At 64.1% G+C, this 57,046-nt stretch carries 50 protein-coding genes and 1 riboswitch; of the genes, 24 read left to right on the top strand and 26 right to left on the bottom strand.

The annotated features are described in order from the left end of the window. Positions 1-366 precede the first annotated feature (366 nt). Together adk and ppc are read right to left on the bottom strand one after the other, a co-directional pair. Positions 367-1,014: an adenylate kinase gene (gene adk / locus BM315_RS18810; RefSeq protein ID WP_090504061.1), complete on the bottom strand. Its 648-nt coding sequence runs from the start codon at positions 1,012-1,014 to the stop codon at positions 367-369. A gap of 281 nt (positions 1,015-1,295) precedes the next feature. Further along, positions 1,296-3,932 carry a phosphoenolpyruvate carboxylase gene (gene ppc, locus BM315_RS18815; RefSeq protein ID WP_090504063.1) on the bottom strand — a complete coding sequence of 879 codons (2,637 nt, stop codon included), beginning with the start codon at positions 3,930-3,932 and terminating at the stop codon, positions 1,296-1,298. 185 nt (positions 3,933-4,117) lie between these two features. Between ppc and BM315_RS18820 the strand changes: the two genes are divergently transcribed. Continuing rightward, on the top strand, positions 4,118-4,462 hold the full coding sequence (locus BM315_RS18820; RefSeq protein WP_090504066.1) for a pilin assembly protein: 345 nt from the start codon (positions 4,118-4,120) through the stop codon (positions 4,460-4,462). Between the two features lie 165 nt (positions 4,463-4,627). Here BM315_RS18820 and BM315_RS18825 read toward each other — a convergent pair whose 3' ends face one another. The 5 genes from BM315_RS18825 to BM315_RS18845 form a co-directional block, all read right to left on the bottom strand. Further along, positions 4,628-7,366 (bottom strand): winged helix-turn-helix domain-containing protein, encoded by a 2,739-nt coding sequence (locus BM315_RS18825; protein WP_090504068.1) that lies wholly within the window; start codon positions 7,364-7,366, stop codon positions 4,628-4,630. 508 nt (positions 7,367-7,874) lie between these two features. Beyond that, a complete protein-coding gene (locus tag BM315_RS18830; protein ID WP_090504070.1) occupies positions 7,875-9,242 on the bottom strand; it encodes a DUF1329 domain-containing protein in 1,368 nt (455 codons plus the stop codon). A 31-nt stretch (positions 9,243-9,273) separates the two neighbouring features. Beyond that, a complete protein-coding gene (locus BM315_RS18835; protein WP_090504072.1) occupies positions 9,274-11,238 on the bottom strand; it encodes a DUF1302 domain-containing protein in 1,965 nt (654 codons plus the stop codon). Between the two features lie 231 nt (positions 11,239-11,469). Continuing rightward, positions 11,470-13,152 (bottom strand): fatty acid--CoA ligase, encoded by a 1,683-nt coding sequence (locus BM315_RS18840; protein ID WP_090504075.1) that lies wholly within the window; start codon positions 13,150-13,152, stop codon positions 11,470-11,472. Positions 13,153-13,539: 387 nt separating this feature from the next. After that, positions 13,540-14,169, bottom strand: a complete 630-nt coding sequence (locus tag BM315_RS18845; protein WP_090504077.1) for a LysE family translocator — start codon at positions 14,167-14,169, stop codon at positions 13,540-13,542. A 79-nt stretch (positions 14,170-14,248) separates the two neighbouring features. On the opposite strand from BM315_RS18845, the gene BM315_RS18850 reads away from it, so the two are divergent. From BM315_RS18850 to BM315_RS18865, 4 genes are all read left to right on the top strand, one after another. Continuing rightward, the gene (locus BM315_RS18850) at positions 14,249-15,214 is read left to right on the top strand and encodes a 2-hydroxyacid dehydrogenase (RefSeq protein WP_090504080.1); all 966 of its coding nucleotides are present in this window, start codon (positions 14,249-14,251) and stop codon (positions 15,212-15,214) included. A 124-nt stretch (positions 15,215-15,338) separates the two neighbouring features. Further along, positions 15,339-16,337 carry a methyltransferase gene (locus tag BM315_RS18855; RefSeq protein WP_090504083.1) on the top strand — a complete coding sequence of 333 codons (999 nt, stop codon included), beginning with the start codon at positions 15,339-15,341 and terminating at the stop codon, positions 16,335-16,337. Positions 16,338-16,387: 50 nt separating this feature from the next. Next, a riboswitch (yybP-ykoY riboswitch) is annotated at positions 16,388-16,524 on the top strand. 117 nt (positions 16,525-16,641) lie between these two features. After that, a complete protein-coding gene (locus tag BM315_RS18860; RefSeq protein WP_170862261.1) occupies positions 16,642-17,223 on the top strand; it encodes a TMEM165/GDT1 family protein in 582 nt (193 codons plus the stop codon). Positions 17,224-17,315: 92 nt separating this feature from the next. After that, positions 17,316-17,759: an ester cyclase gene (locus BM315_RS18865; protein WP_090504088.1), complete on the top strand. Its 444-nt coding sequence runs from the start codon at positions 17,316-17,318 to the stop codon at positions 17,757-17,759. 46 nt (positions 17,760-17,805) lie between these two features. On the opposite strand, the gene BM315_RS18870 is transcribed toward BM315_RS18865, so the two are convergent. The 4 genes from BM315_RS18870 to BM315_RS18885 all read right to left on the bottom strand — a co-directional run bounded on the left by BM315_RS18870 (position 17,806) and on the right by BM315_RS18885 (position 20,097). After that, positions 17,806-18,624 (bottom strand): M48 family metallopeptidase, encoded by an 819-nt coding sequence (locus BM315_RS18870; protein ID WP_090504090.1) that lies wholly within the window; start codon positions 18,622-18,624, stop codon positions 17,806-17,808. A 178-nt stretch (positions 18,625-18,802) separates the two neighbouring features. Further along, positions 18,803-19,420, bottom strand: a complete 618-nt coding sequence (locus tag BM315_RS18875; protein ID WP_090504093.1) for an SOS response-associated peptidase — start codon at positions 19,418-19,420, stop codon at positions 18,803-18,805. 234 nt (positions 19,421-19,654) lie between these two features. Next, complete coding sequence (locus BM315_RS18880; RefSeq protein WP_090504095.1) at positions 19,655-19,915, bottom strand: putative signal transducing protein; 261 nt, start codon at positions 19,913-19,915, stop codon at positions 19,655-19,657. Continuing rightward, the gene (locus BM315_RS18885) at positions 19,915-20,097 is read right to left on the bottom strand and encodes a CPXCG motif-containing cysteine-rich protein (protein WP_090504097.1); all 183 of its coding nucleotides are present in this window, start codon (positions 20,095-20,097) and stop codon (positions 19,915-19,917) included. Before BM315_RS18885 ends, BM315_RS18880 begins: the two co-directional genes overlap by 1 nt. A gap of 108 nt (positions 20,098-20,205) precedes the next feature. On the opposite strand from BM315_RS18885, the gene BM315_RS18890 reads away from it, so the two are divergent. Beyond that, on the top strand, positions 20,206-21,372 hold the full coding sequence (locus tag BM315_RS18890; RefSeq protein ID WP_090504100.1) for a 1-acyl-sn-glycerol-3-phosphate acyltransferase: 1,167 nt from the start codon (positions 20,206-20,208) through the stop codon (positions 21,370-21,372). 83 nt (positions 21,373-21,455) lie between these two features. Here the strand turns inward: BM315_RS18890 and BM315_RS18895 are convergent, their stop codons facing one another. Continuing rightward, positions 21,456-21,743 (bottom strand): hypothetical protein, encoded by a 288-nt coding sequence (locus tag BM315_RS18895; protein ID WP_090504102.1) that lies wholly within the window; start codon positions 21,741-21,743, stop codon positions 21,456-21,458. Positions 21,744-22,131: 388 nt separating this feature from the next. Here BM315_RS18895 and BM315_RS18900 point away from each other — a divergent pair, with 388 nt between their 5' ends. Then, the gene (locus tag BM315_RS18900; RefSeq protein ID WP_090504104.1) at positions 22,132-22,338 is read left to right on the top strand and encodes a hypothetical protein; all 207 of its coding nucleotides are present in this window, start codon (positions 22,132-22,134) and stop codon (positions 22,336-22,338) included. Between the two features lie 167 nt (positions 22,339-22,505). Here BM315_RS18900 and BM315_RS18905 read toward each other — a convergent pair whose 3' ends face one another. Then, positions 22,506-23,090: a YajG family lipoprotein gene (locus BM315_RS18905; protein ID WP_090504224.1), complete on the bottom strand. Its 585-nt coding sequence runs from the start codon at positions 23,088-23,090 to the stop codon at positions 22,506-22,508. A gap of 161 nt (positions 23,091-23,251) precedes the next feature. Between BM315_RS18905 and BM315_RS18910 the strand changes: the two genes are divergently transcribed. Next, complete coding sequence (locus tag BM315_RS18910; RefSeq protein WP_090504107.1) at positions 23,252-23,485, top strand: hypothetical protein; 234 nt, start codon at positions 23,252-23,254, stop codon at positions 23,483-23,485. A gap of 466 nt (positions 23,486-23,951) precedes the next feature. After that, complete coding sequence (gene mqo, locus BM315_RS18915; protein ID WP_090504108.1) at positions 23,952-25,454, top strand: malate dehydrogenase (quinone); 1,503 nt, start codon at positions 23,952-23,954, stop codon at positions 25,452-25,454. A gap of 322 nt (positions 25,455-25,776) precedes the next feature. On the opposite strand, the gene BM315_RS18920 is transcribed toward mqo, so the two are convergent. From BM315_RS18920 to BM315_RS18930, 3 genes are all read right to left on the bottom strand, one after another. Beyond that, a complete protein-coding gene (locus tag BM315_RS18920; RefSeq protein ID WP_090504111.1) occupies positions 25,777-26,133 on the bottom strand; it encodes a PilZ domain-containing protein in 357 nt (118 codons plus the stop codon). Between the two features lie 60 nt (positions 26,134-26,193). Continuing rightward, on the bottom strand, positions 26,194-26,616 hold the full coding sequence (locus BM315_RS18925; protein ID WP_090504113.1) for a DUF4124 domain-containing protein: 423 nt from the start codon (positions 26,614-26,616) through the stop codon (positions 26,194-26,196). A 70-nt stretch (positions 26,617-26,686) separates the two neighbouring features. Further along, the gene (locus BM315_RS18930) at positions 26,687-27,061 is read right to left on the bottom strand and encodes a tetratricopeptide repeat protein (RefSeq protein WP_090504145.1); all 375 of its coding nucleotides are present in this window, start codon (positions 27,059-27,061) and stop codon (positions 26,687-26,689) included. A gap of 189 nt (positions 27,062-27,250) precedes the next feature. Between BM315_RS18930 and BM315_RS18935 the strand changes: the two genes are divergently transcribed. Both BM315_RS18935 and pyk read left to right on the top strand, forming a co-directional pair. Continuing rightward, positions 27,251-28,159, top strand: coding sequence for a universal stress protein (locus BM315_RS18935; RefSeq protein ID WP_090504227.1), 909 nt, complete (start codon positions 27,251-27,253; stop codon positions 28,157-28,159). A 96-nt stretch (positions 28,160-28,255) separates the two neighbouring features. Continuing rightward, entirely contained in the window at positions 28,256-29,707 is a 1,452-nt protein-coding gene (gene pyk / locus BM315_RS18940; RefSeq protein WP_090504147.1) for a pyruvate kinase, read from the top strand. 145 nt (positions 29,708-29,852) lie between these two features. On the opposite strand, the gene BM315_RS18945 is transcribed toward pyk, so the two are convergent. From BM315_RS18945 to BM315_RS18955, 3 genes are read right to left on the bottom strand one after another with little or no spacing between them, the layout of a single operon-like run. After that, positions 29,853-30,626, bottom strand: coding sequence for an enoyl-CoA hydratase (locus tag BM315_RS18945; protein ID WP_090504148.1), 774 nt, complete (start codon positions 30,624-30,626; stop codon positions 29,853-29,855). Between the two features lie 36 nt (positions 30,627-30,662). Continuing rightward, positions 30,663-31,601, bottom strand: coding sequence for an iron-sulfur-binding ferredoxin reductase (locus tag BM315_RS18950; RefSeq protein WP_090504151.1), 939 nt, complete (start codon positions 31,599-31,601; stop codon positions 30,663-30,665). Next, positions 31,594-32,721: a GGDEF domain-containing protein gene (locus tag BM315_RS18955; protein ID WP_090504153.1), complete on the bottom strand. Its 1,128-nt coding sequence runs from the start codon at positions 32,719-32,721 to the stop codon at positions 31,594-31,596. The genes BM315_RS18950 and BM315_RS18955 overlap by 8 nt, the downstream gene beginning before the upstream one ends. A 252-nt stretch (positions 32,722-32,973) precedes the next feature. Here BM315_RS18955 and BM315_RS18960 point away from each other — a divergent pair, with 252 nt between their 5' ends. Next, positions 32,974-34,497, top strand: a complete 1,524-nt coding sequence (locus tag BM315_RS18960; RefSeq protein WP_090504156.1) for a fumarate hydratase — start codon at positions 32,974-32,976, stop codon at positions 34,495-34,497. Between the two features lie 87 nt (positions 34,498-34,584). Beyond that, the gene (locus BM315_RS18965; RefSeq protein ID WP_090504158.1) at positions 34,585-36,609 is read left to right on the top strand and encodes a peptidase U32 family protein; all 2,025 of its coding nucleotides are present in this window, start codon (positions 34,585-34,587) and stop codon (positions 36,607-36,609) included. A 237-nt stretch (positions 36,610-36,846) separates the two neighbouring features. Here the strand turns inward: BM315_RS18965 and BM315_RS18970 are convergent, their stop codons facing one another. Together BM315_RS18970 and BM315_RS18975 are read right to left on the bottom strand one after the other, a co-directional pair. Further along, the gene (locus BM315_RS18970) at positions 36,847-39,144 is read right to left on the bottom strand and encodes a TonB-dependent receptor plug domain-containing protein (RefSeq protein ID WP_090504160.1); all 2,298 of its coding nucleotides are present in this window, start codon (positions 39,142-39,144) and stop codon (positions 36,847-36,849) included. A gap of 120 nt (positions 39,145-39,264) precedes the next feature. Next, complete coding sequence (locus BM315_RS18975; protein ID WP_244527328.1) at positions 39,265-39,624, bottom strand: DUF2946 domain-containing protein; 360 nt, start codon at positions 39,622-39,624, stop codon at positions 39,265-39,267. 240 nt (positions 39,625-39,864) lie between these two features. On the opposite strand from BM315_RS18975, the gene BM315_RS18980 reads away from it, so the two are divergent. Continuing rightward, positions 39,865-41,040, top strand: a complete 1,176-nt coding sequence (locus BM315_RS18980; RefSeq protein WP_090504162.1) for a GGDEF domain-containing protein — start codon at positions 39,865-39,867, stop codon at positions 41,038-41,040. 98 nt (positions 41,041-41,138) lie between these two features. On the opposite strand, the gene BM315_RS18985 is transcribed toward BM315_RS18980, so the two are convergent. From BM315_RS18985 to norR, 3 genes are all read right to left on the bottom strand, one after another. Next, positions 41,139-41,540 (bottom strand): hypothetical protein, encoded by a 402-nt coding sequence (locus BM315_RS18985; RefSeq protein ID WP_090504165.1) that lies wholly within the window; start codon positions 41,538-41,540, stop codon positions 41,139-41,141. 83 nt (positions 41,541-41,623) lie between these two features. Continuing rightward, positions 41,624-42,574 (bottom strand): class I SAM-dependent methyltransferase, encoded by a 951-nt coding sequence (locus BM315_RS18990; protein WP_090504167.1) that lies wholly within the window; start codon positions 42,572-42,574, stop codon positions 41,624-41,626. A 78-nt stretch (positions 42,575-42,652) separates the two neighbouring features. Further along, positions 42,653-44,185 carry a nitric oxide reductase transcriptional regulator NorR gene (gene norR, locus BM315_RS18995; RefSeq protein WP_090504170.1) on the bottom strand — a complete coding sequence of 511 codons (1,533 nt, stop codon included), beginning with the start codon at positions 44,183-44,185 and terminating at the stop codon, positions 42,653-42,655. 168 nt (positions 44,186-44,353) lie between these two features. Here norR and norV point away from each other — a divergent pair, with 168 nt between their 5' ends. From norV to BM315_RS19010, 3 genes are all read left to right on the top strand, one after another. After that, complete coding sequence (gene norV, locus BM315_RS19000; RefSeq protein ID WP_090504173.1) at positions 44,354-45,808, top strand: anaerobic nitric oxide reductase flavorubredoxin; 1,455 nt, start codon at positions 44,354-44,356, stop codon at positions 45,806-45,808. Further along, the gene (gene norW / locus BM315_RS19005; protein ID WP_090504176.1) at positions 45,805-46,938 is read left to right on the top strand and encodes an NADH:flavorubredoxin reductase NorW; all 1,134 of its coding nucleotides are present in this window, start codon (positions 45,805-45,807) and stop codon (positions 46,936-46,938) included. The genes norV and norW overlap by 4 nt, the downstream gene beginning before the upstream one ends. 400 nt (positions 46,939-47,338) lie before the next feature. Continuing rightward, positions 47,339-48,091 carry a substrate-binding periplasmic protein gene (locus BM315_RS19010; RefSeq protein ID WP_090504179.1) on the top strand — a complete coding sequence of 251 codons (753 nt, stop codon included), beginning with the start codon at positions 47,339-47,341 and terminating at the stop codon, positions 48,089-48,091. 13 nt (positions 48,092-48,104) lie between these two features. Here BM315_RS19010 and BM315_RS19015 read toward each other — a convergent pair whose 3' ends face one another. Further along, entirely contained in the window at positions 48,105-48,542 is a 438-nt protein-coding gene (locus BM315_RS19015) for an HIT family protein (protein ID WP_090504181.1), read from the bottom strand. A gap of 211 nt (positions 48,543-48,753) precedes the next feature. Between BM315_RS19015 and BM315_RS19020 the strand changes: the two genes are divergently transcribed. The 6 genes from BM315_RS19020 (at position 48,754) to BM315_RS19045 (ending at position 55,080) form a co-directional block, all read left to right on the top strand. After that, positions 48,754-49,458, top strand: a complete 705-nt coding sequence (locus tag BM315_RS19020) for a glutathione S-transferase N-terminal domain-containing protein (protein WP_090504187.1) — start codon at positions 48,754-48,756, stop codon at positions 49,456-49,458. A 74-nt stretch (positions 49,459-49,532) separates the two neighbouring features. Next, a complete protein-coding gene (locus BM315_RS19025) occupies positions 49,533-50,105 on the top strand; it encodes a COG3904 family protein (RefSeq protein ID WP_090504190.1) in 573 nt (190 codons plus the stop codon). 282 nt (positions 50,106-50,387) lie between these two features. Continuing rightward, positions 50,388-50,699 (top strand): hypothetical protein, encoded by a 312-nt coding sequence (locus tag BM315_RS19030; protein ID WP_090504192.1) that lies wholly within the window; start codon positions 50,388-50,390, stop codon positions 50,697-50,699. A 400-nt stretch (positions 50,700-51,099) separates the two neighbouring features. Further along, the gene (gene otsB / locus BM315_RS19035) at positions 51,100-51,909 is read left to right on the top strand and encodes a trehalose-phosphatase (RefSeq protein ID WP_090504195.1); all 810 of its coding nucleotides are present in this window, start codon (positions 51,100-51,102) and stop codon (positions 51,907-51,909) included. Positions 51,910-51,913: 4 nt separating this feature from the next. Further along, entirely contained in the window at positions 51,914-53,713 is a 1,800-nt protein-coding gene (locus BM315_RS19040; RefSeq protein WP_090504198.1) for a glycoside hydrolase family 15 protein, read from the top strand. Then, a complete protein-coding gene (locus BM315_RS19045; RefSeq protein ID WP_090504200.1) occupies positions 53,695-55,080 on the top strand; it encodes an alpha,alpha-trehalose-phosphate synthase (UDP-forming) in 1,386 nt (461 codons plus the stop codon). Before BM315_RS19040 ends, BM315_RS19045 begins: the two co-directional genes overlap by 19 nt. A 223-nt stretch (positions 55,081-55,303) precedes the next feature. On the opposite strand, the gene BM315_RS19050 is transcribed toward BM315_RS19045, so the two are convergent. Beyond that, positions 55,304-56,269 (bottom strand): integron integrase, encoded by a 966-nt coding sequence (locus tag BM315_RS19050; protein WP_090504202.1) that lies wholly within the window; start codon positions 56,267-56,269, stop codon positions 55,304-55,306. Between the two features lie 424 nt (positions 56,270-56,693). Here BM315_RS19050 and BM315_RS24420 point away from each other — a divergent pair, with 424 nt between their 5' ends. Further along, positions 56,694-57,005 (top strand): hypothetical protein, encoded by a 312-nt coding sequence (locus BM315_RS24420; protein WP_141123977.1) that lies wholly within the window; start codon positions 56,694-56,696, stop codon positions 57,003-57,005. Positions 57,006-57,046: the final 41 nt, after the last annotated feature.

Raw genomic sequence — 57,046 nt, forward strand, 5'->3', positions numbered from 1 at the left:
CAGATCTCCCAGGGTAATTCGCGCGACCTTCCTGCTTATGCCTGTCGGATCTACGTCGTAGCGTCCCGTGCAAGTATTGGGCTTTGGCTGTCATTGCGACCTCACCCCACTACGACGCCTCTATCCGCTTCCTGTACGTCAGGCCAGCATTTTGCCTCGGGCTTCCTTCAGATTCGCGGTCACCCGCGACACCCTTGCCTCTGGCTAACACTTCCCCTTGCCGGGTGTGTAGAGGACTTTCACCTCCAAGTCACCAGCGAGGCCACCACAGCCAAGCTGGTTGCGCTTGCGCGCAACGCGCCATGCCTGGCGCACAACGACAACGGCCCGCATATAGCGGGCCGTTGGGTCGTTGCGACCAGCGGATTAGCTGAGGGCAGCCAGCACCTTGGTAGTGATCTCGTCGACGCTACCAACGCCAGCGATGGCGCTGTATTTCGGCGTGCCGTTGGCTGCGGCGAGTTTCTGGTAAAACTCCACCAGCGGCTTGGTCTGCGAGTGGTAGACCGACAGGCGATGACGCACGGTTTCTTCCTTGTCGTCGTCGCGCTGGATCAGCTCTTCGCCGGTTTCGTCGTCAATACCTGCGACTTGTGGCGGATTGTGTTCGGTGTGGTAGACCCGCCCGGAGCCCGGATGCACGCGACGGCCGGCGATGCGGCTGACGATTTCCTCGTCTTCGACGGCGATTTCCACCACGTGGTCGATGTTCACGCCAGCATCTTTCAGCGCTTCGGCCTGGGGAATGGTGCGCGGGAAGCCATCGAAGAGGAAGCCATTGACGCAATCGGGCTGACTGATGCGCTCCTTGACCAGATTGATGATCAGGTCATCGGAAACCAGACCGCCACTGTCCATGATGCTTTTGGCTTTCAGGCCCAGCTCGGTGCCGGCCTTGACCGCGGCACGCAGCATGTCGCCGGTGGAGATTTGCGGAATAGCAAACTTCTTGGTGATGAAACCGGCCTGGGTACCTTTGCCGGCACCGGGCGCCCCTAGCAGAATCACGCGCATCGATGTGCTCCTCAAGATATTAAGAAAAAAAGCGTCGGACTCGCCTCGTGGGGCCAATCTCAGAATGGTTCGAGCAACGCTGGCAAGCTGCCAGGTGGCCAAGTGTCCAAGGGACTAGCAAGTGTCCAGGTACTAAAAGGTTGCCCAAGATACACAGCGCACCCCCACCGCACAAGCCACCAAAAGTCGGATAAACAGGGGCCTTTCAGGCGCCATCGGGCCGCGACCGAGCCCCTCCGGGGCATGCTCGATGCACCCCGGAAACGCCCGCCCCACACCCGCTAACCGGTGTTGCGCAAACCGGCGGCGATACCCGCGACGCTGACCAGCAAGGCCTGTTCCAGAGGGCTGTCGGCCTGGTTATCACGCCGTCTGGCGCGTGCCAGCAGCTCGGCCTGGAGCAGGTGCAAGGGGTCAAGGTAGGTGTTGCGCACGCTGATGAATTCCAGAGTCTCGGGGCTGTGCGCCAGCAGCTGCGACTGACCGGTCAATCCCAATACCGCAGCAACCGCCTGCGACAATAGGTCGCGCAAATGCTCGCCCAGGGGCAGCAGGGACGGCTCGACCAGACGCTCGTCGTAGAGCCGGGCAATAGCCCCATCGGCCTTGGCCAGGACCATTTCCAGCATGTCGATGCGGGTCCGGAAGAACGGCCAGCGCTCGCGCATCTGCGCCAGCAACTCGCCCTCGCCGCGTTGCAGGGCGCTGCTCAGGGCATATTCCCAGCCGAGCCAGGCCGGCAACATCAACCGGGTCTGGGTCCAGGCGAAGATCCAGGGAATCGCCCGCAGGCTCTCCACCCCGCCCTCGCGCCGCTTGGCCGGGCGGCTGCCCAGGGGCAAACGGCCGAGCTCCTGCTCCGGTGTGGCCTGACGAAAATAGTCGACGAACTGCGGGTGCTCGCGCACCACACCGCGGTAGGCGGTGACGCCATCGGCGGCCAGCTTGTCCATCAGTTCGCGCCAGGCCGGCTCCGGCGTCGGCGGTGGCAACAGGGTGGCTTCCAGCACCGCGGCCAGGTAGAGGTTGAGGTTCTGTTCGGCGATATCCGGCAGGCCGAACTTGAAGCGGATCATCTCGCCCTGTTCGGTGGTGCGAAAACGCCCCGCCACCGAGCCCGGCGGCTGCGACAGGATCGCCGCGTGGGCCGGACCGCCGCCGCGGCCGACGGTGCCGCCACGGCCGTGGAACAGGAGCAATTCGACCTGCTGCGCGGCACAGACCTGCACCAGTTGTTCCTGGGCACGGTACTGCGCCCAGGCCGCCGCGGTGGTGCCGGCATCCTTGGCTGAGTCGGAGTAGCCGATCATCACTTCCTGCGGGCCGCGCAGGCGCGCGCGGTAGCCCTTGAGGCCGAGCAGACGGTCGATCACCGGGCCGGCGTTGTCCAGATCGGCGAGGGTTTCGAACAGCGGCACCACGCGGATCGGCCGCAGCAGCCCGGACTCCTTCAACAGCAGTTGCACGGCCAGCACATCGGAAGGCGCACCGGCCATCGAGATCACATAGGAGCCCAGCGAGGCCGCCGGCGCGGCGGCCACCTCGCGGCAGGTGGCGAGGACTTCGGCGGTGTCGGCGCTGGGCTTGAAGTGGCTGGGCAACAGCGGTCGGCGGTTGTCCAGCTCGGCCAGGAGAAACTGCTGGCGCGCCTCCTCGTCCCACTCGGCGTAGCGCCCCAGGCCCAGGTAATCGGTGATTTCATCGAGCGCCGCGGCGTGCCGGCTGGAGTCCTGACGCACGTCCAGACGCACCAGGAACAGGCCGAAGGTGGCGGCGCGGCGCAGGCAATCGAGCAGCGGGCCATTGGCGATCACGCCCATGCCGCAGGCGTGCAGCGACTGGAAGCAGCACTCCAGCGGTTCGAGCAGCTCGCGGTTGTCCTGCAACACCGCCGCCGGCGCCGCGACCGGGCCGTGTAGCGCCTCCTGGGCCCAGCTGCGGGTGGCGCGCAGGCGTTCGCGCAGTTGCTTGAGCAGGCTGCGATAGGGCTCGGCGCTGTCGCCGACCTTTGCCAGCAGCTCGGGGCTGGCTTGCTGCATGGACAGCCCGGCGGCCAGTTGATCGATGTCGCGCAGGTACAGATCGGCCGCCATCCAGCGCGCCAGCAGCAGCACCTCGCGGGTCACCGCGGCGGTGACGTTGGGGTTGCCGTCGCGGTCACCGCCCATCCAGGAGGCGAAGCGAATCGGTGCGGCATCCAGTGCCAGGTGCATGCCAGTGGCTTCTTGCAGGGCATGGTCAGCCTTGCGCAGGAAGTTCGGCACCGCCTGCCACAGCGAATGCTCGATCACGGCGAAGCCCCACTTGGCCTCGTCCACCGGGCTCGGCCGGCTGCGGCGGATCTCTTCGGTATGCCAGGCCTCGGCGATCAGGCGCTGCAACTGCTCGGCAACCTGTTCGTGCTCGGCGGCGGACAGATCGCTGTGGTCGCCAGCGGCCAGTTGCGCGGCGATCGCATCGTATTTCTGGATCAGGGTACGCCGCGCCACTTCGGTCGGGTGGGCGGTCAGCACCAGTTCGATGTCCAGACGGGCGATCTGACGCGCCAGGTCATCGGCGCCGTGGCCGCTGGTCAGCAGGCGCTGCAGCAATTCGGGCAACACCCGCGACTCGAAGGGCTCGGGTTCATCCGGGCCACGGCGGCGGATGCGGTGATACTGCTCGGCGATATTGGCCAGGTTGAGAAACTGGTTGAACGCCCGCGCCACCGGCAGCAGTTCGTCGTCGGCAAGCTGCTCGAGGCCGGCGCTGAGCTGTTCGGCACCGGCGGCAGAACCGCGCCGCGCCGCCTTGGCGCCCTTGCGAATGCGCTCGATCTTGTCGAGAAAGACCGCTCCGCGCTGGGCGCTGATGGTGTTACCCAGCAGCTCGCCGAGCTGATGAACGTCCTCGCGCAGACGCGCGTCGATTTCTGCCATGACTGACTCTCCGCTCAAGCGTGAAGCTCAAGAGTGCCCAGCACGGCAACATCTTACAAGGGCGCGACGCCATGCCGACAAGAGCGCCGGGGAGGTCTAGGCTCTAAACAGGTCCACCGTAAAGGGGTGAGGCCGAGCACAATCGCATAACCACCTACCACGAGTAGGTAAAGGACGAGGCAGTCATGAAAATTCGCGAGCTTGTCCGCCATTGGGAACAGAACGCCAAGGGCCGCATCACCCGCAACCTGTATCAGATCAATCTGGATATGGAAGCGGCCGCGCGCCTGGCGGCTTTAGCCGAGATGTACCCCAAACGCAGCCCGGAAGCACTACTCGGCGAGCTGATCGGCGCGGCACTGGAAGAACTGGAAACCAGCCTGCCCTACGTCAAGGGCAGCCAGGTGGTGGCCACCGACGAGGAAGGCAATCCGCTCTATGAAGATATCGGCCCGACACCGCGCTTTCTCGCCCTGTCGCGCAAGTATCTGCACGAGCTGAGTGCGCAACAGGGCAGTACCAACCACTGAAGTCCGTACGGGGGGCTCTGGACAAAGCACACGCCCCCGGCGTTGGGGGCGTGCCTGCGCGTACGCAAAAGGACATGAGATCCTCCGCATCGGGCTATGAGAGCCTGTATGGATCGGATGGACGATACCCCATAGTGCCTATGGATTAAGCCGCCTGCCCCCGGTTTAACGCAACAGCCCCAGATCCTTGGCCCGCGCCACGGCCTGGGTACGCCGTTCGACGCCCAGCTTGCCGTTGATATGGCGGGCATGGGTCTTCACCGTGTGCAGGGAAATGAACAACTGCTCGCTGATTTCCTGATTCGAGCAGCCCTGGGCGATCAGCTGCAATACCGCTAGTTCACGCGAACTCAAGGCCTCGGTCAGTTGGCTATCGAGCCTGCTCAGCAGCCCCTCCTGAGCCTGCGGCAGATACTTGAGCAGCTCGCCGGCCACGGCGCAATCGGAACGCGCCAGCAGTTGCTCGCGCAGCCATTGCGGCTGGTGCACGAACAGCTCCTGATAAGGCAACAAGGCTCCGCCCTGAGCCGCTTCCAGGCTGCTGGTCAGCCAGCTGACGGCCTCGCGGTCGCGCCCGGAGGCCTTGAGCAGCAGGGCCAATTGCACCTGAGCGGCCACCACGAACAATTGGCCCGATGCGGATTGGGCATACTGACTGAGTGCGCGCAGACGCCGCTCGGCCACCTCCAGACGCCCCTGCAAGCGCTCGAGCGCGGCCTGTTGCAACTCGATATGCAAGACCAGTTGAGGGTGAACCTCGGGGGCCACCCCGGGCGTTTCGCCGCAATAGGTCTCGGCCAGCCGCTGCAGCCAGACTTCGGCCAATTCCAGCTGGCCCTGGGACAACCACAGCTCGCATTTGATCACCGTGATCATCGCCAGATAGTAAATCGAAGGTACGTCCCAGGCATGCATCAGGCGCTCGGCCTCGGCCAGTTGGGCGAAGGCCTCGGCGAGACGCCCCTCACGCCTCTCGACCACGGCCAGCATGCAGTAACCCATCAGCACGCTGATGTCGCGACAGGCACGCGCCTCACCGATCCCGGCCAGCAATTTGGTGCGGGCGGCCTGGGTTTGCAGCGCCACACTGAGCAGGTAGCCCTCGTACAGATTCAGTCGCGCACGCACCGAATACACGCGCTGGGCCGGGAACCCGTGCAACCGCTGCTGGCCCAGACGCACCTCGGCCAGGGCGCGCTGAACCTCGCCACGGGCATGCAGCACACGTGCCCGCTCGGCATGCGCCCGCCCCTCGAACAGGGGGTTATCGACCCGCTGCGCCAGCTCCAGGGCCTCGCGATTGAGCCCCCGCGCACGCCACAGATCGCCCTTGGTCATCGCCAGATTGGCCAGGGTGAACAGGCACATCAGGCGCGGGCCACAGCGTTTGGCACCGAGCAGGGTCAGGGCTTCGCTGCAATAGCGCTCGGCCTCGAGTACCTGACCACGGCCGCGGGCGATGATGCCGGACAGGGCCAGCCACTGGGCCAGCAGATTATCCTGCTCCTGCGCGTCGGGGGCCGGCAGAAAACGCCCCAATTGCTGGATCAGCTCATCGGCGGCATCCAGCTGGCAGGCCAGGGCTAATGCCCAGCCGTACAACACCAGCAGACGCGGCGTGCTGGCCAGCAGACTGTCGGGCAGGTCCATCTTCCAGCGCAGCAAACAGGCGACATTCTGCTCGCCGAGCAACTGTTCCTCGGACAGGTTCTGCACCAGGTTGGCCGCCACCTCCGGCTGGCCGGCACGCAGTGCCTGTTCGACCGCCTCCTCATGCAGGCCCTGGCTGCTGAACCAGCGGCAGGCGCGCAAATGCAAGGCCGCCTGGGACTGGCTGCGCTGGGCAGCAGGGCGCGAGCGCAACAGGTCGGAAAATAAATGGTGATAGCGAAACCAGTGTTCCTGCTCATCCAGGGGAACGAGAAAAACCTGATGGGTCTGCAGGTGCTGGATAATAGCCGCGCTGTCATGCTGCTCACGCAAGGCATCGCACAGCTCGGCAGAGAAACGATCGAGGCAGGCGGTGTCGAACAGAAAGCTCTGCACCTCGGCCGACTGCTGCTCGATCACCTCCTCCAGCAAGTACTCGCGGATCAACCCCTCGTCACCCTGGGGTACCCGCTCCGGGCTGTCGTCATCGGCCTGCTGCCGGGTCAACAGCCACAGACGCAGGCCGGCCACCCAACCCTCGCTGCGCTGACGCCATTCTTCCAATACCGTCCCGCTGAGCTCGGCACCCTGGCTGCCGAGTAGCGCGCGGGTCTCGTCCTCGGTCAGGCGCAAGTCCTGCTCCTGCAACTCCAGCAACTGCCGCGACAGGCGCAGACGCGCCAGGTGCCAGTCGGGGCGCTGACGGCTGGTCAGCAGAATGACCAGCCCTTCGGGCAGATGATTGAGCAGAAATTGCAGGCAGCTGTCGAGCACCGCGCCCCTGGCCAGGTGATAGTCGTCCAGCACCAGCAACAGGGGCGCCGTCGGCACGAGACGCTCGGTCAACTCGTCAAGCAGGCCGTCGAGCCACTCTTCGAAGGCGAAGGGTTGATGGCGCTGGCGCATGCGCAGCAATGCCTGAGCGTCCTCACCCAACCCCGGATAGAACTGCTGCAGGCCGGCCAGCAAGCGCTCGAGAAAACGCCCGGGATCGCTATCGCGCGGACTAAGACCCAACCACAGACTGTGCCACTGCTCGGGCAGTGCCTGGCAAAACTCACTGGCCAGCGAGCTTTTGCCGAAACCCGCAGGGGCACTGACCAGCAGCAACCGCCCGCTCAAGCCCTCGGCCAGCCGCTCGCACAGGCGCGGCCGCGGCACATGGCCGGAGGGCAGTGGCGGACGAAAAAAGCGACTGTCGCCCAGAGGGACGGTGTCGCTGACTACAGGCGCTATACGCGTCAGATCGGTCATCACCCGGCTCTTGTTAAGTCATTGCCAGTTCAGGCGCGAACTCCCAGCAGACTATCGACTTAACCGCGGGAATTGAAGCCTGGATGTGGGCACTGAAACAAATCATTACCCGCCAGGCAACCCGGGTTCAGTCCGGGCCAGTTCGTGCGAGGGACGTCAGGCGATATGGCCAGGCAAATCTGCATAGCCAAGTCATCGCCGCCAAGCGGGCGACCTGGATGGTTCGGGAACTGCCACGAACCCATCAGCGGGTCCATGGATAGAGTCGACAGGAAATGCTGGTTGGTACCACATAGCCGAATGCGATCCGGAAGCGGTCGGTAGGCGCGAGATTTCCCCGGATTGCATCCGGGCTACGAACTGCGGCGTAGCGCTAGGCCTCCGCTTGGTAACTGGCGATGCGGGCAGGTTGTTATGACCTGCTGGTCAGCGCAGCGTGCAATTGAGACCTCGCTAAAACAAGAAAGCCGGCCCAATGGGCCGGCTTTCACTGTTGCAACAACGGCTGTTAGCGAACGCCAGCCTGACGCAGGGCGGCCGGGGTGTAGTCGCTTTCTTTTGCCGGGTAGTCGAACTCGTAGGATTGCTTCTCCTCGTTCTTCATACCCAGAGCCAGGTAACGACCGGACTGCAGGTCATACAGGGTTTCTACGCTGTACCAGGGTACCTGCTTGTCGTAGTAGTACTGGGCATGGGCCTCGGCGACACGCCACAGGGTGCCGCGACCGTCGTAGTGGTCGATTTGCGCGGCTTGCCAGGTGTCTTCGTCGATGAAGAAGTCACGCTTGGCATAGATATGCCGCTCGCCCGACTTCAGGGTCGCGGTCACGTGCCATACCCGGTGCAGCTCGTAACGGGTCAGGTCCTGGTTGATATGGCCAGCCTTGATGACCTGGTCATATTTCAGCTTGGGCGAATCCAGCCGGTAGCTGTTGTACGGAATGTAGATTTCCTTCTTGCCGTTCAACTTCCACTCGTAACGGTCAGGTGCACCGTTGTACATGTCGAAGTTGTCGGACGTACGCAGACCATCGGCGGCGGTACCCGGACCGTCGTAGGAAACCTGCGGGGCGCGACGCACGCGACGCTGACCGGCGTTATACAGCCAGGCCAGGCGCGGCTCCTTCACCTGGTTGAGGGTTTCGTGCACCAGCAGGACGTTACCGGCCAGGCGCGACGGCGCGGTTACCCGCTGCTTGAAGTAGAACAGCACGTTGCTCGGCTTGCTGGTGTCGGCGTCCTTCAGCGCACCGCGGAAGGTGAACTCGTCCTGGAAATACACCATGCTGTAGGAACCGTTCGGCTGCGGAGTCGCCTGGGTCACCAGACGCTTGACGCTGCCGCCGCGGTAGCGGGTGATGTGGTTCCAGATCGCTTCCAGACCGTCCTTCGGAATCGGGAAGGGGTTGGCCTGTTCGAAGTTCTCCAGACCGTTGCCACCCTCGACCATGCGGGTGTTGACCGCATTGCGCTTGGTAGCTTCCATCACGAAATCAGGCATGCTGGCCGAACGGTGAGTCGGGAACACCGGGATCTTGTAGCTTTGCGGGTAACGCTTGAACAGGGCCTGCTGACCGGGGGTCAACTTGTCCTTGTACTGTTCGGCGTTGGCCGCGGTGATGGTGAACAACGGTTGCTCGTTAGGGAACGGATCGGACAGGAAACCGGCAGCATCGGCAGTGCCGGCATTCTTCGGCAGACCACCGGTCCAGGCCGGAATCGACCCGTCCGCATTACCGGCCATCTCGGCACCCACCGGCGTCAGCGTGGTACCCAGCTTGGCAGCCTCCTCTGGCGACACCGCTGCCATGACGCTGCAGGCCAGCAGCGAAAGGGTCAGCGCGCCGGTTTGCAACAGACTTTTTGTTGTTTTCATATACAGAGTCTTCCTCAAAATTCCTGTGCGCTTAGAAGTTCATACCGAAGCTGAGTGCAACGAAATCGCGGTCAATCGACGTGTTGTACTTGCCACCGAAGAAGTCGGTGTAAGCCAGGCTGGCGGTGTAGGTGTTCTGGTATTCGGCATCCAGAGCAAGACCGATGGCCTTGTTGCCTTCGTTGAACACGCCGTTCGGGCCGTAGCCGTCCACGTCATGCGACCAGGACACACTGGGCTTGAGGTTGATACCGGCGATGGCACTGTTGTAGTCCCAGATCGCCTTGGCGCGGTAACCCCAGGAAGTGCTGGTGACGAAGCCGTCGTTTTCACAGTACTTGCTGACGTTCTCGGCGCTGGCACTGCCCAGGGTACCGGCGTTCAAGACTTCGCAAGTACCACCTGGCAGCGGGCCAGGGCCATACACCGGATCACGACCATAACGAGCTTCGGAAGTGCTCTCCAACCCGCCAACATGACTCACGCCGACCTCGCCGACCAAGGTCAGACGCGAGGCGCCCATGACTTGATCGAAGAAATGGGTGAAGGTGGTCTGGAACTGGGTGATTTCCTTACGGCGATAGCCATGCAGATCGGTGCCCGGGGTTCCCTGCAGCACCGAAATATTCGGGTTCCCCAGCGGAGTCAGGCCGGCAAACAGGATGTCGGTAGTATTGAGCTGCACCGGCGCGTTCGGCCGGTAGCTGACCTCGCCGCTCCAGGCGGTGCCGGTAGGCAGGGTGGTGGAGAAGCTCAGGCCATACAGCTGGATATCTTCCGGATACTCGATGAAGTACTGGGAGTTACCCGCGACGGTTGCAGAAGCCAGCCCTCTTGCGGCTGTCTGGAATGCGGGGTTGGCCAGTACAGCGTCTCGTACCCCGGCGAGTACGGCAGGGTTGGCGCAGGCACCACCTAACGCGGCGCACTGAGCTGCTACCTGCGCGCCAGCGAATCCGGCGGTAGCTGCGCCGGCGGCAGCGAAAGCCGCGGCAGGAGCACCAGTGGCGCTGAACACCGGCAGACGGCTGTGGTAGTTCATGAAGTAGGCACCGAACTCGGTATCCAGCTCCTCGGCGAAATAGCGGAAAGCAGTGCCCCACTGTCCACTATCGCGTGCATCTCGATCGCCACCGCGGGGCACTATTACGCCTTCGGAGGTCGTTTGATAACCGAATCCTTGTGCGGCAGCGAATCCGGACAATGCCCCAAGAGCAGGGTTCAGCACGGCCAGGTTCTGGTCGCAGCCATCGGCAATCACATCCGGCTGGGCGAAGAAGGTACCGCAGTTGTCGACGACCGTCTGATCCCACTCGATCTGATAGAAAGCCTCCATGGACAGATTGTCGGTCAGGCTTTGAGACACATAGAACATGTTGACCGGAATCAGGCCTTCCTTGATCTCGGCGCCGGGACGGCGGAACGCGGCGGCATCCACCGGGTTGATCGAGTTGATGCTGTTCTGGATAAAGGTGCTTTCGCCCCAGCTGACCACCTGCTTGCCCAGACGCACCGAGCCCGGTTGATCGGCGATGGCGTAGTTGTGGTAGACGAAGGCGTCGAGAATTTCCGCGCCCGAGGCCTGGGCGGCCTGCTTGCGGTTGCTGTCGTCGATGTCCTTGAACAGGCGGCTCTCATCCTTCAGTTCGAAGTCGTACCAATACTTGCCGCGTACGAACACGCCCGTATCGCCGTACTTCAATTCGAGGTCGTGTACGCCCTTGAAGATCTTCGAGAAGGTCTCGCCCTTCTTGAAATTCAGGTGCGAATCGTCGGAGGTTTGCGACAGACCGTCACCACCATTGTTCCTACCTATCAGGTCTTTGTCAGCGCCTCTGACCGACCAACTGGCCCCCACGGACAGCGACGAGTCAAACTGGCCTTCGATCTCGCCGATATTGAAGTTGACCGCCAATGCCGGTGCGGCGAGGGTGGATGCGAGGCTGACGGCCAACGGCAGTTTCGCCAGGCGCCAGGTTTGCTTTGCTTTTGTCATCGACGCTACTCCATGTACTTTTTTGTTATGGATGGTGCGGACTATAGCCAGAGGGTGTGACTGCTTGATCCCTCGAAAGTGTGATTTGCAGCCCCCCAGGCACTCTGGCTTGCAGGTTTCAGCAGGTCGGCCCAATCCGCCACAGGCCAAGAATGGCTGGAAAAAAATAATTAGCAAGCCAAACGCTTGTTTGACTAAGCAGTCACTTTTGCCCGGTAGCACCACCGCACATCACAAGGTGGAGAGAAACGTACAACCGGCCGCCTGCCACTGGGCGATATCCAGGCGAATGCGTTTCTTGTCCAACTTGCCGACACTGGTCTTGGGAATTTCAGTAACAAGGGCGATCTGTGTGGGGATGGCCCACTTGTTGATATGGCCCTGCTCGACATACGGCTTGAGGTGATCCTTGAGCCCCTTGGCATCCAGCGTCTGGTCGTCGCGCAACACCAGCAAGGCGAATGGCCGCTCGCCCCACTGCGGATCCGCCACCCCGACCACCGCCACTTCACGCACGGCCGGATGACGGCTGATCAGGTCTTCCAGCTCCAATGAGGAGATCCACTCGCCACCGGTCTTGATCACGTCCTTGATGCGGTCGCGAATCTCGATGAAGCCCATGTCGTCGATGGTCGCCACGTCGCCGGTGTGCAGCCAGCCATGCTCCCAGAGTTCCTGGCCTTTCTCCGGCTCGCGGAAATAGCCCTGGGTCAGCCAGGGCGAGCGCAGCACCAGCTCGCCCTGGGACTCGCCGTCCGCCGGCAGCATGCTGCCATCGGCGCTCATGATCGCCGCCTCGACCAGCGGCACCGGCACCCCGGCCTTGATCCGGTAGGTGATCTGCTCGTCCTCGCTGCCGGCCAGCAGCTCGTCGTTGATGTGCGCGCAGGAGATCAGCGGGCAGGTTTCCGACATGCCATAGGCAGCCGTCAACTGGATACCGCGCGCCTTGGCGGTATCGTAGAGGGCACGGTTCAGCGCACTGCCGCCGATGATCATCTTCAACCCGCCGAAGTCATGCCCCTGGGCGCTCGGGGCATTGAGCATCATTTGCAGGATGGTCGGTACGCAGTGGGAGAAGCTGACCTTCTCCTCCTTGATCAGCGTGCACAGCATCTCCGGCTCGTAGCGCCCCGGATACACCTGCTTGATGCCCAGCATGGTGGCCACATAGGGCACGCCCCAGGCATGCACATGGAACATCGGGGTAATCGGCATGTAGACATCGTTGGTGCCCAGCAGGCGCACGCTGTCGAGACTACCCATCATCGAGGCCATCGCCATGGTGTGCAGCACCAGTTGCCGATGAGTGAAATACACGCCCTTGGGATTGCCGGTGGTGCCGGTGGTGTAGAAGGTGGTGGCCACCGAGTTCTCATCGAAATCGGCGAAGTCGTAGCTCGCACCGGCGGCCGCCAGCAGTTGCTCGTACTCGCCGACCAGACCCGGCAGTTCGGCGGTTTTCTCCTCGGCATCGGTCAGCAGCAGGGTCTTCTCGACCGTGGTCAGTTGCCCGGCTATGCCGTTGTAGAGGGGCACGAACTCACTGTTGACCAGGACGAACTTATCCTCGGCGTGGTTCATGGTGTAGAGAATCTGCTCAGGCGACAGGCGGATATTGATGGTGTGCAACACCGCACCAAGCATGGGAATGGCGAACATACATTCGAGGTAGCGGTGACTGTCCCAGTCCATCACCGCCACGGTGTCGCCGGCCTTGACCCCGGCCGCCGTCAGCACATTGGCCAGACGTGCAACCCGTTCGTTGAAGGTTGCATAGCTGTAGCGCAGCGTATCGCGATAGACGATTTCACGGGTTTTCTCGTAGCGCACGCCGGACAGCAACAAACGCTTGATCAGCAGCGGATATTGATGGGCGTTGGCCGCGGGCGGGATGATGCGAGTTGGCAACATGGGGAGTACCTGTCTGCAGGATATTGTTTTTTACCGTGACAGGACTCTAGAGCGCTTGGCAGGCGGGAAAATCAGTCAAAAGAATGATTTGCCAAGTGACATTTTGACGCGCCTGGTCACACCGGGAAATCGACAGCCAAAACGGGTCGCAAGCAGACCGCCGACACGCGCACCTGCGCGCGATAACGACTGCAACGCCAGGTATCGTCGCCAGCAACGGCGTCCGCTTCTCGATGGGTGGGGCCAAGATAGCCTGCCCGGCATTTCCAGCGCAGCGCTGGGTGCGACTGCGGCCCGCGAGGCTACAAAAAATGCCGTTCACATGGCGTTAGTGAACGGCATTGCCGCAGCTGCGGGGCTTCTTTTCAGATCAGCAACGCTTACCGCTCAGCGCAACTCGCTGAATGCCAGCTTGACGCCCAAGCCGATCAATACCGCACCCATCAGCCGATCGAACCAGTGGCCCAAGCGGGCGAAACCGGCGCGCACCCGCGGCTGGCTGAACAGCATCGCCACCAGGCAGAACCACAGCGCCGTCGCCAGTGCCAGGTAGAGGCCATAACCGGCCTGCACCCTCAGCGGGGTATGCGGATCGATCACCACGGTAAACAACGACAGGAAGAACAGGGTTGCCTTGGGATTCAGGCCATTGGTGACGAAGCCTGTGGCAAAGGCCGCACGCGGAGAACGCACGGCCTGCTCCAGGCTCAGCTCGGCGCGGGCCGGGTCAGCCGGCTTGGCGCGCAACGCCTTGATCCCGATGTAGAGCAGGTAAGCGGCGGCCAACCACTTCAAGGCGTTGAACAAGATAATCGACTGGGAAACGATCAGACCGATACCGAGCAGCGAATAGGCCACGTGGACGAAGATCCCGGCGCCCACACCCAGCGCGGTGAAGACCCCGGCACGCCGGCCGAAGGCCACGCTCTCGCGCACCACGATGGCAAAATCCGGCCCGGGGCTGGCCACGGCCAGCAGATGAATCAGGGCAACGGTGAAAAACTCCGTCCAGTACATAGCGGCTCCGCAACAGGCGTAGGGGTCTGATAGGCTGTCTAACTTACGCCCCGCTTCGACAGCAGAAAAGGTACAGCTGATGAGTAACAATAGCCGCGCAGCCTTTCTAGACCACAGCACGCTCGACCTGGGCGATCTCGACTTGTCGCCACTGCAGCAGCTATTCGGCGAACTGACCCTGTACCCGCTGAGCAGCCCAGAGCAGGTGATCGAGCGTCTGCAGGGTGTACAGGTGGCGATCAGCAACAAAGTCCCGCTGGACGCCCAGACTTTCGCCGCCTGCCCCGAGCTGAAACTGGTGCTGATCGCCGCCACCGGCACCAACAACATCGACCTGGCCGCCGCGCGCGAACATGGCGTGACGGTCTGCAACTGCCAGGGCTACGGCACGCCTTCGGTGGCGCAACACACCCTGATGCTGCTGCTCGCCCTGGCCACCCGCCTGCCCGACTATCAACGCGCGGTGCGCGACGGCCGCTGGCAACAGGCGCAGCAGTTCTGCCTGCTGGACTTTCCCATCGTCGAGCTGGAAGGCAAGACCCTCGGCCTGCTCGGCCACGGCGAGCTGGGCGGCGCCGTGGCCACCCTGGCCGAAGCCTTCGGCATGCGCGTGCTGCTTGGCCAGTTGCCGGGACGACCGTCCCGCCAGGATCGCCTGCCGCTGGACGAACTGCTGCCGCAGGTCGATGCCCTGACCCTGCATTGCCCGCTCAACGCCGCCACCCACAACCTGATCGGCGAATACCAGTTGAGCCTGATGAAACCCGGCGCCTTCCTGATCAATACCGCACGCGGCGGCCTGGTCGACGAACAGGCCCTGGCCGACGCCCTGCGCCGCGGCCATCTGGGCGGTGCGGCTACCGACGTGCTGACCCGGGAGCCGCCAAGCGACGGCAACCCCCTGCTCGCCGCCGACATCCCGCGGCTGATCGTCACCCCGCACAGCGCCTGGGGCAGCCGCGAAGCGCGGCAGCGCATCGTCATCCAGCTGATGGAGAACGCCCAGGCATTTTTCGACGGTGCACCGCGCCGGGTGGTGGACTAGCCGCCGGGAGCGGGGAGCGGAGAATCGTGCCCAGCCCCCGGGATCGGCACGACCTCATCCCCCATTCCCCTCAAAGCCTTGGTCAGATTTGTTATCCTCCGCGCTTTTCCCAGGAGCCCGCCCCATGGACCCGCGAAGCGAAGTGCTGCTGCGTCAGGCCGAACTGTTCGGCGGCCCGCTGCTGCTTGCCGGCCTGCCGGCCGATGACCTGCTCGGCCGTCTGCCGCAAGCCCGGGGCTGGAGCTGGCACGCCGGCGAACAGGCGCTGCTGGCAACCCGCTTTGCCGGGCGCAGCCACTTTGGCGTAACGCCTCCCGCGGAGGATTTCGCCGCCGCGGTGCTGTTCCTGCCGAAATCCCGCGAACTCACCGACTACCTGCTGAGCGCCCTGGCCGCACGGCTGGCCGGGCGCCAGCTGTTTCTGGTCGGCGAGAAGCGCGCCGGCATCGAACGCGCCGCCAAACAATTGGCCGCATTCGGCAGAACGCGCAAACTCGACAGCGCGCGGCACTGCCAGCTCTGGCAACTAACCGTGGAAAACGCCCCCGCCACCCCGGATCTCGACGCCTTGGCACGGCACTACAGCCTGCCCCTGAGTGACGGTCCGCTGAGCGTTATCAGCCTGCCCGGAGTGTTCAGTCATGGCCGCCTGGACATCGGCAGCGCCCTGCTCCTGGAGCACCTGGACCAACTGCCGGCGGGTCATCTGCTCGACTTCGGCTGCGGCGCCGGCGTGATCGGCGCGGCGCTGAAGCGCCGCTACCCCGAGAGCCAGGTGACCCTGCTGGATGTCGATGCCTTCGCCGTGGCCAGCAGCCGCCTGACCCTGGCCGCCAACGGCCTTGAGGCCAACGTCATCAGTGGCGACGGGATTGCCGCCGCCCCCCAGGGGCTGGCCGCGATTCTCAGCAACCCGCCGTTCCACCAAGGCGTGCACACCCACTACCAGGCCACGGAAAATCTGTTGCGGCATGCCGCCGAGCACCTCGAACGCCACGGTCAATTGCGCCTGGTGGCCAACAGCTTCCTCAAGTACCCACCGCTGATCGAACAGCACCTGGGCCCCTGCCATACCCTGGCCGAAGCCAAGGGCTTTCGCATCTACAGCGCGAGCAAGCCATAGCGACCCGATACAAGCGCAGGCTTGCCCAATCCGCTGCGGTTGGGCAGAATGCGCACGTCCTAGGGGAGTAGTCTCCCGCGAGCAGCAGCTCGCCCGGCACGCGTCAACATACTTGGTCCACCGACCATGGTGCGTGCGACCCACAGCCCAGCAATACGGGCTGGCGCATTGTTAACCAGCAGCCGCTGGCCGATGACACTGCGCACAGGGTTTGACAAGACCTATGACACGCACACCTTACCCGGGGCGGGAAGGCGGTACGTGTCATAGCCATGTCGACCCGCCCCCGTTAGGAAGTCTGATGCTGGAATCCCTGTTCGTCCCCACCCTGATCGTTGCCCTGGCCGAAATCGGCGACAAGACCCAATTGCTCGCCTTGCTGCTGGCCGCGCGCTTTCGCAACCCCCTGCCAATTATCCTCGGCATCGTGGTCGCCACCCTGGCCAACCATTTTCTCGCCGGTGCCGCCGGCAACTGGGTAGCCGGCCTGTTTTCCCCGCTGATCCTGAGCTGGACGCTCGCCGCCTCCTTCGTCGCCGTGGCGCTGTGGACCCTGGTTCCCGACAAGCTGGATGACGATGAAAGCTCGAGTTTCAAGCGCTACGGTCCATTCCTGACCACCCTGATCGCCTTCTTCATCGCCGAGATGGGCGACAAGACCCAGGTCGCCACGGTGATGCTGGCCGCGCAGTACCCACACTTCGTCCTGGTGGTGCTCGGCACCACTTTGGGCATGCTGATCGCCAACGTCCCCGTGGTGCTGGTCGGCAACTTTGCCGCCGAGCGTCTGCCGCTGACCCTGATTCGGCGCCTGGCCGCCTGTGCCTTCGCCGCCCTGGCGGCTTATGCGTGCTACCAGGCGCTGCAGTTCGGCGGGCAGATTTGACGCCGTTCCTCTGGCGCTCCAGCCGATATTCTGGCTACTCTGACGGCCGATAAAGCACCCAGCATCCTGCCCAACGAGCCCCGGAGTGAAACATGTCATTGGATGATCGAAAGAAGTTGGTCCGCCAGCATATCGACCTGTCGTGGAACAAAGGCTACCTGGCCCTGGTCGAGCAACTGCACAGCAAGGACTTCCTCTACAAAAGCTCGTTCGTCGGCCACCCGCTGGGCAGCGCAGCCTTCACCCAGATGATTCAGGACATCCGCCAGGCCATGCCAGACCTGCAGGTAGTGATCGAGGAGTGCATTGCCGAAGGCAGCAAAGTGGTCACCTGGAGCACCCTGATCGGCACCATCGAAAAACCGGCCCTGGGTTACCCGCCGAGCGACAAGGTGCTGAGTATCTCGGCGATGGCTTTCTGGACCCTCAGCCCGAGCAACGAAATTCAGGAAATCTGCACCGTGTTCGACATGGAGAGCTTCCGCTCGCAGTTGGGCCTGGAGACCCGCGCCTTCTCGGAAAAAGCCCTGCCGTAGACCGCCCCGCCAGCGCGACTGACAGGGCCGGGCACCCGGGACGCTGTCAGCGCCCCTTGGCCTGTTCGTAGAGCGGCATGACTTTCGGGATGGCCGCCTGCAAGGCAGCGATCCGGCTGCTCGACGACGGGTGAGTGCTCATGAACTCTGGCGGCGCACCATTGCCGGCCTGGGCCATCTTCTGCCACAGGCTGACCGCGGCGTGCGGGTTGTAGCCGCTACGGGCGGCCAACTCCAGCCCCAGCAGGTCGGCCTCGTTCTCGTTACCCCGGCTGTTGGGCAGGGTCAGGCTGTACTGCACCACGGTATCGGCCATGGCCATAGCGCCCTCGCCGAGACCGAGCAGCGCACCGGCGCCCTGCTTGGCCAACGCCACGCCGTAGGCCTTGGACATAGCTTCGCGGCTATGCTCGCGCAGGGCATGGGCCATTTCATGGCCGATGATCGCGGCGATCTCATCGTCGTTCAGTTGCAGCTTGTCGATCAGCCCGCTGTAGAAGAGGATCTTGCCGCCCGGACCGCAGCTGGCATTCAGCTCGGGGCTCTTGATCAGGTTGACCTCCCACTGCCACTGCGCGGCATCGGGGCGGAAAACCGGCGCCTGCTTGATCAGGCGATCGGCAATCACCCGCAAACGCTTGGCATTGGCACTGCTCTTGTCCAGCACACCCTTGCTCGACGCCTCGCTCAGCGTCTGCTGATAGGACGTCGCATACATCTGATTGATCTCCTGGCTCGAGAGCATGCTGAACATGTACTGCTTGCGCTCGACACCTACCGCGCTACCGCTGGTGGTGTTCACGGCCTGGCATCCTGCCAGCAGCAAGGCCGCGGCCAGCGCGGTAAAGGACAACGTCTGGTTCATGCTGAGTCTCCATTGAGTATGCAGCGTATGCTAGGCCCGCCACCCCGTGCGAGCAACCGGCGATAGGCGGCAGGACGGCCAGCCATTCGTCATCGGCGCAAGACCCTGCGCTCGATCGCAATGCACGTCGCTTTGTTAGGGGCTGGCGGCAATAAGTTCCGCACCCAACTGACGCCAGTTACGCCGGGGTCAGGCACTCGGGGGCATTCAGTTTGGGATCGTTGACCAGATTGGCCAGCACCCGCTCGCGCAACAGCGGCTGCGGCCTGGCCAGCAGCGCCTCAAGCTCGGCCCGCGGCGTGTCTGCCGCCAGCCAGAGCGCCTGGGCGGCGGCATCGAGGATCAGCGGGCGACGCTGATTGGCCGCCGGCTGGGTCACCACCGCCGCACTGAGATAGACACAACCGTCGACCGGATAGGCCTCCCACAGCGCAGCGAAGTACAGCGTACTGTCCTCGCCGGTCAGCCAATACGGTCGCTTGCGCGCCGAGCCGCGCCATTCGTAAAAACCGTTGGCCGGCAACAAGCCGCGACGCAGGCGCAAGGCATCGCGGAACATCGGCTGCTCGGCCAGGGTTTCCGCCCGCGCCTGGGCCGGGGTTTTCGACAGATCCGTGAGCCAGGGCGGGGTCAACCCCCAGCGGGCGCGAACCAGCTGGCGCTCGCCGGCGACGGCACGCAGCAACAGGATCTGGGCGCCGGGCGCGATATTCCATTGCGGCTGCTGATCCGCAGGAAAACCGGGCAAGGCCGCAAACACCGGCGACCAACGGAACAGGGCATAACGTCCACACATGGGGGCAACTCGATAATAGGCCGGTAACGGGCCAGGCAATAGCAGATGCTGGAACAGGGAACACGCGGAAGCCGGGCGTAACTGTCGTGCAGCCAGTCTGCAGGCTAAACCGTTCGCTGGCATCCGGTGCGCGGGGCCGCCTGGGCCATGCGCACCACTGACAACCGGGTGCCTGGTGCGCACGGCGCACCCTACGAGCCGGTGTCACCGAAACAATAATTCTGAGACAGCCCACTAGCAGAGCAGCACGCCCTGGAAGTTCTCTGGCTCGTCATGGGCCAGCGGTTGCGCGGCATTGTACGTGGCAATCAACTGCTGTGCGCGCTCGGCCTGAACGGTGTCGACCATCAGGCCGAGCAGGCCACAGGCCGGCAGCTCGCCAACCGCACCGAGCAGGTGCTGGCCAGTCAGGTGGGCCTCGATGCCCTCACTGGCCAGCATGCCCAGGAGCAACTCGCCTTCCAGCAAGTCTTGCGGCTCGTAGATGCGCTGCATCAGTCGTTTTCTCCGCGCACATCGAGCGTCCAGTCAATGCCGTCGGTATGCAGATCGAAGACAATGGGCCGGCAGCACACCGGGCAATCCTCGATGTACTGTTGATCGCCGGCAGACAGGTCGAGCAGAGTCTCGGCCGACTCGCCACAGTACGGGCATTGATAAACCTGACTTTCCAACATCGCGGTCTCCCCATGACTTGTAGGTATAATCGCCGCCCTACGCTGGCCCGGGCACAGGTCCAGCCTCCTCAACATCCTGTTAACCACAGCCAACCACGACAAGAGAGCATGATGGGCGAATTCGATGCCATCCGACCTTACGCCGACTCCGAAGTACCCACTGTTCTGGCGCGCTTGCTGGCAGACGACGAGTTTCTCGACATCCTCACCCAGTATCGCTTCCCACGCCTGGCCGGCGCACTGGGCTGGCTGCTTAAACCACTTATAGCCTATCGGCTGCGCCTGGAGTTCAGCCAGGTCGCCTCGGTGGCGGCGCTGCAGGAGAAAGTAGAGGGTTACGTCGACCAGAGCATCGAGCGCGCCACCGATGGCGTGACCTATACCGGGGTCGAGCAACTCAAGAGCGGCAGCGCCTACCTGTTCCTGGCCAATCACCGCGACATCGTCATGGATCCGGCCTTCGTCAATTACGCGGTGTACCACGCCGGCCTGCCGACCCCGCGCATCGCGATTGGCGACAACCTGCTGCAGAAGCCTTTCGTCAGCGACCTGATGCGCCTGAACAAGAGCTTTATCGTGCATCGTTCGCTCAGCGGACGCCGCGAGAAACTCGCGGCCTACCAATTGCTGTCGGCCTATATCAATCACTCGATCCGCAACGATTGCGAGTCGATCTGGATCGCCCAGGCCGAAGGCCGCGCCAAGGATGGCAACGACCGCACCGACTCGGCGATCCTCAAGATGTTCCACATGAGTCGCAAGAACGAGCCCTTCGCCGAGGTGATCGCTGCACTGAAACTGACCCCGGTATCGATCAGCTATGAATACGACCCCTGCGACCAGGCCAAGGCCCGTGAACTGTTCATCCGCGCCAGCAGCGGCTGCTACAGCAAAAGCCCGGGCGAAGACGACCAGAGCATCGCCCTCGGCATTACCGGCTACAAGGGTCGCGTACACGTGCACTTCAGCGCGCCGGTGAGCAGTTGCCTGGAGGACAGCAAGCAACTGGCCGCCGAAATGGACAGGCAGATTCTCAGCGGCTACCGGCTATTCCCGGTGCACTACCTGGCCTACGCCATGTGGCCCGAGCGCGATCCGGCGCTCGACGTCCCCAGCGCAGCGCAGCTGTTTCCCGCCGAGGAACTGGCTCGCGCCGAAGCCGAGTGGAACAAGCGCCTGGCTCGCTGCCCGGTCGAACAGCAGCCCTATCTGGTGCTGCAATATGCCAATCCGGTGCGCAACCAATACCGGGTGAAGGCCGGCTTGCCGTTATAAGACCAGCGGCCTGGTGTAAACAAAAACGGCAGCCCATGGGCTGCCGCTTTTGTTTGAAGCCATTGTTGCTGCGTAGCGGCAATTCAGAGCTGGGTGCTGCCCCAGGACAGCGCGAGCGACATCGCCAGACTGACAAAGCCGAAACGAAAGAAAAACCGGTTCAGCCGCTGAGTCGGCGCGTCGAACACGCACACCTCATCGGCCATGTCCTTGGCCGCACCGCCCGCGCTCAAGCGTGCCACTGCGCGCTGCTCACGCACTCGGGTGGCCAGCAACAGCCAGCTCCCGGCAAGACCGAAGAACAGGGCCAGGGCATTCAAGGATTGGGCCGGGTGGGCAAGCAAGACCGCCCAGAGCACCTGCAACGACATCAGCAGCCTCCACAGCAAATTGGTGCACCGAGTAAATCCATGCACCACGAAAGGGGAAATGCCGGCGTTATCGGACGGAATGAAGGGATTACGCTGACCGTTCAGGCAAGGGAAAACTCGATTTTCCAGAGACAGGCGCTGACTTTCACGCCTCAAGCACTTCCATCAGTCGCACTCCACACCGCAGCAACCCACCAGACAATGCGAAATACAGGGCGCAGTTTACTGGAGCGGCCCTTTTAGAAGTTTCGTTTCCGACGAACGATGGTGCTAGCCCGAAATCGTCTGAGAATCGTCACATTCCTGGCCTAAGCTTTGAATCCTCTTCGACTACGCCACCGTCATCGCAGTACGGCGACGTATCCAACCTGCCCACGGAGGAACTGCCATGCTCACCCCACAACCGCTTGACCGTGACTACCTGATCGATTCGCTCGACGAAGTGGAAGCCGTGATCAACGAACTGTCCTTCAATGTTCAGGACCACCACTGGCTGGTCTATTGCGCCCTTGGCGGCCATGAACACTATGACCTGCCGGACATCGACCAATACACCGGCTTCAGCTTGCCGGAGTTTTACGCCGAAGCGGCCTGAGCCCCAGAAAGCCGAAAGCACGACCGCAACATCACTGACTCAAGAAAAAACGCCGTTTCCCTGCTACCGGAAAACGGCGTTCTTGTGTGCGCTACAGAGCCGGGACGGGCCAGCCCGGCAAGCCTGATCGAGAGGAAATGCGCTAACGCCCCCCCATCGGGCAGCGATTACTGGCTGAGCATTTGCCCAATGGTCGGATCCTTGAACGCACGGGTCAGCGCATCGCTCAACACATCACTGACCAGCTTGGTATTGGTTTCCTGGTTCGGCGCCATGCCGAAGCGCTGGTTCAACGAGGCACCGTAGCGACCGTTATAACGGCGCGCGCTGTTCTGCACGTCGACACGAAAGGTCGCGGTGATATCGGACTCGGTGACGTACAGGCCTTCTTTGGGTGACTGGTACTTCAGCTCGGCCAGGGTCAGGGTCAACTGCGGCGCATTGTAGGCGTTCGGCGTCGGGGTGAAGCCAAGCAGGCGCACCGCCGCTTCGGCCTGAGCCTGCAGTTTGGGCAGGATGTTCTGGCCGGTGACGCTGATCGCACTGGTTTCCGGATACAAGCCGCCTCGCGTGCCGAGCACCGGCGACGGCCGACCGTCGACAACCCTCACCACCACCGGCTGGCCTTGACCAACGGCGACCAGCGGGGCATTGATCTTGGGTTGCGGGCTGAGTTGTTGCGGACTGTGGGCACAGCCGACCAGGGTCAGGCTGACGACAGCGACCAGACCAAACAACAGGCGATGCAGCATGCTCATCTCTCCATGGGTGTGGGGCACAAAATTGCCGTGCAGTATAACCAGCAGCAGCATGGGCTAACAGCGCCGCTTTTCGAGGCCAGAGGGCTGCGTAACCGCTTTGTCATGCCGTTCTGGCATAAGACTTTAGTCGTCAATCGCCTTGAGCCCACACCATGCCTTCGCTCCGTTCCTGGCTCGCCCCGCGTCGCCCCATTCGCATGTTTGCCCTGCTCGACGAGCACGGCCTGTGCCGCGCCTTTCGCCAGTCAGCCCAGGCGCCACAAGGCTCTGGCTGGATCGAGGTCAATCAGCAGCAGCTCGGCTGGTTGCATAAACCGCTGCCCGCCAGCGCGCGTAGCGCCCCATCCGCGACACATTCGGCCGCCACCGAAGCCCTGCTGGCCTGACCGGAGGAAGGAAGAAAAGTCACTTCAGGCAATCAATTTCCTCGCTTTCGTCTTATAATCGCGCCCCGATTATAAGGACGTCTCCTGATCGGGCCTCGCCGTACCGCTGATGCATTAGCCATCGGGCACGCCCCAGAGAGTCGCCCACTTCGTGCAGCCCCTTCCGGCTCGCCGCCTTTACCCTAACGCAGAATACCTTGCAGCCATGCAACGGGAGCTTTGCGCGGGGAAAAAGGCAGGCCCGGGCGCACGAGCTTTTGAGGTTCACGGCTCCAAAAGAGCGTGAAAAAAACGGTTTCAACAACTTCACAAGAGTGTGGCGAAAATGAACGATCTTGCGGCGGGCAAATGCTCCGCTACCCCCTCCTGCCTCATCCCAGGACATCTCGGCGACTGCTGATAGGCGTTGTTTCACGCTTAGGCCTCTGGCCGTCAATTGGGTGCTGTATTTTTAGGAGACGTGGTAATGGCGCATAACGATTACGAAACGGTAGATGCGGTGCTGGTTGGCGCCGGCATCATGAGCGCGACCTTGGCCGTGCTACTGAAAGAGCTAGATCCGACCCTCAAGCTGGAAGTCATCGAATTGATGGAGTCCGGGGCGATCGAAAGCTCCAATCCCTGGAACAACGCAGGTACCGGCCATGCCGGGCTGTGCGAACTGAACTACACGCCGCCAGCGGCGGATGGTTCGATCGACATCAAGAAGTCGGTGACCATCAACACCCAGTTCGAGGAGTCGAAGCAGTTCTGGGCCTATTTAGTCAAGAAAGGCACCTTCGGCTCGCCCAAGTCCTTCATCACCCCGGTGCCGCACCTGAGCTTCGTGCGCGGCCATGAAGGTATCGACTTCCTCAAGACGCGCTTCAAGGCACTCACCCAGCACCACGCCTTCGCCGACATGGAATACACCGAAGACCGCGCCACCATGGCCAAGTGGATGCCACTGATGCTGCCGGGGCGCGATCCCAACGAACCGATTGCCGCGACCCGGGTCATGGCCGGCACCGACGTCAACTTCGGCACCCTGACCAAACACCTGCTCGACCACCTGGGCACACAGCCCAACGCACGGGTCAAATGCAGCCAGAAGGTCACCGGCCTCGAGCGCAACGAGCAAGGCTGGCGCGTCAGCATCAAGGATCTGCAGAACGGCGGTCAGCGCACCATCCAGGCCAGGTTCGTCTTCCTCGGAGCCGGCGGTGCCGCCCTGCCGTTGCTGCAGATGTCCGGCATCCCGGAAGGCAAAGGTTACGGCGGTTTCCCGGTGAGCGGCCAGTGGTTGCGCTGCGACAACCCCGAAGTGGTCAAACAGCACGAAGCCAAGGTCTACAGCCAGGCCGAAGTGGGTTCGCCGCCGATGTCGGTACCGCACCTCGACACCCGCGTGGTCGACGGCAAGAAATCCCTGCTGTTCGGGCCCTACGCCGGCTTCTCGACCAAATTCCTGCGCCACGGCTCCTTGCTCGATCTGCCGCTGTCGATCCGCCCCGGCAACATCGGCCCGATGCTCGCGGTCGCACGCGACAACTTCGACCTGACGCGCTACCTGATCAAGGAAGTAATGCAGTCCGATGAAAAACGCCTGAACACCCTGCGCGGTTTCTACCCCCTGGCGAAAGCCGAGGACTGGCGCCTGGAAATGGCCGGTCAGCGCGTGCAGATCATCAAGAAAGATGCCAAGCACGGCGGCATCCTGCAATTCGGCACCGAACTGGTCGCGGCCCGGGACGGCTCCATCGCCGCCCTGCTCGGCGCATCGCCAGGCGCCTCGGTGACCGTGTCGATCATGCTTGACCTGCTGCAGCGCTGCTTCCCCAAGCAGGTTGCATCCGAGCAGTGGCGCAGCAAGCTGAACGAGATCTTCCCCGCCACGGCCGAGGTGCTCGCCAACGACGCCGAACGCTACAGCGAGGTGCAGGCGCGTTCCGACGAACTGCTGCAACTGAACGAGCCGGCAATGGCTTGATCCCGCTGCAGAACTGAAAAACCGCCTCCCGAGGCGGTTTTTTTATGGCTATGTACCAGTTAGGTGTTGCATGGGACGTTTGGGCAGCTTGCAAGGGCCGCAATAGGTCGGGTGCGCCGTGCGCACCAAGAGTCTGCAGCCAGCGCTGGCGCGCACGGCGCACCCTACGGGGTTAGATCCTTCACACTAAGCGCCGAAGCCTGAACGCAACATGTTAGTGGGACATGGCCTTTTTTTGGTGCTTCGCGGAACGTAGGGGAAGTGCCACTTTCGCCGGATGGCTGAGTGTAGCGATGCCCCTCGCAGATCGATCAGCGCCGCCCTAGGCGGAGGCCGCCAAGGGATAGAAGCTGAAATACTGACGCAACGCATCGACCATCTCGACGAACTCTGCTGGCGGCTTCACCAGAGCGAAGCCGGAGTCAAAACTGCCTGGCGTGACATCCTCGCGGCACCATTGGCAGGTAGCGGAGAAGTCGATAAAGCGCTGCGCATTCTGCCCTGGAATCTTCAAGCGCATCTCGAAGCGCGCGCCCACCAGCAACGGCAGTTGACTGATCAACATCAGGCCGTCCAACGACACATTGCCGATATAGCCCATTGGCTTATCGGTAATACGATTGAACACCTTCAGATAATAAGGCAACTGCTGACGCTCTATTCGACGCTGCGTAGGCATAATGGCAAATCGCTATGAATGGCCTTTAAGTATGGCCGCACTACTGCTCTTAAACCAGTTTCAGGAACAGCGCTCTGACACCCGGTCACGTAGCTGGCGACGAGCGGCATCGAGCTGTTCATCACTGTAGTAGGTCCGCTCGCCATTCGCCTCGGAGTGGAAATAGCGGCGCCCCTCCGGGATCTGCGCCAACCTGCTACGCAGCTCGCCGCACTCCTGCGCACGCAGGGCTTGGCGTTCGGCTGAAACAGTCGAAGCCTGCGCCTGCTCGGCGCGGCGCGCCTCATGAAAGCGCGCGGTACGCTCCTGGCGTTCACGGGTCGCCTCGTCACGCTCGATCACCTGCGGCCTGACCTCGACCTGCTCGGCTCCGGGAGCAACAGGCCGTTGCCCGAAATGCACCTGGCCATTGGCATCGACCCAACGGTAAATCTCTGCCGCTGCCAATCCAGGCAACAACAATAGACAAAGCAACAGACGCATACATTTCCTCCCTGAATGATTCGTCAGCTTACCTCTGCCATGCCACATCGCCAAACCCTGCGACCAGCGGTCAGAGTGCCGTGGAGGCGGCCTTGGCCGCTCCTGCAGGACGGTAATGACCCAACTGCCGCAAGGTCTCCAGGCGGGCGCGAGCACGGAACGCATATTCGCTGGCGGGATAACGGCTGATGATGAACTCGTAAGTCTGCGCCGCATCGACGAACAGATTTTGCCGCTCCAGGCACTGGCCACGCAGCAGGGAGATTTCCGGCTGCAGGTAGCCACGCGAACGACTTTTGCGCTCGGCCCGGGATAACTCCAGCATGACCTGCGGACAATCGCCCCGCTCGTAGGCGCGATAGGCGTTGTTCAAATGATGGTCGAGCGACCAACGGGTACAGCCGGCGGCGCCGAGCGCCAGGATCAGAATCAACAGGGTTCGCATGGGTCTCTCCTCCACTGAGCAGGGTATCGACCGATACGCAAAAATCTGCAGGACACCACCGACACCCGGCTCAGGCACCCGCGTGCAACCCAGCCGCCAGCCGCCGTGTCCACTAAGCTGATACAGATCAACGCCAGCAGCGCCCCCATGCGCTGCAATGTGCAGCTAATCCACAGCGAGGTCCAGGCCATGAATCTGCAACAGCTACTGGTTGTCATCGATCCCCAGCAGACGCCCCAGCCGGCACTCGATCGGGCAGTCTGGCTGGCACGCAAGACCCGCGCGCAACTGCACCTGCTGCTGGTCGAATACAACGCCGCCCTGGAAGCCGGCCATCTGTTCGATACGGCCATGCAAAGCCGGGGACGGGCCGCCCTGATCGAGCGGGGCACGGCATGGCTGGAGGAATTGGCTGCGCCGCTGCGGGCCGAGGGCCTGGAGGTGCATCTGGACGTGCGCTGGGGCAGGCCGCTGCACAAGCTGGTCCTGGAGAAAGTGGCCGAACTGGCGCCGGACCTTGTGCTCAAGTCCACCGTTCACGACAGCCTGCTACGCCGGCTGCTGCTGACCAACAGCTGCTGGCAGTTGATCCGCCATTGCCCGATACCGCTATGGCTGGTGCACCATGCCGAGTGGCAGGGCCACAGCCTGTGCGCGGCGCTCGATCCGCTGCACAGCGCCGACAAACCGGCGGCGCTCGACCATCAACTGATTCGCGCCGCCAGCGAGCTGAGCGGTCAATTGGGCATGCGGGCTCACTATCTGCACAGTTATTCCCCGCTACCGCGCACCCTGATGTTCGATGCCCAACTGGTCGCCAATTACGACGACTATGTCGCCCGCTGCGCCGCCCAGCACCGCGAGGCCTTCGAGCAGTTGATCGGCCACTATCCGATCGCCACGCCCGACACCCACCTGATCGAGGGTTTCGCCGAAGAAGTGCTGCCACGCTTCGTTCGCGAGCAGCATGTCGACCTGCTGCTGATGGGCGCCATCGCCCGCGGCCACCTGGATACGGCCCTGATCGGGCATACCGCGGAACGTATTCTGGAGAACCTGGACTGCGATCTATTGGTACTCAAACCTGAGCAGGCGTAGACACAACCGCCGCGTCGAAAGGTAGTGCAGAGCAACAATGACTACAGGGTTACGCCGTAGTAGCCTCGCGCTCAATCGCAACTCAGGAGTCAGCGCATGACCTTTCGCCGTACCAAAATCGTCGCCACCCTTGGTCCTTCGAGCAATTCGCCCGAGGTTCTCGAGCAGCTGATCGTTGCGGGTCTGGATGTTGCCCGCCTGAACTTCTCCCACGGCACTCCCGACGAGCACAAGGCCCGCGCCAAGCTGGTGCGCGAACTGGCCGCCAAGCACGGCCGGCATGTCGCCCTGCTCGGCGACCTGCAAGGACCGAAGATCCGCATCGCCAAGTTCGCCTGCAAGCGCATCGAACTCAAGGTCGGCGACCGCTTCACCTTTTCCACCAGCCATCCGCTGACCGAAGGCACCCAGGCAATCGTCGGCATCGACTACCCGGACCTGGTCAAGGACTGTGGCGTCGGCGACGAACTCTTGCTCGACGACGGTCGGGTGGTGATGCGCGTGGACAGCGCCGATGCCGACGCCCTGCACTGCTCGGTACTGATCGGCGGCCCACTGTCCGACCATAAAGGCATCAACCGTCGCGGCGGTGGCCTGACCGCGCCGGCGCTGACCGAAAAGGACAAGGCCGACATCATCCTCGCCGCCGAGATGGACCTGGATTACCTGGCCGTGTCCTTCCCGCGCGACGCCTCGGACATGGAGTACGCGCGCAAACTGCGCGACGAGTCGGGCGGCAGCGCCTGGCTGGTGGCCAAGATCGAACGCGCCGAAGCGGTGGCCGACGACGAAACCCTCGACGGCCTGATCCGCGCCAGCGACGCGGTCATGGTCGCCCGCGGCGACCTCGGCGTGGAGATCGGCGACGCCGAACTGTGCGGCATCCAGAAGAAGATCATTCTGCATGCGCGCCGCCACAACAAGGCGGTGATCACGGCGACGCAGATGATGGAGTCGATGATCCAGAACCCGATGCCGACCCGCGCCGAAGTCTCCGACGTAGCCAACGCCGTGCTCGACTACACCGACGCGGTGATGCTCTCGGCGGAAAGTGCCGCCGGCGCCTACCCGCTGGAAGCGGTGCAAGCCATGGCGCGGATCTGCGTCGGCGCCGAGAAGCACCCGACCAGCAAAGCCTCCAGCCATCGCATGGGCACGACCTTCGAGCGTTGCGACGAAAGCATCGCCCTGGCGGCCATGTACACGGCCAACCACTTCCCGGGCGTCAAAGCGATCATCGCCCTGACCGAAAGCGGCTACACCCCGCTGATCATGTCGCGGATTCGCTCCTCGGTGCCGATCTACGCTTTCTCCCCGCACCGCGCTACCCAGGCCCGCGCCGCCCTGTTCCGCGGCGTCTACACCGTGCCCTTCGACCCGGCGGCCCTGCCCCCGGAACAAGTCAGCCAGGCGGCCGTGGACGAACTGCTCAAACGTGGTGTGGTCAAGCCGGGCGACTGGGTGATCCTGACCAAGGGCGACAGCTACCACACCATCGGCGGCACCAACGGCATGAAGATCCTGCATGTCGGTGAAGCGCTGGTGTAGCACCTGCGCCGTAACGCCAAAAGGCCGCTCGATCGAGCGGCCTTTTCGTTTGTGCAGCGTAGGGTGCGCCACGCGCACCAAGGGCTCCATGGAAACTGCCGGTGCGCATGGCCTAGGCGGCCCCGCACACCCTACGAGCCGGCGGTCAGCCGAATTTGGAGAAATCCGGCGCGCGCCGCTGGATAAAGGCCGTCAACGCTTCGATGGCCTCCGGCGAGCGCAGGCGCTGGCCGAACAGCGCGCCCTCCTCCTCGATCACCCGGCGCAACTCGTCACGACCCGGTGCGCGCATCAGGCGCTTGCTGTCGGCTACCGCCGCGGGCGCCAGGTGCTGGAAACGCAGAGCCATCTCGCGGGCCTTGGCCAGGGTCGCGGCGCCGTCCTCCAGGGCCTGATTGGCTATGCCCCAGGCGGCCGCCTGCTCGCCACTGAAGCCTTGTCCCAGCAGCAACAGCTCGGCCGCCCGCGCATGGCCGAGCAGGCGCGGCAGGATCAGGCTGGAACCGTATTCGGGGCACAAGCCCAGGTTGACGAAGGGCATTCTCAGGCTCGCCTCGCGGCTGACGTAGACCAGGTCGCAATGCAACAGCAGGGTAGTGCCTATGCCCACCGCCGGCCCGCTGACCGCCGCCACCACCGGCTTGCTGAACTCGAACAGGGCCTGCATGAACCGGAACACTTCACTGTTCAGACCGGCCGGCGGCGCCTGGATGAAATCGGCCACATCGTTGCCGCTGGTGAAGCAATCCTCGCCGCCGGTGATCAGCACGGCGCGCACGCTGGCGTCCCGATCGGCCTGTTCGAGCACCTCGGCCATGGCGCTGTACATCGCCCGGGTCAGGGCGTTTTTCTTGTGCAACCGATTCAGGCGCAGGGTCAACAGACCCTCTTCGCGCTCGACCAACAGGTGTTCGCTCATCACTCATGCTCCGGGATCACGCCGCAGAGGTGGTTATCAGGCGTGCGGTAAAAACAGGTCGGCAAACATCTGGTTACGCGGCATGCCTGCCAGATACAGGCGCCGGGTAAAGGTTTCGACACTGTCGGGGTGGCCGCAGAGTAAGGCGAGGGTTTGCCGGGAAACAAGGCGCAGTTCGGCCAAAGCCGCCGGCAACTCGGCCGCGTCGAGCAGCTCGACCTGCAGCTGCGGATGCTCCGTCACCAGCTGCGCCAGGGGCTCGGCCAGGTAATGCCCGCTTCGCTCATGGGCCAGGTGAATGACCCGGATGCTGCCCTGGTGACCCTGGCGCAGTGCTTCGCGCAGCACCCCATACAGCGGCGCCAGCCCGGTGCCGGCCGCCAGCAGCCAGAGCGGGCGCATCTGCCAGTCGGCATCGTAGTGCAAGGCGCCGCCGCGCAGTTCACCGAGACGCAAGGCATCGCCCGGCTTGAAAGCCCGCGCCGCATCGCTGAACGCGCCGCTATGACGGCAGTCCAGGTGGAACTCCAGCCAGGGGTCTTCGTCCGGCAGGCTGGCCAGCGAATAAGGCCGGGCAATCCCCGTATCGGTCCAGAGCACCAGATGCTGGCCGGCCCGGTAACGCAGCGGTTGCTGCGGGATCAGGCGCAGGCGCAGCACATCCGGGCCGAGCCAGTCGCAGGCAGCGATCCGCGCGGGGCGGCCATCGCGCAGCGGATCGAACACCTCGACCTGCAGGTCGTCGACGATCCGGCACTGGCATGCCAGCCGCCAGCCCTGCTGGCGACGCTGCGGGTCGAGCGCCTCGGGTTTGCCATCCAGCGGTTCTCCGCGCAGGCAACGCACCAGGCAGGCATGGCAACTGCCCGAACGGCAGCTATAAGGCACGGCAACCCCACCCTGCAGCAGGGCATCGAGCAGGTTGCTGGCAGGCGCAACGGTCAGCCGTTGCTCACCCACCCGAAGCTCAGGCATCGGCATCCTCCCAGGCCGCCGCGCAACGGTTACGTCCGCTGCGCTTGGCCCGATAGAGCGCCTGATCGGCGCGTTGCAGCGCCTCATCCAGATCATCGTGCATGGTCAGCAAGGTCATTCCGATGGACAAGCTCAGAGTATCCACCTTAATGCCCACGGGTTCAGCCTGATTGAAGGCCTCGCGCAAGCGCTCGCAACAGGCGGTGAACTGATCGGACTGGGTGTTGGGCAGCAACAGCACGAACTCCTCGCCGCCGTAACGGGCGATGACGTCGCCATCGCGCAGACAGGCCTGGGCCACACCGGCGAAGGTCTGCAGCACGCGATCGCCGGCGGCGTGGCCGTGGGTATCGTTGATCCGCTTGAAGTGATCCAGATCGATCAGCGCCAGGCCGTGCTGGCGTCCCACGCGCAGGCTTTCCAGCGCGCTCTTGGCAAAGCGCAGGAAATGGCGGCGGTTGAACAGGCCGGTCAATTCGTCGGTGGCCACCAGGTCTTCGAGCTGGCGCATCATTCCGCGCAGGGTGTCCTGGTGCGCCTGCAAGGCGAAGCGGCGCTGGCGCATACGCTGACGCATGGCCTGCACATAGCTGGCGAACAGGCTCAGCCAGAGCATCACGCCACCCAGCACGCTGACCTGCAAGATGGCCAGAGCGGGATCGGCCAGCCGGTTCACAAAGGCTTCATAAAGATTCAGTCCGGCAAAGCCGAAAAAAGCGATCAGCGCGCAGCGCGCAAACACCCGGGGCGGTAACTGGAACACGCCGAACAACAGGATCACTACGTAGATTGCCAGCAAGGCGCCGCGGCCATTGGCAAACATGCCCAGCAACAGCGTCAACCAGATCAGGGCCACCAGCACCTGCGCTTCGGTCAGGCTGGGGTCACGAAAACGCAGGTTCTGCCCGGAGACAAACAGGCCGAGAAACACCAACTGGCTCAGTGTCGCCAGCCCGGTAAGCAACAGCGCAGTCGCTATCGAGGCACGAAACAGATCGTTGAATAGCGCGACCCAGCACAACAGCCCCGTCAGGGCGTAGGTCGCCGTCGCCATGCCGAATCGCTTCAGCAGCAGGCGTTGCAGGGTATGCTGAGTGACCCGCTGATGGCTTAGGCTCATGGGGACTTATGGGCTCCATCCCATACCGGCATTCAGCCAGCAACTCTACGCCTGTGCTGAGCAAATGCCCAGCATGTTCAGCGGGCGATCAGCGACCAAGGTCGACCGCCGGCGGCTGTCCGCCCAGGCACCTGCGCGTTATACTGCCGCGCCTTTTTTACTGCGCCCGCGCGTCGATTCGTGGTTCGCCGCCGAAGCTTCTGCACTACTCCCAGCTTTACAACTCCTACCTTCACAAAAGGAGCGCCAAGCATGACCGTGATCAAGCAAGACGACCTGATCCAGAGCGTCGCCGATGCCCTGCAGTTCATCTCCTACTACCACCCCGTGGATTTCATCCAGGCCATGCACGAGGCCTACCTCAAGGAAGAATCCCCGGCCGCGCGCGACTCCATGGCGCAGATCCTGATCAACTCGCGCATGTGCGCCACCGGCCACCGGCCGATCTGCCAGGACACCGGCATCGTCACCGTATTCATCCGCGTCGGCATGGACGTGCGCTGGGACGGCGCGACCATGAGCGTCGACGACATGATCAATGAAGGTGTACGACGCGCCTACAACCTGCCGGAGAACGTCCTGCGCGCCTCGATCCTGGCCGACCCGGCAGGCAGCCGCAAGAACACCAAGGACAACACCCCGGCGGTGATCCACTACTCCATCGTCCCCGGCGACAAGGTCGAAGTGGACGTCGCGGCCAAGGGCGGCGGCTCGGAGAACAAGTCGAAAATGGCCATGCTCAACCCGTCCGACTCGATCGTCGACTGGGTGCTCAAGACCGTGCCGGAAATGGGCGCCGGCTGGTGCCCGCCGGGCATGCTCGGGATCGGCATCGGCGGCACCGCCGAGAAAGCCGCGCTGATGGCCAAGGAAGTGCTGATGGAGTCCATCGACATCCATGAGCTGAAGGCCCGTGGCCCGCAGAACCGCATCGAAGAGCTGCGCCTGGAACTGTTCGACAAGGTCAACCAGTTGGGCATCGGCGCCCAGGGCCTCGGCGGCCTGACCACGGTACTCGACGTCAAGATCATGGACTACCCGACCCACGCCGCCTCCCTGCCGGTGTGCATGATCCCCAACTGCGCCGCCACCCGTCACGCCCACTTCGTCCTCGACGGCACAGGCCCGGCCGAGCTGGAGGCGCCGGATCTGGACGCCTACCCGGAAATCGTCTGGGAAGCCGGCCCGAGCGCCCGCCGGGTGAATCTCGACACCCTGACCCCGGAAGACGTGCAGAGCTGGAAGCCGGGCGAGACCGTATTGCTCAACGGCAAGATGCTCACTGGCCGCGACGCCGCGCACAAGCGCATGGTCGAAATGCTCAACAAGGGTGAACAGCTGCCGGTCGACCTGAAAGGCCGCTTCATCTACTACGTCGGCCCGGTCGATCCGGTGCGCGAAGAAGTGGTCGGCCCGGCCGGCCCGACTACGGCCACGCGGATGGACAAGTTCACCCGGCAGATCCTCGAAAGCACCGGTCTGCTCGGCATGATCGGCAAGTCCGAGCGCGGTCCGATTGCCATCGAGGCGATCAAGGACAACCAGGCCGTGTACCTGATGGCCGTCGGCGGCGCCGCCTACCTGGTGTCGCAGGCGATCAAGAAATCGCGCGTGGTGGCCTTCGCCGAACTGGGCATGGAAGCCATCTACGAGTTCGAAGTGAAAGACATGCCGGTGACCGTCGCGGTCGACACCAAGGGCGAGTCGGTGCACATTACCGGCCCGGCGATCTGGCAGAAGAAGATCCACGACAGCCTGGCCGTCGAGATCAAGTAAGCTAGCGCGCGTGCCCCGACAAACCCGGCCTGCCCTGCAGGCCGGGTTTGTCATTTTGCAAATCCCCTATTCGATCGAAACTCCGCCATGTCCCTGCCCCAGCACCATCTCGAACTGCTCAGCCCAGCCCGCAACGTCGACATCGCCAAGGAAGCCATCCTGCATGGCGCCGACGCCGTGTATATCGGCGGCCCCGGCTTCGGCGCGCGCCACAACGCCAGCAACAGCGTGGCGCAGATTGCCGAGCTGGTGCAGTTTGCCCAGCTGTTCCATGCGCGGGTGTTCGTCACCCTCAACACCATCCTGCATGACGACGAACTGGAACCGGCGCGGCAGATGATCCGGCAGCTGTACGAGGCCGGGGTCGATGCGTTGATCGTGCAGGACATGGGCGTGATGGAGCTGGATATTCCGCCCATCGAGATCCACGCCAGCACCCAGTGCGATATCCGCACCCTGGACAAGGCCCGTTTTCTCGCCGCTGCCGGCTTCTCCCAGCTGGTGCTGGCGCGCGAGCTGAACCTGGAAGAAATTCGCCGCATCAGCCAGAGCGTCGACTCGGCCATCGAGTTCTTTATCCACGGCGCGCTGTGCGTGGCGTTTTCCGGGCAGTGCAACATCTCCCATGCGCAGACCGGACGCAGCGCCAACCGTGGCGACTGCTCCCAGGCCTGCCGCCTGCCCTACACCCTCAAGGACGACCAAGGCCGCGTGGTGGCCTATGACAAGCACCTGCTGTCGATGAAGGACAACAACCAGACCGCCAACCTGGCCGACCTGGTGGATGCCGGCGTGCGCTCGTTCAAGATCGAGGGCCGCTACAAGGACATGAGTTATGTGAAAAACATCACCGCGCATTACCGCCGCGAGCTGGACGCCATACTCGACCAGCGCCCGCACCTGGCCCGCGCCTCCAGCGGCCGCACCGAGCACTTCTTCATCCCCGACCCGGACAAGACTTTCCACCGCGGCAGCACCGACTACTTCGTCAAGGATCGCCTGGTCGACATCGGTGCCTTTGACTCGCCGACCTTCACCGGTCTGGCGGTGGGCCGGGTGGAAAAGGTCAACAAGCGCGACCTGATCGCCGTCACCGACACGCCGCTGGCCAATGGCGACGGCCTCAATGTGCTGGTCAAGCGCGAAGTGGTGGGCTTTCGCGCCAACGTCGCCGAACTCAAGGGCACCTTTTATGAAGAAGGCGAGGAAGGCGGCGCGCCACGCTGGCGCTACCGCGTCGAACCCAACGAGATGCCCGAGGCCCTCGGCCGCCTGCGCCCGCTGCACCCGCTCAACCGCAACCTGGATCACAACTGGCAGCAGGCGCTGCAGAAGACCTCCGCCGAGCGCCGGGTGGCGGTCAACTGGCAACTGGCCCTGGACGGCGAGCAGTTGCGGCTGAACGTCAGTAGCGAAGAGGGCATCAGCGCCAGCGTCAGCCTGGCCGGCCCCTTCGCCGCCGCCAAGGACGCCAGGCAGGCCCGCGAGCAGTTGAGCGATACCCTGAGCAAGCTGGGCACCACGAATTACTACGTCACCGACGTACGGATCGACGCCGAGACGCTGCCCTTCATTCCCGGTTCCCAGCTCAAAGCCCTGCGCCGTGAAGCCATCGGCGCCTTGACCTCCGCCCGTCAGGCCGCCCACCCGCGCGGCGCGCGCAAGCCGGTCAGCGTACCGCCACCGGTGTATCCCGAGTCCCACCTGACCTTCCTGGCCAATGTCTATAACGCCAAGGCCCGGGCCTTCTACCAGCGCTACGGCGTGCAGCTGATCGACGCGGCCTTCGAGGCCCACGAGGAAACCGGCGAGGTGCCGGTGATGATCACCAAGCACTGCCTGCGCTTCTCCTTCAACCTCTGCCCCAAGCAGGCCAAGGGCGTCACCGGCGTACGCACCAAGGTCGCGCCCATGCAGCTGATCCACCAGAACGAAGTACTGACCCTGACATTCGACTGCAAGCCCTGCGAGATGCACATCAGCGGCAAGATCAAGGGCCACATCCTCAACCAGCCCCAGCCGGGCAGCGCCGCCAGCCAGCGCAACATCGTCGGCCAGATCACCCCGGAAGACCTGCTCAAGAGCATCAAGAAAAAACCCGGCAGCCACTGAGGAACTGCCGAAGTCCCGCGGTTCAGCCGGGCGACTCCGGGTAATTCGACAGGCGGGCGGGCGCGCCATTCTCGAGCGCCCTAGTGTCGCGACAGCGTTGAAATGTCGGTATGTGGTGCCTGCTGCTTTTGTAGACATCTGTGGGAACGGCTGGGCGGCACTCCGCCGCCCGACCGCTCCCACGAAAAGCGACAGATGATTCGTGTCGCGACACCAGGAGGCTGTCCGAGAACAGACTCAGAAGGCCACATTGACCCCGGTGTAGAAGGAACGGCCCATTCCAGGCACCGCGACGCCCCACTCGATGCCATTCATCGACATGGTCCGGCCCTGGGCGGTGTAGGCACCACCGGTGGGCTGGAAGTAGAACTTGTCCGCCAGGTTCTCCACGCCGAAGTCCAGCCGCACCTTGTCCCAGCTGTGGCTCAAGCGCAGATTGAACAGGGTGTAGCCGGCCGTCTGGATCTCGTTGCGCACGTCGGAGCCGTCGTTCTTCGACTGCACGCTAACCATCTCCAGGCTGTTGCTCCAGCCGCCGAGTTGCTGAGTCAGGGTCAGCGTGGTGTTGAGCGGCATGATGTTGTACAGCTCATCGCCGCTGTCGCGGTTCTTGCCGTTGCTGTAGTTGACCAGCCCGGTGAAACCCCACTGGCCCAGCCCATTGCTGGCCAGCGGCAGGCGCCCGGCAATGTCCACGCCATAGATGCGCGCCGACTGGTTGGCGTACTGCAACACGTTGAACTGCTCCGGGACAATCGTCTTGCCCGGCAGGCTCACGGCGTCGATGTAATCGTTGACCCGGGTGTAGAACGGCGTGACCTTGAGTTCGTGGCTGCGATCGCTGCTGTGCCAGTCGAAGGTGGCCGAGGCGATGTGCGCCGCTTCCGGCTTGAGGTCGACGTTGCCGACATAGCCATTGCCGTCGCCGACGAAGTTGTTCATGGTCGCGGCCATGGCCCAGCTGGACCAGGTGTAACGCTCATACAGGTTGGGCGAACGCACCTTGCGCGCCACGCCGAACTCGATATCCAGATTGGCGTCGTGGCTGTAATGCGCCAGAGCCGTCAGATCCCAGTTGTTGTCGTTCTGACTGCGGTCGCTGGCATTGAAGGCGGCCGCTTCGACGAGCTGGCCGCCCCCCGCGTGACCATAGCCGTGCACCTCATCGGCATCGCTGGCCACATGTTCGTAACGCACGCCCAGCAGGGTCAGCCAGCTCGGGCTGAGCTGCGCTTCCCACTCGCCGAACAGGCCGAGGCGATCGCGCTCGCCGTCGTTGATGTTGTCGAAGGTATTCGGCCACATGCCACCACCCGAGGCCGGCCAGAAATCATTGAGGCGATAGCGCTGGTAGTCACCGCCGACCCGCAGCAGGTCGCGCTCGCTCAGCTCGATGCTGGCCTTGACGCTGCCGCCGAGGGTCTTGCCTTCGCTCTCCATCGGCATGCCGGCGGCGCAGGTCGGGGAAATCGGGTTGCAGGCACGGCTGTCCGTGCTGCCGGGAACCATCGACTGCATGCCATACCAGAAGCGCTTGTCCGGGCCGAAGTCCATCTTGTGCTCGACCTTCTCGTGATAGACCAGGGTCTCCAGATCGCCCCAATCGAACAGGCTCAGGTAACGCAGGCTGATGCGCTCCTGGGTGTTGTCGGTCATGTCCATGCGCTGGTTGGGGAACAGCTCCTCTGGTACGTGCTGGTAACCGAGCTTGAGTTCCAGCAGATCCTCGCCCAGCTTGAGCGCCATGCTCAGATCATGGTTTTCCTTCTCGTAGGCGCTGGAGGCCACTTCATCCAGCGGCGAGCCGTTGCCGAGCTGGCCGGTGCTGGTGCTGTTCTTGAAGTCGTCGCCGGCCATGTAGTTGTTGGCCTTGCTGTAGCTGCCGGCATAACGAATGTTGAACACATCGTTGGCATGGGTGGCGGAGAAGTTGCCGCCACGCGCATCGTTATTGCTGCGCAAGAAGGCGCCCACCTCCCCCTTGTTGATGCTCGCCGCCCCCGGCGCGGCGAACTCTGGCGCGGTGCTCTCGGCGATGATGGTGCCACCGATGCTGTCGCCACCGACGCTGACCGGGGTGATGCCGGCAAATACCTGGAGCTTGCCCAGATTGCTCGGGTCGATATAGGACAAGGCCGGGTTCATATGGTTGGGGCAGGAAGACACCAGATCCATACCATCGACCTTGATCCGCAGACGGTCATCGGCCAGGCCGCGGATGACCGGCAGACTGGAAATCCCCCCGGCGCCGTTGAGGCTGACGCCGGGCACAGCGCGCAACAGCGAGGCCGTGTCGCTGGTCGTCGGGCTCAGGTTGCGCAGGGTTTGCGGCGAAACCGCGGTGGCACCGAGCGGCACTTGCTCGGCCGTGACCAGGGTGGGTTCAAGTTGCAGCGCTCCGGCAACGGCAGGCTGCGATGGCGCGGCGTGCTCAGCGTGCAAATCGGAATTGGCGGTTTCTACGGCCAGCGCCAACGGGCTGAACAAAACCAACAGGGCGGCGCAGGTGCGGGAATCGACACGGATACGGGACATGGGACATTTCTCTAGGCACAGGTAATGAGCAGCGCAAGACCCGCACGCGCACCCAAGGGGCGACAGCGCACGACGGCCAGGCGGCAGACAACAAGGTGGCAACCGACGGTTGCCCAGGCACTAGAAAATGGGCGGAGCGCGGGTCAGCGCACCAGGGAATACGCTGTCACGGCTTGCCGCCAGCGGCGCCGGCAGCGTACTCAGGGGGGACGGCGCCAGGCAGGGCGACGCCTGCGGCGCACTGCCGGGAACGGCCGGCGAACTCAACAGCAGGGTGCAATAGCCGCACTTCGCCCAATCCAGCCCATGGGCGACGCTTGGCGACTTCTCATGCTCACTGCTACAGGCCAGCTCGCTACGCCAGTCCGCTTCGCTGTCGCCCTGGTTCAAGCCCTGCCCCAGCAACGGCCCGACCAGCAGCAACAGCATGGCCAACAGGCCAAGCCGGCTGCAGTAGCGGGTACCTTGCGAATATGACAAGAGCTCTATCCTTGACCGGGAAACATGACGAACGGCGGCATGCTAGCGCAAAGGCGGTGCGTCCCGGGCTGGGACAGAAGGTCGCAGCGAGTCAGTGCGCCTATGCATGGCGGCCCCGGAATAAAGCCGAGCCGCTGCTCAAGTTAATGATCCGCGTCAGGATTTCCCGCAGCCGATAGCGTGATACTGGCACTCTGCCGGCTGCAGGACGCAGCCCGAGAGTTTGATACGAGAACAATCATGACATCCGCACTGGAATCTCTGATCCGCTGCCTGGCGACCCTGCTGCCCGGAGAACTGCGCCCCAGCGAACTGCCGCAACTGCTCACGCCGCGCCGGCACTCACCGCTGCTCGACCAACGTCGGGCAACCATGATCGTAAACCGCGTGCGGTTGTTCGCCTTCCTGTTTGCCGTGCTCACCCCCTTGTGGGCAGTGATCGACATCATGATTTTCGACTTCAGCCTGTGGGCCGGGCTGGCACTGTTCCGCGTCCTGGCCAGCGGCGCCTTCGTCTGCCTGCTGCTGTTCTATCGCCCCAGCGGCAACCTGTTCGAAGCCTACCGCGCCATCACCCTGCTGTTCGCCATACCCACGCTGTTCTACGTAGCCTCGCACACCCTGCTCGGCAGCCATCAGCTCACCGAATTTTCCGCGGCGGCGGCCACTGGTTATGCCTTCCTGCCCTTCGTGCTGATGGCCGGGCTGTCCATCTTCCCCCTCACCCTGAAGGAGAACCTGACCCTGGCCAGCCTGTTGCTGCTGGCTCAGGGCCTGGCTGGTTATCTGGGCTGGTCGACCCTCAACTGGCCCTCCTTCGCCGGCGGCTTCTGGCTGCTGATCCTGATTGCCGGAGTCACCGCCCTGGCCAGCATGAGCCAGCTGGCGTTCATGATCGCCCTACTGCGCCAGGCCATTCACGACCCGCTGACCGGCATGCTCTCGCGCGGCAGCGGCGAGGAGATCCTCGACCTGCACTGGGGCGGCGCGCAGCGCAACGACAGCTACCTGAGCCTGGCCTTCATCGACCTCGATCACTTCAAGGCGATCAACGACAACTTCGGCCATGATGCCGGCGACCGCATCCTCTGCGCTTTCGCCACCCACCTGCAGAACAACCTGCGCGACGCCGACAGCCTGCTGCGCTGGGGTGGCGAAGAGTTCCTCCTGATCATGCCCAACACCGACATGGCCCAGGCCGACCAGGCCCTGCAGCGCCTGATGCAGCACGGCCTGGGCAACCGCCCGGACGGCAGCCCGCTGACCGCCAGCATCGGCCTGGCCGAGCGCCGCCATGACCAGGCGCCAAGCTGCCACGAGCTACTGGAGCTGGCCGACCGGCGCATGTACCTGGCCAAACAAGGCGGCCGCAACCGGATATACGGCCACAACAGCCTCGCCACCCAGCAAGCGTAATGTTGCCAGGCTGCGACCGGCATCGCGCCCAGCCCCATCGTCCATGGCCGGCGGGGCGAGCGTGGTTTTCCCAGCCTCTCGGTGGCTGTCGGGCCACCTCACGCCAGCGGCTCATCATCGCGAATGAGGGTGTAGTGCCTGCCCTGCTGGCCCTCGTCGTAGTCATGTACATAGAACATCACCACCTCGCCCAGCCCAGCCATGCTCGCCACATAGTCGCCGATGTCGGCCACGAAGAAGCCGGCCGAACCGGGCTTGGCCTCGCACTCGATATAGGCGGTGACGAACGCCTCGGGCGCGGCATCGCCGAAGAAGTCGGCTCGCTCGAGTTCGTCCCAGTCGGCAGGTGCCTGGAACGCGCCGGTGAACAGGACTTTGGCATCGCCGAGGTCCAGTTCTTCGGCGTCGGGATCATCTTCATCCGGCCGGTAGACGGTGCAGTCCCGGGCGTCCGGATGGCCGAGAATGGTCAGGCGCTGCTGGGGGTCGATCGGGGGCATGGGAATCTCCTTGGGTCAGGATTGCAGACTACAGGAGGCAGCGGCGCCCGGGAAAATAGCGAGCGCCGTAGGCGAGCGCTTTTTCACCACCGCTCCGGCTGGCGGGCGAAGACCAGGGCTTTCAAGCCGCTGTCAGGCTGGCTGTCGGCGAACTCCGGCGGGTTGTCCAGGCGCTCGACAAAGCGCAGGCCCGGCGCTTCGAGGGCCATGCTTTGCTGTAGAAAGTCGGGGCCGATGTCCGGGTCATTCATGCAGGCCAGGACCAGGCCCTGCTCGCCGAGCAACTCGGGCAGGCGGCGCAGGACTTTCCGATAATCCTGGGTCAGGACGAAACTGCCTTTCTGGAAAGACGGCGGGTCGATGATCACCAGGTCATAGGGACCGCTCTTTTTCACCTTGCCCCAGGACTTGAACAGCTCGTGACCGAGGAAGCTCACCCGACCCAGGTCATGTCCATTCAGGCGGTGATTGTCCCGCCCGCGGCTCAGAGCCGCCCTGGCCATGTCCAGGTTCACTACATGCTCGGCGCCACCGGCGATGGCGGCCACCGAGAAGCCGCAGGTGTAGGCGAACAGATTGAGCACCCGCTTGCCGCGCGCCTGGGCCTGTACCCAGCGGCGACCGTAGCGCATGTCGAGAAACAGGCCGGTGTTCTGCTTCTTGCCCAGATCCAGCTTGAAGCGCAGGCCGTTCTCGCTGATCAGCCACTCGTCACGCTCCTCGCCCAGCAGCCACTGGGTCGCACTGTCCGGCAGATAGCGGTGCTGCAGCAACAGGCTGTGCGCCTGGCTGTCCAGCCAGGCGCTCGACCGGGTCAGCGTCATGAGCATGTGTTGCAGCGCGGCCAGCTCCGCCGGCCCCGGCTCGCGGAACAGCGCCACCAGCAGCACGCCCTGCAGCCAGTCGACCGTGACCTGCTCGAGCCCCGACCAGCGGCGCCCGCGGCCGTGGAACAGGCGGCGCGCCTCGTCGGGAGCGGGGCTTAATGCGGCGAGCAACTGCTGCTGCAGGGTGGCGATGGCATCTGGGTTCATGGGGCGCTTTATCACATGGCGGTGTGGCGCATTTTAAACGCAACGGAGCGTTTAGCGAGCCAAGGTGGGCCCGCGCTGTTACTTGACCCCCAAGCGCTTGGCCAGGCGATGCAGGTTGCCGCTGTCGATCTGCAAGTGACGGGCAGTGGCCGACCAGTTACCGCCGAAGCTCTCCAGAGCCTGGCGGATCAGTTGGCCCTGAAACTCGTCGGTAGCATCGCGCAGACCGACAGCAAGCGCTGCGGTGGCCGCCTTGGCGGGTGTCAGCGGGTTCTGGCTGTCCGCCTGGACCGAGGCTTCCAGGCTGAAGTAGGCCGGCTTGAGCAGCACTTCGCCAAGGCCTTGCTCGGCCCGCGCCAGCACCGCGGCGCGGTGGATGGCGTGCTCCAGCTCGCGCACGTTGCCCGGCCAGGGGTAGCGCTGCAATAGCGCCAGCGCGGCCTTGCTCAGGGCCAGGCTGCCCAGGCCCAGCTGGCTGCGGCAACGCTCGCAGAAGAAGCCGCTGAGCAGGGCGATGTCCTCTTGCCGCTCGCGCAGCGCCGGCACCGTGATCGGGAACACGCTGAGGCGGTGGTAGAGATCGGCGCGGAACTGCCCGGCCAACACCGCGCCCTTCAGGTCGCGGTTGGTGGCGGCGAGGATGCGCACGTTGACCTTGAGGCTGCGGTCGTCGCCGATGCGCTGCAGGTCGCCGTACTGCAGCACGCGCAGCAGCTTGGCCTGCAGGGTCAGCGACAGCTCGCCGATCTCGTCGAGGAACAGGGTGCCCTGGTCGGCCATCTCGAACTTGCCGGCGCGGTGGTGGATGGCGCCGGTGAAGGCGCCCTTGACGTGGCCGAACAGCTCGCTCTCGGCCACCGATTCGGGCAGCGCCGCGCAGTTGAGGTAGACCAGCGGATGGTCGGCGCGCGGCGAGGCCAGGTGGATGGCCTTGGCCACCAGCTCCTTGCCGACCCCGGTCTCGCCCATGATCAGCACGTTGAGGTCGGAGCCGGCGACCACGCCGATTTCCTTCTTCAGCTGCAGCATGCCGCTCGACAGGCCGACGATCTCGTCCGCGCCCGGCTTGTTCGCCAGCGGGTTGGCGATCGGCGCCACCGTCTGCTGCTCCAGGCGCTCGACCAGCAGCGCATTGCTCAGCGCCGCCGAGGCCAGCGCGCCGATCAGGCGCAGCTCCTCGTCGTTGAAATGATCGAACTGGGCAGGGTCGTAACCGTCGATGGTCAGCGCGCCGATCAGGGTCTGGTTGGCGAACAGCGGCAGGCCGATGCAGGCATGCACCTTGAGCTGCTCGCGGCTGGGCAGGATCAGGTTGTCGTAAGGATCGGGCAACTGACTGTCGGCAGGGAAACGCACCACGTCGCCGGCACGGGCGATGGCCTCCAGGCGCGGATGCTCGCCAAGACGGAAGCGCCGACCGAGCACGTCCGGGGTCAGGCCATCGATCGCCAGCGGGCGGAACAGCTGGCCCTCGTAGCGCAGCAAGGCCAGGGCATCGCACAACAGCAGCTGGCGCAGGCTGTTGATCAGTTGCTGGAAACGATCCTGATTGGAGATACCCCACTGCAGGTCGAGGGCGATGCGCGCCAGGCTGTCCATCGAAAGTGACATGTTCTGTCCTAATGACTCAGATATGTCGAACTGACAATACAGGCACCCTGTCAATTAGACAATTGCAGATTACAAAACCCTTGCATTTCAATGACTTGGTAAATGGCACGACACCTGCAATAGAGACGGGCAGGCTTATCTATCCACCTCTGCAAGGTACGCATTTGTATGACTATTCTGCTCAAAGAAAACATCCACTGGGTCGGTCAGCGCGATTGGGAGGTTCGTGACTTTCACGGCACCGAATACAAGACCCTCAAGGGCACCAGCTACAACAGCTATCTGATCCGCGAGGAGAAGACCGTGCTGATCGACACCGTCGACCATCGCTTCAGCCGCGAGTTCATCCTCAACCTGGCCAGCCAGATCGACCTGGCGAGCATCGACTACATCGTCATCAACCATGCCGAAGAGGACCATGCCGGCGCCCTGTCCGAGCTGATGGCGCGCATCCCCGGCACGCCGATCTACTGCACCGCCAACGCCATCGACTCGATCACCGGCCACCATCACCAGCCGCTGTGGAACTTCATCCCGGTGAAGACCGGCGACAGCCTGGACATCGGCAACGGCAAGCAGCTGGTGTTCATCGAGACGCCGATGCTGCACTGGCCCGACAGCATGATGACCTACCTCAGCGGCGACGCCGTGCTGTTCAGCAACGATGCCTTCGGCCAGCACTACTGCGACGAGCACCTGTTCAACGACGAAGTCGACCAGCAGGAGCTGATGGAGCAGTGCCTGCGTTACTTCGCCAACATCCTCACCCCGTTCAGCCCGCTGGTCACCGCCAAGATCAACGAGGTGCTCGGCTTCAACCTGCCGCTGTCGATGATCGCCACCGCCCACGGCGTGGTCTGGCGCACCGACCCGGCGCAGATCGTCGGCAAGTACCTGGAGTGGGCCGACCACTACCAGGAAAACCGCATCACCCTGTTCTACGACAGCATGTCGAACAACACCCGGATGATGGCCGACGCCCTGGCCCAGGGCATCCACGAGGCCGACCCGAGCGTGGCGGTGAAGATCTTCAACGTCGCCCGCCACGACAAGAACGAGATCCTCACCCAGGTGTTCCGTTCCAAGGCCATCCTGGTCGGCTCCTCGACCATGAACAACGTGATGATGCCGAAGATCGCCGGCATGCTGGAGGAGATCACCGGCCTGCGCTTTCGCAACAAGAAGGCCGCCGCCTTCGGCAGCTACGGCTGGAACGGCGGCGCCGTGGACCGCATCCAGACCCGCCTGATGGACGCCGGCTTCACCACCTCGCTGTCGCTCAAGAGCAAATGGCGCCCCGACGGCAGCGCCCTGGAGGCCTGCCGCGCCCATGGCCGGCAACTGGCGCGCGAATGGGCCCTGGCCACGCCGCCGGGATCCAGCCGAGTCGCTGCTCCGGCAGCGGCCAAACCCGCCGCCCAGACACCGGTCGCCCCGGCGGGGGATGTCGGCCCGGCCATGCAGTGCAGCGTCTGCCAGTGGGTCTACCAACCCGAACTCGGCGAACCGCTGCAGGGCGTCGCCGCCGGCACGCCCTGGAGCGAGGTGCCGGACAACTTCCTCTGCCCCGAATGCAGCCTGGGCAAGGATGTCTTCGACGTACTGCGGGAGAAGGCAGCATGAGCCGCGAAATCCTCATCATCGGCTCGGGGTTCGCCGCCTGCCAACTGGTCAAGAGCCTGCGCAAACTGGACGTGGAGGTGCCCATCCGCATGCTCACCGCCGACAGCGGCGACGAGTACAACAAGCCGGACATCAGCCATGTGTTCAGCCAGGGCCGCAGCAGCGCCGAGCTGACCCGCCTGAGCGCCGCGCGCTTCGCCGAACAGTACCAGGTCGTCATGCAGCCCTTCACCCGGGTCGAGTCGATCGACCCGCAGGCGCGCCGCGTGCATACCGCCGACGCCAGCCACGCCTACGCCCAACTGGTGCTGGCCACCGGAGCCAGTGCCCTGGTGCCGCCGGTGCCGGGCCACGAGCTGCTGCTGACGCTCAACAGCCAGGGCGAATACCAGGCGGCCGAGGCGCAGCTGCGCGATGCGCGCCGGGTGCTGGTGCTGGGCGCCGGGCTGATCGGCAGCGAGCTGGCGATGGACCTGCTCAGCAGCGGCAAGCAGGTGGTGCTGGTCGACCAGGCCAGCAGCGTGCTGGCGTCATTGATGCCGGCGGCGGTCAGCGCCCGCCTGCAGGCCTGCCTGGTCGCCAGTGGCGCGCAACTGCGCCTGGGTAGCGGCCTGCAGCGCCTGGAGCGGAGCGGCGACGGCATTCGTGCCTACCTGGACGATGGCCAATGGGTCGACTGCGACAGCGCGATCGCCGCCATCGGCCTGCGCCCCGGCGTCGACCTGGCGCGCCGCACCGGGCTCGCCGTGGGCCGCGGCATCCAGGTCGACCGCCACCTGCAGACCAGCGCCGAGCACATCTACGCCCTGGGCGACTGCGCCGAGATCGACGGCCGCGTGCTGCCGTTCCTGCAGCCGACCCAGTTGGCGGCCAGCGCCCTGGCCAAGACCCTGCTCGGCCAGCCGCAGGTGTTGCAGCTGCCGCCCATGCTGATCCGGGTGAAGACCCCGCGCCTGCCGCTGCAACTGGCCGGCGAGACCAGCGGCGAGCACCTCGACTGGCAGCTCAGCTTCGACGACCAGGGCATGCTGGCCCAGGCCTTCGATGCGCAGGCGCAGTTGCGTGGCTTCGTGGTCAGCGAGGGCCGCCTGCAGAACGCCTTCGCCCTGCTACGCCAGTTGCCCGGCTGAAACGGCCGGGTGCCGGGGCGGACGCCGACGTCCGCCCCCTCCTTCGCCCGGCCGGAGCCCGGGCCTCGGGCAAACGGGTCCGGCATCTGGTGTCACGACAGGGTTCAAATGTCGCCAACCTGTAGGAGCACGCCATGCGTGCGAATCGCCGGCATGGCCGGCTCCTACAACGCGATGGCTAACGGTGTCCACGACAAATGATCGGTGACACGCCACTGGTGTCAATGCGCGCGGACTCACCCACCAAGCACCGGTTCATGCCGCCAAGTGTGGCACCGGTTCCATCATCCGCCGCGCCGACGTATGGCTTGTCCTGAGTCAAGTTCGGTGTGGGACGTCATCTCCCGCCAAGGCAAAGGGCTCTATAGTCCACTCAAACCTGCTTGTGGCGAGCCGTATCATGCGCAAGGGTCTCCTGCTTCTGCTGTTGTACCTGCTACCGCTGACCGGCTATGCCCAACGCGAGGTACTCGCCTGGACCTATCACCTGATACCGCCGTTCATCCTCGACCGCGACAGCCGGCAAGGGCTGTCCTACGACCTGCTCGAACTGTTCAACCAGCATGCGGACAACCGCGGCCGCTTCCACTTCAAGCTGGTCTATCAGCCGCGCAAACGCCTGGACCTGAGCCTGCAACGGCGCCAGGTCGAGCTGTTGCTGTGGGTCAACCCGGTATTTCTCGACGCTGCCCATTGCGCTCGATCCACCTGGACGCCCGCCCTGCTGCAAGACCAGCAGGAGCTCCTCTCGCGGGCGGAGCAACCGTTCGACTACGACGGCCCCGCCTCCCTGCATGGCCGCACCCTCGGCGGGGTGCTCGGCCACAGGTACCAGCCTATCGAGGCGGATATCGAGCGCGGGCTGATCCAGCGCAAGGACGTACTCCAGGGCGAGCAGAACCTCAACAAGCTGCTGAGCAAACGCCTCGACCTGATCCTCATCCCGCGCACTAGCGCGCTCTTCTATAGCCGGCGGCTGGGCTTGAACCAGCGCCTGCACTTCTCCGCCAGGCCGCTGAACGGCTTCAGTCGTCACCTGCTGCTGCAACCGGACCTGGATCCGCAGGTGGCCGAGTTCGTGACCCGGGCCACCGCCTCGCTGCAGGCCAACCCCGAGTGGCAGCTGTTGCTGCGGCGCTACGGGCTCGACTGAAGGCGGCGCCGGCTCAGCCAGCCAGACGCTTGACCAGGCGCGCCTGCAGTTGCGCAAGCTCCGCCGGATCGGCGCGGTTGGCGGCGTGGATGCCCAGGTCCTGGCCGGCAACCCGCGGGATGATGTGCATATGCAGGTGGAACACCGTCTGCCCGGCCGGGGCACCGTTGAACTGGGCGACCTGTACGCCGTCCGGCTGCAGCTCGGCGACCAGCACCCGGGTCAGTTGCTGGGTCACGGCCATCAGCTTGGCCAGGCTCTGCGCGTCTATCTCCAGGATATTGCGCGCCGCCACCCGCTTGGGGATCACCAGGGTATGGCCATGGGCCTGGGGAAACAGATCGAGGAAGGCCAGCACATCGTCGTCCTCGTACAGCTTGTAGCAGGGGGCCTCGCCGCGAATGATCTGGGCAAAGATGTTCTGCGGGTCGTAATCGCCATGCAGGCTCATCGGGGTTCTCCGTTGCGGTGGGTCGAAGTGCGCACCATACCGCTTTGCCCGCGTCGCAGGAAACCATGGCCCACGCTCCATCAACCCGGTTGATGCCCATTACTGCAACTATCGATTTTCACGAAGGGGCCGATAGTGGTTTGATTCCCCCGAGCCGCGTCACGCTGCACCTGGCCCGGCCTTTTCCCACCGCATGATGACTGGAAGCGCTATGACCGACCTCTCCGCCTACCCCATCACCCGCAAATGGCCCGCCCAGCACCCCGAGCGCCTGCAGCTGTATTCGTTGCCGACGCCCAACGGGGTCAAGGTGTCGATCATGCTGGAAGAAACCGGCCTGGCCTACGAGCCGCACCTGGTCAGTTTCGAGCGCAACGAGCAACTGTCGCCCGAGTTCCTCTCGCTCAACCCGAACAACAAGATCCCCGCCATCCTCGACCCCAACGGCCCGGACGGTGAGCCGCTGGCGCTGTTCGAGTCCGGCGCCATCCTGCTCTATCTGGCCGACAAGAGCGGCCAGTTGATCGCGCAGGACGCCGCCGGCCGCTATGAAACCATCCAGTGGCTGATGTGGCAGATGGGCGGAGTCGGGCCGATGTTCGGCCAGGTCGGCTTCTTCCACAAATTCGCCGGCAAGGACTACGAGGACAAGCGCCCGCGCGAGCGCTACGTCGAGGAAGCCAAGCGCCTGCTCGGCGTGCTCGACCGACGCCTGGACGGCCGCCGCTGGATCATGGGCGACGCCTACAGCATCGCCGACATCGCCACCTTCCCCTGGGTGCGCAACCTGATCGGCTTCTACGAGGCCGGCGAACTGGTGCAGATCGAGCGCTTCACCCACGTCAGCCGCGCACTGGACGCCTTCCTCTCGCGCCCGGCGGTGATCCGCGGGCTGGCCATCCCCCAGCGCGACTGAGCGGCTCGAGGTGCGCAGATCCGCCGCAGCGGGTATCGTCTGCGCACCGCCGCCCTCCAGGACCCAGCCGCTCCATGCGTACTCCCCTTCTCCCGATCAGCCTGCTCTGCCTCGCCGTACTCTGCCCGGCGGCCAGTCAGGCCAGGGTCGAGGTCGAAGCCGCCCAGCAGCAGCGCCTCGGCCCGGTGCTGGCCGCGCGGATTTCCGAGGACATCGCCCCGGGCGACTACGAAGCCCTGCTCAAGGGTTTGCGCGCCAACCCGGGCAAATTCGCCCGCAAAGTAGTGCTGCTGAACAGCATCGGCGGCAGCGCTCCGGAAGCCATGCGCATTGGCCGCCTGCTGCGCGAGACGGGCTTCGACGTTCTGGTGCCTACTGACGGCGTCTGTCAGGGCAGCTGCATCTACCTGCTGGCCGCCGGCCATAAAAAGACCGTCAGCGGCCATGTCGGCCTGCACCGCCCCTACTTTCCCAGCGGCGATTCGGCCCAGGCGCAGGCCGCTCACCAGGGGCAGCGCTACGACCCGGCCGCCTATTTGCGCGAAATGAACATCCCCACCCGCCTGGCGGACGAGATGCAGCGCATCGCCCCGCACCGGATGCGCGTGCTCTCGGCGCAGGAACTGGCCGGCTACGGGCTCGAGTGACGCAGCCCGCCGGGATAACCCTGGCCGGGACACGCGGCGCGGCTTTCCACGAAACGCTCATCGACCCGGCACGATCTGCTCGGTTCCGCCTCGCTTCGCGACCACGGAACCAACAGCGGCCGGCGTCGCCCCTGACCGGCAAGCCTCCCAGCGAGCCATGCAGCGTCTGCCGATTGCCGCCGGCTACGCGGATAAATAGCCAGCGCGCGTTGTCGTATCGCCAGGTAGGCAAGCGATCAAGCGCAATGCCCAGCCGCTGTCTTCTGTTGCGGAGGTGGTGAGATGAGCGTGAAACCCATGCTGGCTCTGTGGCTACTGGGCGCGATGGCCACCGCCTGGCTGAGCCCGGCGGCGGCCGACCATCGCCACGATGACGACGAGTGGGAGGAGGAGTTCCGGGACGGCCCGTGCCGGGTCAAGCGCGAGTTCGACGACGGCGACTACAAGGAAGAGATCAAATGCCCGCACGGCCGCGGCGCCCACTGGCCGCGTGGCGAGTGGAAGGACGAATACCGGGAGCGCGGCTGCAGGGTCAAGATCGAAGCCAAATACGACGAGTTCAAGAAAGAGGTCAAGTGCGATGACGATGACTGATCGGTTGCTCGGCGGCTGCCGAGAGGAATCCGCTCAGGGCGCATAGGCTCATCCGCCACCAGCGGTGCGCACGGCGCACCCTACCCCACCGGGCACATGGGCACATGGGCACATGGACGATCCGCGTTAGCCTGAAACACTCCGCTGAAGGCTGGCCGAGAAGGCGGCCCCTGGCGGATTCGCAGCCATGACAAGTAGGGTGCGCCGCGCGCACCAGGCATCTTCGCCAGCGGTGCGCACGGCCTAGGCGGCCCCGCGCACCCTACCCGGTCCGAGTAGGTGCCATGCCCGTCCTCGGGTCGATAGCCCTGGTATGCGGTGCTATTCTTGGTTCTCCCTTCCTCTCGTTCGCTGCCGCCGATGCGCTGCCGCGACGGGGTGGCAATGTGGAGAGTGGCCCATGTCTCGTCCGATGGTTCAAGGACCAGCCGGCGTGGCCAGTGCCTCGCATGGCGAGGCTTCGGCCAGTGCCCGGCTCGACGCCTGGCTGAGCGACCGCAAGCAGGCAGGCGCGTTGTTTCTCGATGTCGACGGCACCCTTCTGGATATCGCCGAATCCCCCACTGCGGTCTGCGTGCCGCGCGCGCTGTGCGCGGCCCTGGCATCCCTGCATCGACGCCTCGATGGCGCACTGGCGCTGGTCAGCGGCCGCCCGCTCGACGATCTCGACCGACTCTTCGCGCCGTTGCGGCTGCCCGCCTGCGGCGTCCACGGCGCGCAGTGGCGCGTGCATGCCGACAAGCCGCTGCAGCATGAGGCGGCGGCGCTGGCCGCGCCCGTGCGTGAGCGGCTGCAGGCCCTGGCGCGTGCCCAGGCCGGCATCCTCAGCGAGGACAAGGGCAGCAGCTTCGCCCTGCATTACCGCACCGCGCCAGCTTCCGGCCCGGCGCTGGCCGCGGCCCTGCACGCCTTGCTCGGCGAACCCGAGAACGCAGGGCTGCGCCTGCTGCCCGGCAAGATGGTGTTCGAGGTCATCGCCCATGGCAGCGACAAGGCCCAGGCGATCCGGCGCTTCCTCGAAGTGGCGCCCTTCGCCGGACGGCGGCCGCTGTTCATCGGCGACGACCTCACCGATGGGCCCGCCCTGGCCCTGATGCCTGGGCTGGGCGGGCTGGCCCTGTCGGTCGGGCGCCTGTTGCCCGGCGCCAGCGCCGTCTTCGCCGATCCGGCAGAGGTACGGGCCGCCCTCATCCGTGCGGCAGGGGGATAGCGCGATGACCAACAAACACCAGGGTGCGCTGGAACTCGGCCTGATCGGCAATTGCCGCGTCGCCGCGCTGGTCAATACCCTGGGCCGCCTGGTCTGGTGGTGCTACCCGAACTTCGACGGCGATCCGGCCTTCTCGCGCCTGCTCGCCGGCGACCAGGAGAAGGGCTTCTGCGATTGCCTGCTCGACGGCCTGAGCAGCAGCCGCTCGACCTACCTGCGCAACACCGCGATCATCAGCACCACCCTCGAGGACGCGGCCGGCAACGCCGTGCGTATCACCGACTTCGCCCCGCGCTTTCTCCAGTACGGCCGCCACTTCCGCCCGGCCCAGCTGTGCCGCCTGATCGAGCCGCTGCAGGGGCTGCCGCGCATAACCCTGCGCATGCGCCCGACCCATGGCTACGGCAAACCCTGCCAGGCCGCCGCCGGCTCCAGCCACATCCGCTACCTGGGTGGCGCCGACCCCATCCGCCTGACCACCGATGCACCGCTGTCCTACATCCTCGGCGAGACCCCGTTCGCCCTGACCCGCCCGATCAGCCTGGTGATGGGCGTCGACGAGCCGCTCGACGATGCCCCGCAAGAGGTGGTCAAGAGCTTCCTCAAGCGCACCAACGCCTGCTGGCACGAATGGGTGCGCGCGCTGGCGATCCCCTTCGAATGGCAGCAGGTGGTGATCCGCGCCGCGATCACCCTCAAGCTGTGCAGCTTCGAGGAGACCGGCGCGATCATCGCCGCGGTGACCACCTCGATCCCCGAAGCCCCCGGCTCGCAACGCAACTGGGATTACCGCTACTGCTGGCTGCGTGACGCCTATTTCGTGATCCTGGCGCTCAACCGCCTCGGCGCGACCAAGACCATGGAGCGCTACGTCGATTTCATCACCACGGTGGCGGCCGGCGGTGCCGAGCTCAAACCGCTGTACGGCATAGTCCCCGACCTCGACCTCACAGAGCGAGTCGAGCCCGACCTGGCCGGCTTCCTCGGCCACGGCCCGGTGCGGGTCGGCAACCAGGCCGCCGAGCAGATCCAGCACGACGTCTTCGGCTCCGTGGTGCTGGCCGTGGCGCAGAGCTTCGTCGACGAGCGCCTGCCCAATCCGGGCGATGAGGCCATGCTGCGCCTGCTCGAGTCGCTCGCCTCGCGGGCGGCCTGCTTCGCCTTCGAACCCGATGCCGGCATCTGGGAATATCGCGGTCGCCAGCGCGTGCACACCCATTCGGCCCTGCTCTGCTGGGTCGCCTGCGACCGGGTCGGACGCATCGCCGCACGCCTCGGCCTGGCGCCCGCGGCAGCGACCTGGCGCGCGGAAGCACAGCGCCTGCGCCAACGCATCCTGCGCGACGCCTGGAGCGAGCGGCGCCAGGCCTTCACCGGCAGCTTCGGCCACGACGACCTCGACGCCAGCGTGCTGCTGATGCACGAACTGGGCATCATCGACGCCCAGGACCCGCGCTTCATCGCCACCGTGGACTGCGTGGGCCGCGAACTCAACGTCAACGGCCACCTGCTGCGCTACGCCACGGCCGACGATTTCGGCCTGCCCGAAACCGCGTTCCTGGTGGTCAAGTTCTGGTACCTGGACGCCCTGGCGGCGATCGGCCGGCGCGACGAGGCCCGCGCGCGCTACGCCGAGCTGGTCGCCGCACGCAACACCTACGGCCTGCTCGCCGAGGATCTGCACCCGCATACCGGCGAGATGTGGGGCAACATTCCGCAGACCTACTCGATGGCCGGGCTGGTCAACACCGCCATGCGCCTGTCCATCAGTTGGGAGGAAGGCCTATGTCGCGGCTCGTGGTGATCTCCAACCGGGTTGCCTTGCCCGACGAACAGGGGCGCCCGGCGCCGGGTGGCCTCGCGGTGGCGGTGGAGGCCACCCTGCAGGGCCGCGACGGGCTCTGGTTCGGCTGGAGCGGGCAAGTCGCCGACGACCCGCCGCCGCCCACGACGCTCGAGTGCGGGCACATGACGTACGTACTCACCGACGTGCGCCCGCAAGACTTCCGGGAGTACTACAACGGCTTCGCCAACCGCGTGCTGTGGCCGATCCTGCACTACCGGGTCGATCTCGCGGAGTTCTGCGAGACCGATCTCGACGGCTACCGGCGGGTCAACGCGTTCTTCGCCGAGCGCCTCAGCCCGCTGCTCGAAGCGGATGACATCCTCTGGGTGCATGACTATCACCTGATGCCGCTGGCGCTGGCCCTGCGCGCACGCGGCCATGCCAACCGCATCGGCTTCTTCCTGCACATCCCCATGCCCCCGCCCGACCTGCTGACCGCCCTGCCCCATCACGCCGAAGTGGTCGGCGCGCTCACCGAATACAACCTGATCGGCTTCCAGACCGACAACGACGCCGGCAACTTCGCCCGTTACCTGACCAGCGTGACCGGCGCGACCACCCGCGACGGGCGCCACTACCACCTGGGCCAGCAGCACTTTCGCGTCGGCGTGTTCCCGGTGGGTATCGATAGCGCGGGGTTTCGCCGCCTGGCCGAGGCCGCGACGCACAGCACCTTCGCCGAGGAACTCGACGAAAGCCTCTCCGGGCGGACCCTGATGGTCGGCGTCGACCGCCTCGACTACTCCAAGGGCATCGTCAACCGGCTCGACGGCTACGAGCGCTTCCTCGAGAAATACCCCGCCTGGCACGGCCACCTCAGCTACCTGCAGATCGCCCCCGGCAGCCGCCAGGACATCCCCGAGTACATCGAAATCGATGCCGCCGTCAGCGCCAAGGTGGGGCACATCAACGGCCGCTTCGGCGCCGCCAGCTGGGTGCCGCTGCGCTACGTCAGCCGCAACCACAGGCGCGAGGAAGTCGCCACCATCATGCGCATGGCGCGCATCGGTCTGGTCACGCCCCTGCGCGACGGCATGAACCTGGTAGCCAAGGAGTTCGTCGCCGCCCAGGACCCGGCCGACCCGGGCGTGCTGATCCTCTCGCAGTTCGCCGGCGCCGCCGCCGAACTGGACGCGGCGCTGCTCGTCAACCCCCACGACCGCGATGCCATGGCCGACGCAATCCACCGCGCCCTGGACATGCCGCTGGAGGAACGCCGCGCGCGCCACCGGGAGATGTACGCCGTGCTGGAGACCAACCACATCCGCAACTGGGGCAACAGCTTCATCGAGGCCCTGACCTGGCCGGGGCGCCCGCCCGAGTGATGGGCGGAATATCTCAACCCTGCCACGGCAACAGCTATGCGTTGCCAGGCCGCAGGCGCCCTGGCTTGGCTCGGGCGACACACTGCACTATGCTCGGCCAAACCAAGGGAATGCCAGCCAACCCCGCCCATCCGGCCAGGACCGCCGTCACTCCCTGTCTTTTTGTCATGCAGTCGCCAGCCCCGTTGTGCGCAGGGGCGGCGGTAGCGTGCCCGAGTCACAGCTAACCCAAAGGGCTCTGCACCCCGGCAAACCCCTGGCCCAGTACATGGGTATAGATCTGGGTGGTGCGCACATCGGCATGGCCCAGCAAGGTCTGCACCGTGCGGATATCGCTGCCGCGGCGCAACAGCTCGGTGGCAAAACTATGGCGCAAGGTGTGGCAGCCGGCCGGCTTATGAATGCTGGAGCGTCGCACCGCCTGTTTGACCGCCTTCTGAATGGAGCTGACATGGATGTGATGGCGCACGACAGTGCCATCTTCATCCATGCACAGTCCGGTGGAGGGAAACAGCCATTGCCACTCGAACGAGCGAGCCGCATTCGGGTATTTGCGGCGCAGCGCAAAGGGCAGGCTAACGGCGGCCTGATAGAAACTGTCCTGCTGCTTCCAGGCCGCGAACATGCGCTGCCTGCGCTCCAGCAGTGGAGTTATTAGCGAGGCCGGCAGCAACGTGGTGCGATCCTTGGCGCCCTTGCCATCGTGCACGGTGATCACCTGCCGGTCGAAATCCACATCTTTGATGCGCAGACGCGCCGCTTCCACCACCCGCAAGCCGGCGCCATACATGAGTGAGGCCAACAACTGGTAAGGCTGACCCAGCAGGCCGATGAGCGCCGTCGCCTCGGCATGTGTCAGTACGCAGGGAATGCGCGCAGAGCGCTTGGCCCGCACGACCTCGCCGACCTGGCCCAGTGGCTGTTGCAGCACCTTAGCGTAGAGAAACACCAGAGCATTGAGCGCCAGGTTCTGGGTCGCGGCTGCCACCTTGCGTTCCACTGCCAGCCAAGTGAGAAAGGCATTGACCTCTGCTGCGCCCAATTCCAGCGGATGGCGCAACTGATGGAAGCGGATAAAGTAGCGAATCCAGTACCAATAGGTCTTCTCGGTGCGGATGCTGTAGTGATGCACTCGCATCACCGCTCTGACCTGCTCACGCAGACGGGGCTTGGAGGCTGAACTGTCCATGTCGGCTCCTGTTGCTGTATTTTTATACAGTAGTAATGGTAGCGCAGAATGCGGAAGTCAAGCGAATACGGGAAAACACCTGATGCACTGGCGTAACATGTTGATCTGTAGGGATTTTCAGTTTCACAGATTCAAATTGGTGCGTGCTTATGCGGAATCCACTAGCATCGGATTAACGAAGAATTCCATCTAATCACTGTTAGGCAATCAACAAAATGGCGCATTTATGTTAAGAAATTTAGCTGCTTGGTATAACTCAAAAACCAACAGACAAGTAAATATACTCAGAATAACCGTGGTTTTATTATCGGCTATACCTATCATCGGGTGGATTTTTATTGCACCGTGGCTGATACCACTAACCCTTTTTCTAGAGTTCCACCGTCAACCCGTAGCCAAGGAACCCACCAAGCCTGAGTAAATGATGGAAGTGATAATAACAATAGCCACTCTTTTGGGTGGCTTATCTGCATTGTGGTTTTTCTGGGATAAAGTGAAATCAATATTTATACGAATATTCAGCAACAGGACTGATCCAGAAAATATCTTGGCTATTTCGGATGATGAGTTTGCAATGCTAGAAAAGATCTTAAAATCCAAAGCTAAAAAAAGCTATCTACCAATATCTGATTCAGAGCTTTCGCTTTGCAAAGCTCTGGTAAACCAAGGTTGGCTTAACCAAAAGAGCGACTTTACTTTCACACTTACACGAAAGGCGCTCAAGCATTATGCCTAACAAGTTGCTGCACTCGGACAAATTTTCCGCTGCGCTCCAAA

It is taken from the genome of Pseudomonas borbori (assembly GCF_900115555.1).
Classification (GTDB): Bacteria; Pseudomonadota; Gammaproteobacteria; order Pseudomonadales; family Pseudomonadaceae; genus Aquipseudomonas; species Aquipseudomonas borbori.

Coding starts and splice junctions, on each gene's coding strand:
- BM315_RS18945 (WP_090504148.1), bottom strand. CDS start 30,626: ATGAGCGAACACCTGTTGGTCGAGCGCGAAGAGGGTCTGTTGACCCTG.
- BM315_RS18980 (WP_090504162.1), top strand. CDS start 39,865: ATGACATCCGCACTGGAATCTCTGATCCGCTGCCTGGCGACCCTGCTG.
- BM315_RS18920 (WP_090504111.1), bottom strand. CDS start 26,133: ATGCCTACGCAGCGTCGAATAGAGCGTCAGCAGTTGCCTTATTATCTG.
- BM315_RS18910 (WP_090504107.1), top strand. CDS start 23,252: ATGCCTTCGCTCCGTTCCTGGCTCGCCCCGCGTCGCCCCATTCGCATG.
- otsB (WP_090504195.1), top strand. CDS start 51,100: ATGTCTCGTCCGATGGTTCAAGGACCAGCCGGCGTGGCCAGTGCCTCG.
- BM315_RS18965 (WP_090504158.1), top strand. CDS start 34,585: ATGTCCCTGCCCCAGCACCATCTCGAACTGCTCAGCCCAGCCCGCAAC.
- norW (WP_090504176.1), top strand. CDS start 45,805: ATGAGCCGCGAAATCCTCATCATCGGCTCGGGGTTCGCCGCCTGCCAA.
- BM315_RS18855 (WP_090504083.1), top strand. CDS start 15,339: ATGGACCCGCGAAGCGAAGTGCTGCTGCGTCAGGCCGAACTGTTCGGC.
- BM315_RS18900 (WP_090504104.1), top strand. CDS start 22,132: ATGCTCACCCCACAACCGCTTGACCGTGACTACCTGATCGATTCGCTC.
- BM315_RS19010 (WP_090504179.1), top strand. CDS start 47,339: ATGCGCAAGGGTCTCCTGCTTCTGCTGTTGTACCTGCTACCGCTGACC.
- BM315_RS18880 (WP_090504095.1), bottom strand. CDS start 19,915: ATGCAGCGCATCTACGAGCCGCAAGACTTGCTGGAAGGCGAGTTGCTC.
- pyk (WP_090504147.1), top strand. CDS start 28,256: ATGACCTTTCGCCGTACCAAAATCGTCGCCACCCTTGGTCCTTCGAGC.
- BM315_RS18825 (WP_090504068.1), bottom strand. CDS start 7,366: ATGACCGATCTGACGCGTATAGCGCCTGTAGTCAGCGACACCGTCCCT.
- BM315_RS18935 (WP_090504227.1), top strand. CDS start 27,251: ATGAATCTGCAACAGCTACTGGTTGTCATCGATCCCCAGCAGACGCCC.
- BM315_RS18885 (WP_090504097.1), bottom strand. CDS start 20,097: ATGTTGGAAAGTCAGGTTTATCAATGCCCGTACTGTGGCGAGTCGGCC.
- BM315_RS19020 (WP_090504187.1), top strand. CDS start 48,754: ATGACCGACCTCTCCGCCTACCCCATCACCCGCAAATGGCCCGCCCAG.
- adk (WP_090504061.1), bottom strand. CDS start 1,014: ATGCGCGTGATTCTGCTAGGGGCGCCCGGTGCCGGCAAAGGTACCCAG.
- BM315_RS18850 (WP_090504080.1), top strand. CDS start 14,249: ATGAGTAACAATAGCCGCGCAGCCTTTCTAGACCACAGCACGCTCGAC.
- BM315_RS19050 (WP_090504202.1), bottom strand. CDS start 56,269: ATGGACAGTTCAGCCTCCAAGCCCCGTCTGCGTGAGCAGGTCAGAGCG.
- BM315_RS19030 (WP_090504192.1), top strand. CDS start 50,388: ATGAGCGTGAAACCCATGCTGGCTCTGTGGCTACTGGGCGCGATGGCC.
- BM315_RS24420 (WP_141123977.1), top strand. CDS start 56,694: ATGGAAGTGATAATAACAATAGCCACTCTTTTGGGTGGCTTATCTGCA.
- BM315_RS18895 (WP_090504102.1), bottom strand. CDS start 21,743: ATGTCGTTGCAGGTGCTCTGGGCGGTCTTGCTTGCCCACCCGGCCCAA.
- BM315_RS18960 (WP_090504156.1), top strand. CDS start 32,974: ATGACCGTGATCAAGCAAGACGACCTGATCCAGAGCGTCGCCGATGCC.
- BM315_RS19045 (WP_090504200.1), top strand. CDS start 53,695: ATGTCGCGGCTCGTGGTGATCTCCAACCGGGTTGCCTTGCCCGACGAA.
- BM315_RS18840 (WP_090504075.1), bottom strand. CDS start 13,152: ATGTTGCCAACTCGCATCATCCCGCCCGCGGCCAACGCCCATCAATAT.
- BM315_RS18830 (WP_090504070.1), bottom strand. CDS start 9,242: ATGAAAACAACAAAAAGTCTGTTGCAAACCGGCGCGCTGACCCTTTCG.
- BM315_RS18820 (WP_090504066.1), top strand. CDS start 4,118: ATGAAAATTCGCGAGCTTGTCCGCCATTGGGAACAGAACGCCAAGGGC.
- BM315_RS18970 (WP_090504160.1), bottom strand. CDS start 39,144: ATGTCCCGTATCCGTGTCGATTCCCGCACCTGCGCCGCCCTGTTGGTT.
- BM315_RS18835 (WP_090504072.1), bottom strand. CDS start 11,238: ATGACAAAAGCAAAGCAAACCTGGCGCCTGGCGAAACTGCCGTTGGCC.
- BM315_RS18890 (WP_090504100.1), top strand. CDS start 20,206: ATGATGGGCGAATTCGATGCCATCCGACCTTACGCCGACTCCGAAGTA.
- BM315_RS18875 (WP_090504093.1), bottom strand. CDS start 19,420: ATGTGTGGACGTTATGCCCTGTTCCGTTGGTCGCCGGTGTTTGCGGCC.
- BM315_RS18930 (WP_090504145.1), bottom strand. CDS start 27,061: ATGCGAACCCTGTTGATTCTGATCCTGGCGCTCGGCGCCGCCGGCTGT.
- mqo (WP_090504108.1), top strand. CDS start 23,952: ATGGCGCATAACGATTACGAAACGGTAGATGCGGTGCTGGTTGGCGCC.
- BM315_RS19040 (WP_090504198.1), top strand. CDS start 51,914: ATGACCAACAAACACCAGGGTGCGCTGGAACTCGGCCTGATCGGCAAT.
- BM315_RS18865 (WP_090504088.1), top strand. CDS start 17,316: ATGTCATTGGATGATCGAAAGAAGTTGGTCCGCCAGCATATCGACCTG.
- BM315_RS19015 (WP_090504181.1), bottom strand. CDS start 48,542: ATGAGCCTGCATGGCGATTACGACCCGCAGAACATCTTTGCCCAGATC.
- norV (WP_090504173.1), top strand. CDS start 44,354: ATGACTATTCTGCTCAAAGAAAACATCCACTGGGTCGGTCAGCGCGAT.
- ppc (WP_090504063.1), bottom strand. CDS start 3,932: ATGGCAGAAATCGACGCGCGTCTGCGCGAGGACGTTCATCAGCTCGGC.
- BM315_RS18955 (WP_090504153.1), bottom strand. CDS start 32,721: ATGAGCCTAAGCCATCAGCGGGTCACTCAGCATACCCTGCAACGCCTG.
- BM315_RS18990 (WP_090504167.1), bottom strand. CDS start 42,574: ATGAACCCAGATGCCATCGCCACCCTGCAGCAGCAGTTGCTCGCCGCA.
- BM315_RS18925 (WP_090504113.1), bottom strand. CDS start 26,616: ATGCGTCTGTTGCTTTGTCTATTGTTGTTGCCTGGATTGGCAGCGGCA.
- BM315_RS18870 (WP_090504090.1), bottom strand. CDS start 18,624: ATGAACCAGACGTTGTCCTTTACCGCGCTGGCCGCGGCCTTGCTGCTG.
- BM315_RS18905 (WP_090504224.1), bottom strand. CDS start 23,090: ATGCTGCATCGCCTGTTGTTTGGTCTGGTCGCTGTCGTCAGCCTGACC.
- norR (WP_090504170.1), bottom strand. CDS start 44,185: ATGTCACTTTCGATGGACAGCCTGGCGCGCATCGCCCTCGACCTGCAG.
- BM315_RS18845 (WP_090504077.1), bottom strand. CDS start 14,169: ATGTACTGGACGGAGTTTTTCACCGTTGCCCTGATTCATCTGCTGGCC.
- BM315_RS18950 (WP_090504151.1), bottom strand. CDS start 31,601: ATGCCTGAGCTTCGGGTGGGTGAGCAACGGCTGACCGTTGCGCCTGCC.
- BM315_RS19025 (WP_090504190.1), top strand. CDS start 49,533: ATGCGTACTCCCCTTCTCCCGATCAGCCTGCTCTGCCTCGCCGTACTC.
- BM315_RS18985 (WP_090504165.1), bottom strand. CDS start 41,540: ATGCCCCCGATCGACCCCCAGCAGCGCCTGACCATTCTCGGCCATCCG.